General features: G+C 75.1%; 54 protein-coding genes, 1 other RNA gene and 1 riboswitch (2 of these 56 cut by a window edge). Of the genes, 24 read left to right on the top strand and 31 right to left on the bottom strand.

Annotated features, from left to right (window positions below; genetic code table 11):
• Window positions 1-816 carry the 3' end of a glycosyl hydrolase family 18 protein gene (locus tag ACIRD3_RS30870; RefSeq protein WP_402223197.1) on the top strand. It extends 990 nt beyond the left edge of the window, so only the last 816 of its 1,806 coding nucleotides appear in the window; the start codon falls outside the window, past its left edge; it ends in the stop codon at window positions 814-816.
• A 101-nt stretch (window positions 817-917) separates the two neighbouring features.
• Here ACIRD3_RS30870 and ACIRD3_RS30865 read toward each other — a convergent pair whose 3' ends face one another.
• Entirely contained in the window at window positions 918-1,460 is a 543-nt protein-coding gene (locus tag ACIRD3_RS30865) for a hypothetical protein (protein WP_402223195.1), read from the bottom strand.
• A gap of 140 nt (window positions 1,461-1,600) precedes the next feature.
• Window positions 1,601-2,182 (bottom strand): MarR family winged helix-turn-helix transcriptional regulator, encoded by a 582-nt coding sequence (locus tag ACIRD3_RS30860; protein ID WP_402223193.1) that lies wholly within the window; start codon window positions 2,180-2,182, stop codon window positions 1,601-1,603.
• Between the two features lie 144 nt (window positions 2,183-2,326).
• Between ACIRD3_RS30860 and ACIRD3_RS30855 the strand changes: the two genes are divergently transcribed.
• The 4 genes from ACIRD3_RS30855 (at window position 2,327) to ACIRD3_RS30840 (ending at window position 7,090) form a co-directional block, all read left to right on the top strand.
• Complete coding sequence (locus tag ACIRD3_RS30855; RefSeq protein WP_402223191.1) at window positions 2,327-3,628, top strand: MFS transporter; 1,302 nt, start codon at window positions 2,327-2,329, stop codon at window positions 3,626-3,628.
• Between the two features lie 170 nt (window positions 3,629-3,798).
• Complete coding sequence (locus tag ACIRD3_RS30850; RefSeq protein WP_402223189.1) at window positions 3,799-5,412, top strand: dolichyl-phosphate-mannose--protein mannosyltransferase; 1,614 nt, start codon at window positions 3,799-3,801, stop codon at window positions 5,410-5,412.
• A 26-nt stretch (window positions 5,413-5,438) separates the two neighbouring features.
• On the top strand, window positions 5,439-6,224 hold the full coding sequence (locus ACIRD3_RS30845) for an ABC transporter permease (protein WP_402223187.1): 786 nt from the start codon (window positions 5,439-5,441) through the stop codon (window positions 6,222-6,224).
• Between the two features lie 281 nt (window positions 6,225-6,505).
• Complete coding sequence (locus tag ACIRD3_RS30840) at window positions 6,506-7,090, top strand: TMEM165/GDT1 family protein (RefSeq protein WP_402223186.1); 585 nt, start codon at window positions 6,506-6,508, stop codon at window positions 7,088-7,090.
• Window positions 7,091-7,212: 122 nt separating this feature from the next.
• Here the strand turns inward: ACIRD3_RS30840 and ACIRD3_RS30835 are convergent, their stop codons facing one another.
• Window positions 7,213-8,352 carry a peptidoglycan-binding protein gene (locus tag ACIRD3_RS30835; protein WP_402223184.1) on the bottom strand — a complete coding sequence of 380 codons (1,140 nt, stop codon included), beginning with the start codon at window positions 8,350-8,352 and terminating at the stop codon, window positions 7,213-7,215.
• 337 nt (window positions 8,353-8,689) lie between these two features.
• On the opposite strand from ACIRD3_RS30835, the gene ACIRD3_RS30830 reads away from it, so the two are divergent.
• Complete coding sequence (locus tag ACIRD3_RS30830; RefSeq protein WP_402223182.1) at window positions 8,690-10,762, top strand: MFS transporter; 2,073 nt, start codon at window positions 8,690-8,692, stop codon at window positions 10,760-10,762.
• A gap of 132 nt (window positions 10,763-10,894) precedes the next feature.
• On the top strand, window positions 10,895-11,371 hold the full coding sequence (locus tag ACIRD3_RS30825) for a CYTH domain-containing protein (RefSeq protein WP_402223180.1): 477 nt from the start codon (window positions 10,895-10,897) through the stop codon (window positions 11,369-11,371).
• Between the two features lie 40 nt (window positions 11,372-11,411).
• Here the strand turns inward: ACIRD3_RS30825 and ACIRD3_RS30820 are convergent, their stop codons facing one another.
• Window positions 11,412-11,888: a MarR family winged helix-turn-helix transcriptional regulator gene (locus tag ACIRD3_RS30820; RefSeq protein WP_402223178.1), complete on the bottom strand. Its 477-nt coding sequence runs from the start codon at window positions 11,886-11,888 to the stop codon at window positions 11,412-11,414.
• A gap of 80 nt (window positions 11,889-11,968) precedes the next feature.
• Here ACIRD3_RS30820 and ACIRD3_RS30815 point away from each other — a divergent pair, with 80 nt between their 5' ends.
• Both ACIRD3_RS30815 and ACIRD3_RS30810 read left to right on the top strand, forming a co-directional pair.
• Entirely contained in the window at window positions 11,969-12,379 is a 411-nt protein-coding gene (locus ACIRD3_RS30815; protein WP_402223176.1) for a cupin domain-containing protein, read from the top strand.
• Window positions 12,380-12,466: 87 nt separating this feature from the next.
• Entirely contained in the window at window positions 12,467-12,793 is a 327-nt protein-coding gene (locus ACIRD3_RS30810) for an antibiotic biosynthesis monooxygenase family protein (protein WP_402223174.1), read from the top strand.
• A 104-nt stretch (window positions 12,794-12,897) separates the two neighbouring features.
• Here the strand turns inward: ACIRD3_RS30810 and ACIRD3_RS30805 are convergent, their stop codons facing one another.
• From ACIRD3_RS30805 to ACIRD3_RS30760, 10 genes are all read right to left on the bottom strand, one after another.
• Window positions 12,898-13,761 (bottom strand): LysR family transcriptional regulator, encoded by an 864-nt coding sequence (locus ACIRD3_RS30805; RefSeq protein WP_402223172.1) that lies wholly within the window; start codon window positions 13,759-13,761, stop codon window positions 12,898-12,900.
• A gap of 283 nt (window positions 13,762-14,044) precedes the next feature.
• Window positions 14,045-14,956 carry an RNA polymerase sigma-70 factor gene (locus ACIRD3_RS30800; RefSeq protein WP_402223170.1) on the bottom strand — a complete coding sequence of 304 codons (912 nt, stop codon included), beginning with the start codon at window positions 14,954-14,956 and terminating at the stop codon, window positions 14,045-14,047.
• 148 nt (window positions 14,957-15,104) lie between these two features.
• The gene (locus ACIRD3_RS30795) at window positions 15,105-15,500 is read right to left on the bottom strand and encodes a VOC family protein (protein ID WP_402223168.1); all 396 of its coding nucleotides are present in this window, start codon (window positions 15,498-15,500) and stop codon (window positions 15,105-15,107) included.
• 132 nt (window positions 15,501-15,632) lie between these two features.
• Window positions 15,633-16,619 (bottom strand): RICIN domain-containing protein, encoded by a 987-nt coding sequence (locus ACIRD3_RS30790; RefSeq protein ID WP_402223167.1) that lies wholly within the window; start codon window positions 16,617-16,619, stop codon window positions 15,633-15,635.
• 64 nt (window positions 16,620-16,683) lie between these two features.
• Window positions 16,684-17,517 carry an ECF transporter S component gene (locus ACIRD3_RS30785; RefSeq protein ID WP_402223165.1) on the bottom strand — a complete coding sequence of 278 codons (834 nt, stop codon included), beginning with the start codon at window positions 17,515-17,517 and terminating at the stop codon, window positions 16,684-16,686.
• On the bottom strand, window positions 17,514-19,169 hold the full coding sequence (locus tag ACIRD3_RS30780) for an ABC transporter ATP-binding protein (protein WP_402223163.1): 1,656 nt from the start codon (window positions 19,167-19,169) through the stop codon (window positions 17,514-17,516). Before ACIRD3_RS30780 ends, ACIRD3_RS30785 begins: the two co-directional genes overlap by 4 nt.
• Complete coding sequence (locus ACIRD3_RS30775; protein WP_402223161.1) at window positions 19,166-20,272, bottom strand: energy-coupling factor transporter transmembrane protein EcfT; 1,107 nt, start codon at window positions 20,270-20,272, stop codon at window positions 19,166-19,168. Before ACIRD3_RS30775 ends, ACIRD3_RS30780 begins: the two co-directional genes overlap by 4 nt.
• 122 nt (window positions 20,273-20,394) lie before the next feature.
• Complete coding sequence (locus tag ACIRD3_RS30770) at window positions 20,395-21,258, bottom strand: SCO2322 family protein (protein WP_402223159.1); 864 nt, start codon at window positions 21,256-21,258, stop codon at window positions 20,395-20,397.
• Window positions 21,258-22,499 (bottom strand): prenyltransferase/squalene oxidase repeat-containing protein, encoded by a 1,242-nt coding sequence (locus ACIRD3_RS30765; RefSeq protein WP_402223157.1) that lies wholly within the window; start codon window positions 22,497-22,499, stop codon window positions 21,258-21,260. The genes ACIRD3_RS30770 and ACIRD3_RS30765 overlap by 1 nt, the downstream gene beginning before the upstream one ends.
• A gap of 106 nt (window positions 22,500-22,605) precedes the next feature.
• Window positions 22,606-22,684: riboswitch (cobalamin riboswitch) on the bottom strand.
• 140 nt (window positions 22,685-22,824) lie between these two features.
• Window positions 22,825-23,451: a TetR family transcriptional regulator gene (locus tag ACIRD3_RS30760; protein ID WP_402223155.1), complete on the bottom strand. Its 627-nt coding sequence runs from the start codon at window positions 23,449-23,451 to the stop codon at window positions 22,825-22,827.
• 232 nt (window positions 23,452-23,683) lie between these two features.
• Here ACIRD3_RS30760 and ACIRD3_RS30755 point away from each other — a divergent pair, with 232 nt between their 5' ends.
• From ACIRD3_RS30755 to ACIRD3_RS30745, 3 genes are all read left to right on the top strand, one after another.
• The gene (locus ACIRD3_RS30755; protein WP_402223153.1) at window positions 23,684-24,994 is read left to right on the top strand and encodes a glycosyltransferase family 4 protein; all 1,311 of its coding nucleotides are present in this window, start codon (window positions 23,684-23,686) and stop codon (window positions 24,992-24,994) included.
• A gap of 123 nt (window positions 24,995-25,117) precedes the next feature.
• On the top strand, window positions 25,118-25,861 hold the full coding sequence (locus tag ACIRD3_RS30750; protein WP_402223151.1) for a class I SAM-dependent methyltransferase: 744 nt from the start codon (window positions 25,118-25,120) through the stop codon (window positions 25,859-25,861).
• Window positions 25,858-26,919 carry a prenyltransferase gene (locus ACIRD3_RS30745; protein ID WP_402223150.1) on the top strand — a complete coding sequence of 354 codons (1,062 nt, stop codon included), beginning with the start codon at window positions 25,858-25,860 and terminating at the stop codon, window positions 26,917-26,919. Before ACIRD3_RS30750 ends, ACIRD3_RS30745 begins: the two co-directional genes overlap by 4 nt.
• A gap of 133 nt (window positions 26,920-27,052) precedes the next feature.
• Here the strand turns inward: ACIRD3_RS30745 and ACIRD3_RS30740 are convergent, their stop codons facing one another.
• The 4 genes from ACIRD3_RS30740 to ACIRD3_RS30725 all read right to left on the bottom strand — a co-directional run bounded on the left by ACIRD3_RS30740 (window position 27,053) and on the right by ACIRD3_RS30725 (window position 31,378).
• Window positions 27,053-27,958, bottom strand: a complete 906-nt coding sequence (locus ACIRD3_RS30740; RefSeq protein ID WP_402223148.1) for a hypothetical protein — start codon at window positions 27,956-27,958, stop codon at window positions 27,053-27,055.
• 215 nt (window positions 27,959-28,173) lie between these two features.
• Window positions 28,174-29,190, bottom strand: a complete 1,017-nt coding sequence (locus ACIRD3_RS30735; RefSeq protein WP_402223146.1) for an N-acetylmuramoyl-L-alanine amidase — start codon at window positions 29,188-29,190, stop codon at window positions 28,174-28,176.
• A gap of 7 nt (window positions 29,191-29,197) precedes the next feature.
• Window positions 29,198-30,487: a hypothetical protein gene (locus tag ACIRD3_RS30730; protein WP_402223145.1), complete on the bottom strand. Its 1,290-nt coding sequence runs from the start codon at window positions 30,485-30,487 to the stop codon at window positions 29,198-29,200.
• A 237-nt stretch (window positions 30,488-30,724) separates the two neighbouring features.
• Window positions 30,725-31,378 carry a class I SAM-dependent methyltransferase gene (locus ACIRD3_RS30725; RefSeq protein ID WP_402223143.1) on the bottom strand — a complete coding sequence of 218 codons (654 nt, stop codon included), beginning with the start codon at window positions 31,376-31,378 and terminating at the stop codon, window positions 30,725-30,727.
• Between the two features lie 266 nt (window positions 31,379-31,644).
• Between ACIRD3_RS30725 and ACIRD3_RS30720 the strand changes: the two genes are divergently transcribed.
• Entirely contained in the window at window positions 31,645-32,727 is a 1,083-nt protein-coding gene (locus ACIRD3_RS30720; RefSeq protein WP_402223141.1) for an alcohol dehydrogenase catalytic domain-containing protein, read from the top strand.
• 111 nt (window positions 32,728-32,838) lie between these two features.
• Here ACIRD3_RS30720 and ACIRD3_RS30715 read toward each other — a convergent pair whose 3' ends face one another.
• The 3 genes from ACIRD3_RS30715 to lanL all read right to left on the bottom strand — a co-directional run bounded on the left by ACIRD3_RS30715 (window position 32,839) and on the right by lanL (window position 38,707).
• Complete coding sequence (locus ACIRD3_RS30715; protein WP_402223139.1) at window positions 32,839-33,009, bottom strand: hypothetical protein; 171 nt, start codon at window positions 33,007-33,009, stop codon at window positions 32,839-32,841.
• A 560-nt stretch (window positions 33,010-33,569) separates the two neighbouring features.
• Window positions 33,570-35,678: an alpha/beta fold hydrolase gene (locus tag ACIRD3_RS30710; protein WP_402223137.1), complete on the bottom strand. Its 2,109-nt coding sequence runs from the start codon at window positions 35,676-35,678 to the stop codon at window positions 33,570-33,572.
• A complete protein-coding gene (gene lanL, locus ACIRD3_RS30705) occupies window positions 35,675-38,707 on the bottom strand; it encodes a class IV lanthionine synthetase LanL (protein WP_402223136.1) in 3,033 nt (1,010 codons plus the stop codon). The genes ACIRD3_RS30710 and lanL overlap by 4 nt, the downstream gene beginning before the upstream one ends.
• Window positions 38,708-39,214: 507 nt before the next feature.
• Here lanL and ACIRD3_RS30700 point away from each other — a divergent pair.
• The 3 genes from ACIRD3_RS30700 to ACIRD3_RS30690 are packed head-to-tail and all read left to right on the top strand — an operon-like array spanning window position 39,215 to window position 41,968.
• Entirely contained in the window at window positions 39,215-40,051 is an 837-nt protein-coding gene (locus ACIRD3_RS30700) for a Nif3-like dinuclear metal center hexameric protein (protein WP_402223134.1), read from the top strand.
• A gap of 23 nt (window positions 40,052-40,074) precedes the next feature.
• Window positions 40,075-40,818: a zinc ribbon domain-containing protein gene (locus tag ACIRD3_RS30695; protein ID WP_402223132.1), complete on the top strand. Its 744-nt coding sequence runs from the start codon at window positions 40,075-40,077 to the stop codon at window positions 40,816-40,818.
• A gap of 4 nt (window positions 40,819-40,822) precedes the next feature.
• Entirely contained in the window at window positions 40,823-41,968 is a 1,146-nt protein-coding gene (locus ACIRD3_RS30690) for a bifunctional RNase H/acid phosphatase (RefSeq protein WP_402223130.1), read from the top strand.
• 18 nt (window positions 41,969-41,986) lie between these two features.
• Here the strand turns inward: ACIRD3_RS30690 and yaaA are convergent, their stop codons facing one another.
• Both yaaA and ACIRD3_RS30680 read right to left on the bottom strand, forming a co-directional pair.
• The gene (gene yaaA, locus ACIRD3_RS30685) at window positions 41,987-42,772 is read right to left on the bottom strand and encodes a peroxide stress protein YaaA (protein ID WP_402223129.1); all 786 of its coding nucleotides are present in this window, start codon (window positions 42,770-42,772) and stop codon (window positions 41,987-41,989) included.
• A 10-nt stretch (window positions 42,773-42,782) separates the two neighbouring features.
• On the bottom strand, window positions 42,783-43,235 hold the full coding sequence (locus ACIRD3_RS30680) for a DUF3995 domain-containing protein (RefSeq protein WP_402223128.1): 453 nt from the start codon (window positions 43,233-43,235) through the stop codon (window positions 42,783-42,785).
• A 460-nt stretch (window positions 43,236-43,695) separates the two neighbouring features.
• On the opposite strand from ACIRD3_RS30680, the gene ACIRD3_RS30675 reads away from it, so the two are divergent.
• The 3 genes from ACIRD3_RS30675 (at window position 43,696) to rnpB (ending at window position 47,271) form a co-directional block, all read left to right on the top strand.
• Window positions 43,696-45,192, top strand: a complete 1,497-nt coding sequence (locus ACIRD3_RS30675; protein WP_402223126.1) for an RNB domain-containing ribonuclease — start codon at window positions 43,696-43,698, stop codon at window positions 45,190-45,192.
• Between the two features lie 165 nt (window positions 45,193-45,357).
• On the top strand, window positions 45,358-46,860 hold the full coding sequence (locus ACIRD3_RS30670; RefSeq protein ID WP_402223124.1) for an MFS transporter: 1,503 nt from the start codon (window positions 45,358-45,360) through the stop codon (window positions 46,858-46,860).
• A 13-nt stretch (window positions 46,861-46,873) separates the two neighbouring features.
• An RNA gene (rnpB, locus tag ACIRD3_RS30665) (RNase P RNA component class A) lies at window positions 46,874-47,271 on the top strand.
• 59 nt (window positions 47,272-47,330) lie between these two features.
• On the opposite strand, the gene ACIRD3_RS30660 is transcribed toward rnpB, so the two are convergent.
• The gene (locus tag ACIRD3_RS30660) at window positions 47,331-47,588 is read right to left on the bottom strand and encodes a hypothetical protein (protein ID WP_030056921.1); all 258 of its coding nucleotides are present in this window, start codon (window positions 47,586-47,588) and stop codon (window positions 47,331-47,333) included.
• Window positions 47,589-47,749: 161 nt separating this feature from the next.
• Entirely contained in the window at window positions 47,750-48,148 is a 399-nt protein-coding gene (locus ACIRD3_RS30655) for an ACT domain-containing protein (RefSeq protein ID WP_402223122.1), read from the bottom strand.
• Between the two features lie 167 nt (window positions 48,149-48,315).
• On the opposite strand from ACIRD3_RS30655, the gene ACIRD3_RS30650 reads away from it, so the two are divergent.
• Window positions 48,316-48,990, top strand: coding sequence for a PadR family transcriptional regulator (locus ACIRD3_RS30650; RefSeq protein WP_402223121.1), 675 nt, complete (start codon window positions 48,316-48,318; stop codon window positions 48,988-48,990).
• Between the two features lie 39 nt (window positions 48,991-49,029).
• Here ACIRD3_RS30650 and ACIRD3_RS30645 read toward each other — a convergent pair whose 3' ends face one another.
• Both ACIRD3_RS30645 and ACIRD3_RS30640 read right to left on the bottom strand, forming a co-directional pair.
• Window positions 49,030-49,227 (bottom strand): hypothetical protein, encoded by a 198-nt coding sequence (locus tag ACIRD3_RS30645; RefSeq protein WP_402223119.1) that lies wholly within the window; start codon window positions 49,225-49,227, stop codon window positions 49,030-49,032.
• Window positions 49,228-49,296: 69 nt separating this feature from the next.
• Window positions 49,297-49,527, bottom strand: a complete 231-nt coding sequence (locus ACIRD3_RS30640) for a hypothetical protein (protein ID WP_402223117.1) — start codon at window positions 49,525-49,527, stop codon at window positions 49,297-49,299.
• 473 nt (window positions 49,528-50,000) lie between these two features.
• Here ACIRD3_RS30640 and ACIRD3_RS30635 point away from each other — a divergent pair, with 473 nt between their 5' ends.
• Window positions 50,001-50,702, top strand: a complete 702-nt coding sequence (locus ACIRD3_RS30635; RefSeq protein WP_402223116.1) for a bifunctional DNA primase/polymerase — start codon at window positions 50,001-50,003, stop codon at window positions 50,700-50,702.
• A 40-nt stretch (window positions 50,703-50,742) separates the two neighbouring features.
• Here ACIRD3_RS30635 and map read toward each other — a convergent pair whose 3' ends face one another.
• Entirely contained in the window at window positions 50,743-51,588 is an 846-nt protein-coding gene (map, locus tag ACIRD3_RS30630; RefSeq protein ID WP_402223115.1) for a type I methionyl aminopeptidase, read from the bottom strand.
• A gap of 104 nt (window positions 51,589-51,692) precedes the next feature.
• On the opposite strand from map, the gene ACIRD3_RS30625 reads away from it, so the two are divergent.
• Entirely contained in the window at window positions 51,693-51,920 is a 228-nt protein-coding gene (locus ACIRD3_RS30625; RefSeq protein ID WP_402223113.1) for a hypothetical protein, read from the top strand.
• Window positions 51,921-51,971: 51 nt separating this feature from the next.
• On the opposite strand, the gene ACIRD3_RS30620 is transcribed toward ACIRD3_RS30625, so the two are convergent.
• The gene (locus ACIRD3_RS30620) at window positions 51,972-52,760 is read right to left on the bottom strand and encodes a hypothetical protein (RefSeq protein ID WP_402223111.1); all 789 of its coding nucleotides are present in this window, start codon (window positions 52,758-52,760) and stop codon (window positions 51,972-51,974) included.
• Window positions 52,761-52,773: 13 nt separating this feature from the next.
• Window positions 52,774-54,135 carry an MFS transporter gene (locus tag ACIRD3_RS30615; RefSeq protein ID WP_402223109.1) on the bottom strand — a complete coding sequence of 454 codons (1,362 nt, stop codon included), beginning with the start codon at window positions 54,133-54,135 and terminating at the stop codon, window positions 52,774-52,776.
• A gap of 94 nt (window positions 54,136-54,229) precedes the next feature.
• Between ACIRD3_RS30615 and ACIRD3_RS30610 the strand changes: the two genes are divergently transcribed.
• Both ACIRD3_RS30610 and ACIRD3_RS30605 read left to right on the top strand, forming a co-directional pair.
• The gene (locus tag ACIRD3_RS30610; RefSeq protein ID WP_402223107.1) at window positions 54,230-54,499 is read left to right on the top strand and encodes a type II toxin-antitoxin system Phd/YefM family antitoxin; all 270 of its coding nucleotides are present in this window, start codon (window positions 54,230-54,232) and stop codon (window positions 54,497-54,499) included.
• Window positions 54,492-54,758 carry a type II toxin-antitoxin system RelE/ParE family toxin gene (locus ACIRD3_RS30605; RefSeq protein WP_402223106.1) on the top strand — a complete coding sequence of 89 codons (267 nt, stop codon included), beginning with the start codon at window positions 54,492-54,494 and terminating at the stop codon, window positions 54,756-54,758. Before ACIRD3_RS30610 ends, ACIRD3_RS30605 begins: the two co-directional genes overlap by 8 nt.
• A 48-nt stretch (window positions 54,759-54,806) precedes the next feature.
• On the opposite strand, the gene ACIRD3_RS30600 is transcribed toward ACIRD3_RS30605, so the two are convergent.
• Window positions 54,807-55,103, bottom strand: partial view of a hypothetical protein gene (locus tag ACIRD3_RS30600; protein WP_402223104.1) — the end only. The gene runs 321 nt beyond the window's last position; the window shows 297 of its 618 coding nt (coding positions 322-618); its start codon lies off the right edge, out of view — the gene reads right to left on this strand; its stop codon occupies window positions 54,807-54,809.

Raw genomic sequence — 55,103 nt, 5'->3', positions numbered from 1 at the left:
AACCACCAGGCGCCGCTCTACTCCGGCCCGAACGACCCGTCCACCCCGGCGAAGCCGGGCAACGGCAAGTACTCGATCGACAACGCCGTCAAGGCGTGGACGGTCGGCGACGCGCAGTACGGCATCCCCGGCGGCTTCCCGGCCAACAAGATCAACATGGGCGTGCCGTTCTACTACCGCGGCTGGACCGGCGTCCAGAACAACGGCAAGAACGGCCTGTTCCAGCCCGCCACCGGCCCGGCGGCCGGCGCGGCGATGTCCGGCAACGTCCCCGGCATCCAGATGTACAAGGAGCTCGCGGGCTTCGTCGACAACCCGTCCAAGACCTTCTGGGACGACGACGCCAAGGCCACGTACTTCTACGACGGCACCACCTTCTGGAGCGGTGAGGACGCCAAGTCGATCCAGGCCAAGCTCGACTACGCGCACTGCAACGGCCTCGGCGGCTCCTTCGCCTTCTCGCTGTACGACCTGGGCACCAAGACCGCCCTGTTCGACAAGATGGTGACCGCCACCAACGGCTCCGCGGCCGGCTGCCCGGCCCCGCCGACCGGCACGCCGACCCCCACCCAGACCTCGACCGGCACCCCCACCGGCACGCCGACGGGCACCCCGACCGGTACGCCCACCGGCACCCCGACCACGCCGGCCACCTGCTCGGCCGCCCCGAGCTGGGACCCGAACACCACCTACGCGGCCGGCGGCACCAAGGTCTCCTGGAAGGGCCACTACTACACCAACAAGTGGTGGACCAAGGGCGAGGACCCGACCCTGAGCGGCCAGTGGGGCGTCTGGACCGACAACGGCCCCTGCTGACACCCCGCACCCGCCGGGGGCCCGACGGGCCCTCGCACCGAACCCGGGCGGCCCCGGACGAGCACTGATCTCGTCCGGGGCCGCCCGTCGTGTCCGGCCGCTCAGATCCTGGCGTAGAGGACCGAGATCGAGGTCGGGGAGCTGGTGATCACCAGGTTGCTCTCGCCCTTCTCGGCGAGGCCCGCGCCCGCGCCCGTCGAGGTCACCTCGAAGCCGGCGGCCTTGAGCGCCGCCTCGTACTTGGCGTAGTCGCCGGGGGCGGCCTCGCAGGTGATGATGTAGCCGCCGTTCGCGCCGTTGACCAGGGTGATCTTCCCCGGGGGCAGCGGGACGTCGGCGGGCAGGTCGGCCGGCCGGGTCTTGCCGCCCTGGACCACGGTGGTCGGCGCGGCCCCGCCCGGAGCCGGAGCGGCCGGGGTGCCGGTGGGCGCGGCGCCGGTCGGGGTGGCGGCCGACGCGGTGGCGCTCGGGGTGGCCGTCGGGGCGGAGGGGGCGCCCGCGGGGGAGGTCGCCGCGGCGGTGCCGGTGGCGGCGGTCGGGGCGGCTCCGGACGAGCTGTCGTCGTTGCAGGCGGTGAGCCCGAGGCCGGCCACCACGAGGGTGGCGAGCAGGGCGGAGGTGCGCTTGAGCGGCGTGAGCGGCATGGCGAAGGCCAATCTGGTCAACGGTGTCTCAGAAGTCTTCTGGCGCCACGCAGATTGGCATACGAGATGCCGAATGCCAACGGAAATCCGTCGACCCGGGCCTTCTCCCGACGGTCCGGGTCGGCGTTCTCCCGGGCTGGCTAGCCCGACTCGGCGGTGCGGCCGAGGGCGTCGGGCCGGGTGTCCTCGATCCGGCGGAGCATCCGGGCGAGGAGGGCGGCGAGGGCGGTGCGCTCCTCGCCCACGATGTCCTGGAGCAGTTCCTCCTCGAAGACCGCCGCCATCCGCATCGACTCCAGCCACTTGTCGCGGCCGGTCTCGGTCAGCTCGATGATCACCCGGACCCGGTTGGACTCGTCCCGCTCGCGGGTGACCAGGCCGTCGGCCACCATCCGGTCGATCCGGTGCGTCATCGCCGCCGGGGTCAGCCCGAGCCGCTTGGCCAGCTCGCTCGGCCCCAGCCGGTAGGGGCTGCCGGCCACCACGAGGGCCTTGAGCACCTCCCATTCGGCGGAGGTGATTCCGAGCACAGTCAGCTGGCGGTCGTATGCCACGCCCATCCGCCGGGAGACCCGGTTGAGGGTCTGCACGATGGTCTCCACCTGGGGGTCCACGGTGGGGAATTCCCGCTGGTAGAGGGCCACCTGCTCGGCGATGCCGAGCTCCAGGGGGGTGGCCGGGGCGGGCTTCTCGGCAGCCGGCGCCGGCTTGTCCGTAGTCATGCGGACCAGTGTCGCACGAGGGTGCACCCCTTAAGCCTTTGACTCCACAGCCTTCTGGTGCTAAGACTTTATCTCGTCAAACTTTAGCTCTGAAATCTTCTGGACTTAAGAGTATCCAGTCGAAACCAGGAAGGGATGTGCACGGTGACCGGCACGGTGAAGCAGCAGAGGCGGCGGCGTGGAGCGGGCGGCCCGCTGCGCCGCGTCCAGATCGGCAACGCGCTCAGTGCGTTCGGCAGCGGGTTCACGATGCCGTACATGTTCGTGTACGTGGACCAGGTGCGCGGGCTGGGCTCGCTGGCGGCCGGGATGGTGTTCACCGTCTTCGCACTGGCGGCCCTCGCCGTCCTGCCGTTCACCGGGCGCGGCATCGACAAGTACGGTCCCCGTCCGGTGCTGCTGGCCGGTACGGCGCTCGCCGCCACCGGCGCGTTCGCCTTCGGCCACGCCACCGGCACCCCGGCCCTGCTGGTCTCCTCCTTCCTGTTCGGCGCGGGCGTCACCACCTGCCAGCCGGCGCTCGCCACGATGATCGTCCGCTGCTCGACGGCGGCGACCCGCTCGCACGCCTTCGCGCTGCAGTTCACCCTGGTCAACCTGGGCATGGGCATCGGCGCGCTGGTCGGCGGCCAGATCGTGGACGTCGCCGACCCGGCCAGCCTCACCCGGCTGTTCACCATCGAGGCGGCGACCTTCCTCGGTCTGGCCCTGGTCACCGGCACCGCCCGGATGCCGCGGTTCCAGCTGAGCCTGGTCCACGAGAAGAGCGACGGCCCGACCGGCCTGCGCGCGCTGGTCGCCGACAAGGCGATGCTGCGGCTCTGCCTGCTCGCCGGGCTGATCTTCTTCACCTGCTACGGCCAGTTCGAGTCCGGTGTCGCGGCCTTCGCCACCGACACCGTCGGCACCGCGCCGTCCACCCTGGGCTTCGCGATCGGCGCCAACGCGCTGACCATCGTGGTGCTGCAGATGTTCATGGTGCGGATCACCGCGCGCCGCCGCCGCACCACCGCGATGGCCGCGGCCGGCCTTGTCTGGCTCGGCGCCTGGGCGATGGCCCTGGTGGCCGGCCTGATCCGGACCGAGACCATGGCCGCCACGGTCGCCATCGTCTCGATCTACGCCCTGTTCGGCGTCGGCGAGTCGCTGCTCGCGCCCACCATGGGCCCGATGGTCGCCGACCTCGCCCCGGCCCGACTGCTCGGCACCTACAACGCCGGGTACGCCCTGGTGAAGCAGATCGCGATCGCGGTCGGCCCGGCCGTCGGCGTGCTGCTGGTCGGCTCCGGCACCTGGCCGCTCTACCTGGCGGCGATGGCGGGCTCCACGCTGCTGATCGTCACCCTGGCGCTGCGGCTGCGCCGGCACCTCACGCCGGAGCAGGACAACGCCGCGCCGGTCGTGGTCCGCACCGCCCCGGTCCGGGAGCTGCAGACCGCCGCGTAGTGCGGGGGCGGGCGCGAGCGCGCGAAACGGGCGCCGACCAGGTCACCTGGTCGGCGCCCGTCGCGCTTGGCTTCACGAGCACCGCCACATAGTGTCAGTGGCTGTTGACCGCCCGGATCCGGCCACGGCGCCCGGGCCCGGGCAGAGCAGACTGGCGAATCGGCGAGGCTATGACGCAAGCGGCGCTCACGCACCCCCCGGCGGCCCCGGCCCCCGAGGCCCCCGCACCGGCCCCGCGCGGGGGCCTGGTCCGCTGGGCGGTCGACCACTCCGGCTGGCTCGGGCCGATCGGCGTGGCGCTCTTCGCGGGCCTGCTGCGGTTCTGGCACCTCGGCTACCCCAACGCCTTCGTCTTCGACGAGACGTACTACCCCAAGGACGCCTGGTCGCTGCTGCGGCAGGGCTACGAGGGCAGCTGGCCCGACCACGCCAACGCCGACATCCTGGCCGTCCCGCAGTCCGTGCCGCTCGGCTCCGCGCCCGAGTTCATCGCGCACCCGCCGCTCGGCAAATGGGTGATGGCGATCGGCGAGCAGCTGTTCGGACTGCACCCCTTCGGCTGGCGGTTCATGACCGCCCTGCTCGGCACCGTCACCGTGTTGATGCTGGCCCGGATCGGCCGTCGGCTCTTCGGCTCCACCCTGGTCGGCTGCACCGCCGCGCTGCTGATGTCGGTGGACGGCCTGCAGCTGGTGATGAGCCGGGTCGGCCTGCTCGACGGCATCCAGATGTTCTTCGTGCTCGCCTCCTTCGGCAGCCTGCTGATCGACCGGGACCACGCCCGCGCCCGGCTGGCGCGCGCGGCCGACGGCGACCGGGCGCGGCTCGGGTGGCGGCCCTGGCGGATCGCCGCCGGGGTGTTCATCGGCGCCGCCTGCGCGGTCAAGTGGAACGGCGCCCCGGTCCTCGCCGCCTTCGGCGTCCTGACCGTCCTGTGGGACCAGTCCGGCCGCCGCGGGGCCGGCGCCCGCCACCCCTGGCGCTCCATGCTGCGCCGGGACGCCGTGCCCGCCCTGCTCGCCATGGTCGGCTCCGCCCTGGTGGTGTACGTCGGCGCCTGGGGCGGCTGGCTGCTCAGCGGCGGCAACGGCGAGGGCGGGTACGACCGGCACTGGGCCGACGGCCGGGCCGGGCTCTCCCCGGACCGCTTCCTCGGCGTCCCGCTGCCGCAGGTGCCGATGAGCTGGGTGCCCGCGCCGCTGCGCAGCCTGTGGCACTACCACTCGCAGATGTACGACTTCAACACCGGCCTGAGCACCCCGCACACCTACCAGTCCAACCCCTTCGCCTGGCTCGTGGACGGCCGCCCGGTCTCGATGTACTGGGAGCAGGTCCCGAACGGCACCCGCGGCTGCACCTCCTCCGGCGGCTGCGCGGCGCAGATCCTCGGCCTCGGCACGCCGTTCCTCTGGTGGGCGGCCTGCTTCGCGCTGGTCTACCTGCTGTGGCGCTGGTTCTTCCGGCGGGACTGGCGCTCGGGCGCGGTGCTCTGCGCGGTGGCCGGGATCTACCTGCCCTGGTTCCGCTACCAGGAGCGGACGATCTTCTCCTTCTACATGGTCGTGCTGGTGCCGTTCCTGTGCCTGGCCGTCGCCCAGATGCTCGGCGCGATCCTCGGCCCGCCCGGGTGCAGCCCCGAGCGCCGCCGGATCGGCGCGATCGGGGCCGGGGCGGTCGTGCTGGCGATCGTCGGCTGCTTCGCCTTCTTCTACCCGCTGTACACGGCGGAGGTGATCCCGATGTCGTCCTGGCAGGACCGGATGTGGTTCACCAGCTGGATCTGATGGAACCTGCGGTGCCGGGGCCGGGGGTGACACCGGTCTCCCTGTCGGCGTCCGGCGGGCAGCTGCTGCCGGTCACCCCGCTGCTCGGGGTGGTCACCGCGGTCCTGCTGCTGGCCGCCGTCGCGGTGGCCGGGCGGGGACGGCTCGGCCACGGGCACGCGGTGCTGCGGGCCGGGCTGCGGGCGGTGGTGCAGCTGGCGGCCGTCGCCGCGGTGATCACCTGGGTGGTCGGCTCGCTCTGGTGGTCGGCGCTGTTCGTGCTGCTGATGTTCTCGGTCGCGGTGCGCACCGCGGGCCGGCGGATGACGCCCGGGCCGGGCTGGGCGTGGGCGGCCGCCCCGATCGGCGCCGGGGTGCTGCCGGTGCTCGCCCTGCTGCTGGCGGTCGGGCTGCTGCCGCCCAAGGGCCTGTCGGTCATCCCGGTCGCGGGCATCCTGATCGGTGGTGCGCTCACCGCGACCTCGCTGGCCGGTCGGCGTGCCCTGGACGAGCTGCGGCAGCGGCGCGGCGAGGTGGAGGCGGCGCTGGCGCTCGGCTTCGAGGAGCGCGAGGCGCGGCTGGAGATCTGTCGTACGGCCGCGGCGACCTCGCTCGTCCCGGCGCTGGACCAGACCCGCACGGTCGGCCTGGTCACCCTGCCGGGGGCCTTCGTCGGGATGCTGCTCGGCGGGGCCTCGCCGGTGCAGGCGGGGGCGGTGCAGCTGTTCGTGCTGGTCGGGTTGCTGGCGGTGGAGTCGGTGGCGATCGTGGTGGTGCTGGAGCTGGTCGGCCGGGGAAAGGTGCCGGTCGGGCCGCTCGACGCCGTCCGGTAGGCTGGGCGGTGTTGAAGGGGAGTAGCCCTCCACCGGACCGTCGACATACTGGCCCCCAGGGGCCCGGCGCCCGGGGCACCGCTCGCGGAGCGTTGCCGGCGAGACCTTCGGCCGCAGTGCTGTGACCATGACCAGTGCTGTCGGGCCGAAGCATCCCCTGACGGAGCTGCGGAGGCCGGGCAGCCCGACCGAGGATCCCCTTTCGTGAGTGAGCGAAGCGAACGAACCATCACAGGGCGCGTGTGCGCGAACGCCCCTGCCGGGCGAAGCGAGGCGGGCGCATGAGCGTGACCGTCGCCGCATTGACCTTCGGCATCATCTTCCTGGCCGAACTGCCGGACAAGACCGCGTTGGCCAGTCTGGTGCTCGGCACCAAGTACCGGGCGAGTTACGTCTTCGCGGGCATCGCCGCCGCGTTCGCCCTGCAGGTGGGCATCGCGCTCGTCGCCGGGCACCTGCTGTCGCTGCTGCCGCACCGCTGGGTGGAAGGCGTCACCGGCGTCCTGTTCCTGGCCGGTGCGGCGATGCTGCTGTTCCACGGCGGCGGGGACGAGGACGAGCACGCGGCCAAGGAGCCGTCCTCGAACAGCTTCTGGAAGGTGGCCGGGGCCAGCTTCGTGGTGGTCGCGATCGCCGAATTCGGCGACCTGACCCAGATCATGACCGCCAACCTGGCCGCCAAGTACGCCGACCCGCTGGCCGTCGGCATCGGCTCCTGGCTGGCGCTGTGCGCGGTCGGCGGGGTCGCCATCGTGGGCGGGCAGAAACTGCTGAAGCACGTGCCGATGAAGCTGATCATCCGGGTGGCGGCGTCGATCATGGTGGTGCTGGCGGGCGTCAGCATCTTCGGGGCGATCACCGGCTGACGGCCGGGGAGCGGAGAACGGGTGGTGCCCGCCGAGCGGCGGGCACCACCCGTTCTCGCATGTCAGGTGTCGGGGCCGGGAACCAGGCGGCCGGCGTCAGCGGCCGGGAACGGCAGCCGGCATCAGCAGCCGGGGTCGGCGGCGAGGAAGGCCTGGGTCTTGGGACCGTAGACGCCCTTCTCGCCCTTGATCTGGTTCTCGGCCTGGTAGGTGCTGAGCACCGACTCGGTCCAGTAGTCGAAGGTCCCGGTGATGATCGACTTGTCGACGAATCCGCATTCGGCGGCGTACAGGCGCTGCTGCATGGCCAGGACGTCGGGCCCGCTCATTCCGCGCTTCAGCACGCGCGGCGCGGGCGGCGGGGTGGTCGCGGTGGGGGTGGGGGTCGGCGTCGGGGTGGGGGTCGGCGTGGGCGTCGGCACCGGCGGCGGGGGCAGGGTCGGCGTGGGGGTCGGCGTCGGGGTGGCCGTCTTCGTCGGCGTCGGCTTGCGGGACGGCGTCGCCGACGGGCTGGGAGCGGAGCTGGCCGGTGCCGGCGTGGTGGCGGTGGGCGCGGTCGCGGGGCTCGGGTCCACCGGGGCGGGCGCCAGGGTGGTGGTCGGCAGCGGCTGCGCCTGCTTGGCGTCCGGCTCGGAGGAGGGGGTCACCGCGTACGCGATGCCGATGGTGAGCGCCACCAGTGCGGCGCCGGCCCCGACCAGCAGCCCCTTGCGCTCGGCCAGCGGATTGGTGGCGCCCTGCTCGGCCGCCCGGCGCGCGGCCCGGCCGCCGCCGGCCGGCGGGCCGGGGTCGGTCGGGGCGTTGTCGAAGGGGAAGAACCCGATCTCGCTCTCGGCGGGATGCGGCGGCGGCCCTGCCTGGTGGGCGCCCGCCCCGGAGGGCGGCACCGGCGGCAGCACGGTGGTGGCGTAGGCGTCGGCGCCCGGCCCCAGCGGGGGCTGCCCCACCGGGACGGGCGGCAGCACGGTGGTGGCGTAGGCGTCGGCGTCCGGTCCGAGCGGGGGAGCGACCGGTCCGCCGGGCGCCGTCGGCTGTCCCGGGGCGACCGGGGGCAGCACGGTGGTCGCGAACGGGTCCACGACCGGTGCGCTCCCCGGCGATTCCCCGGCCACCTGGTCCGCGGCCTGCGGCACGTAGGGGCGGACCAGCGGCGGGCCCTCCAGGTGGGGGAGGACGGCGGTCGCGGTGAGGCTCGGGTCCGGGACGCAGCCGCACCCGGTCGAGCGTGCGGTGCCGCACGTCGGGCAGTGCTGGTCCGGCATCGGCCGGTCCTCCTCAGCTTCGCGTCGGTCTCGTGGACGGTCTCGGCGGCTCCGGGAGCGGGGCCCGGGCGCACGATCGCGCCTGATTATGCAGGACGGTCAGGGGGGTGGACAGGGTCGTCCGGCTCCGGGCGGGGGTGTTGTGCCGGTTGGTGCCGATTGGCTCCGTCGAGAACGCCCGGAAGGCCGTCGCAGGCCCCGGTGGTGACGTTCGGCTCAACCCGGAGGAACAAATGCGGACGAATCTGCCAGCATGGGTGAGCTGGGAGTGATCATCCGCACGGGCCCGTCAGCCGGACCCGCGACCCCACGGAGACGCCATGCCCACGGAGACGCCATGACGGATCCGCTCGCCGCGTCCGACCGGAGCCCGGCGGACGGGCCCGGTCCGCCGACCACCGCCGCCCGCGGGCTCTGGGTGCCGATCGGCGCGCTGCTGCTGGCGATGCTGCTCGCCGCCCTCGACCAGACCATCGTCTCGACGGCGCTGCCCACCATCGTCAGCGACCTGGGCGGTCTGGAACACCTCTCCTGGGTGGTCACCGCCTACCTGCTGGCCTCCACCGCCGCGACCCCGCTCTGGGGCAAGCTCGGCGACATGTACGGCCGGAAGCGCTTCTTCCAGGCCTCCATCGTGATCTTCCTGCTCGGCTCGGTGCTGTGCGGGATCGCCGGGAGCATGGGCGAGCTGATCGCCTTCCGGGCCGTGCAGGGACTGGGCGGCGGCGGGCTGATGGTGCTCTCCCAGGCGATCGTCGGCGACCTCGTCCCGCCCCGGGACCGCGGCCGCTACCAGGGCCTGTTCGGCGCCGTCTTCGGCGTCACCAGCGTGCTCGGGCCGCTGCTCGGCGGGCTGTTCGTCGACCACCTCAGCTGGCGCTGGGTCTTCTACGTCAACCTGCCGATCGGCGTGGTCGCCCTGCTGGTGATCGCCGCCGTGCTGCACGGGCGGGAGGTGCGGCGCGAGCACCGGATCGACTACCCCGGCACCGCCCTGATCGCGGCCGTCGCCACCTGCCTGGTGCTGATGACCTCGCTCGGCGGCACCACCTGGGCCTGGAGCTCCTGGCAGATCGTCGGCCTCGGCGTGCTCGGGCTGGTGCTGCTGCTCGCCTTCGTCGAGGTCGAGCGGTCGGCGGCGGAGCCGGTGCTGCCGCTGCGGCTGTTCCGCTCGCGGACGTTCAGCCTGGTCGCGGTGATCTCCTTCGTGGTCGGCTTCGCGATGTTCGGCGCGCTCACCTATCTGCCGACCTTCCTCCAGGTGGTCATGCAGGTCTCGCCCACCCTGTCCGGCATCCACATGCTGCCGATGGTGCTGGGCATGCTGGTCACCTCGATCGGCTCCGGCCAGATCGTCGCCCGCACCGGGCGCTACCGGGCCTTCCCGATCGCCGGGACGGCCGTGACGACCGTCGGCCTGCTGCTGCTCTCCCGGCTGGACGAGCACAGCAGCACGGCCGAGATGAGCGGCTACTTCCTGGTGTTCGGCCTCGGCCTGGGCCTGGTGATGCAGGTGCTGGTGCTGATCGTGCAGAACTCCGTCGGCTACGAGGACCTCGGCGTGGCCACCGCGGGCGCGACCTTCTTCCGCTCCATCGGCGCCTCCTTCGGCGTCTCCGTCTTCGGGACGGTCTTCACGAGCGGCCTGCGGAGCCGGCTCGCCGACGCCCTCGCGGGGGTGCCGCTGCCGCCCGGCTTCCGGCCCGAGGCCATCACCTCCGACCCGCGGGTCGTCTCCGCGCTGCCGGCCGCCGTCCAGGAGGGGGTGCACCACGCGTACGCCGAGTCGATCACCCGGGTCTTCCTGTACGCGGCACCCGTCGTGGCGGTCGCCTTCGTGCTGTCGCTGTTCCTGCGGGAGGAGAAGCTGCGCTCCACCGTCACCGCGCCGGACCTCAGCGAGTCGATCGGGATCAACCCGGTGGAGCGCAGCTCCCTGGACGAGATCGCCCGCGCGCTCTCGGCGCTGAGCAGCCGCGAGGCCCGGCGCGACTTCTTCCGGCGGATCACCGCCACCGCCGGGCTGGACCTGCTGCCCGCCTCCAGCTGGCTGCTCCTGCAGATGCACCAGCACGGCTCGGTCGAGCCCGCGGAGCTGGCCGAGCAGCGGGTCGTGCCGTTCGCCGTCGTCGAGGCGGCCGTCCGGGAGGTCGAGGGCCGGGGGCTCGCCGCGCGCAGTGGCGGGCTGCCGCTGCGGCTCACCGAAGCGGGCGAGGAGGCGGCGCTGCGGCTGGTCGCCGCCCGGCGCACCCAGCTCTCCGACCTGCTGGGGGACTGGGACGAGGAGCAGTACGCCGACCTCGCCGAGCTGCTGACCAAGCTCAGCTCCACCCTGGGCGCCGACCGGCGGGACCGGCCGGACCCGGTCGGCCCGGAGCCACCGCACCGGGCGGAGGGGCGGTCGTTCTGACGGCGGGGGGCGGGTTGTCGGAGCGGCGGGGGCTCCAAGCGTCAGCGTCGGGGCGCTGCCGGGTGACGTATCGTCGCGTACCGGTCCCGGCCGCGCGACCGCTGCCGGGGGAGAGCGTCGAAGGGATGCGGCATGCCGCTCGAGATCGAGCGCAAGTTCCTGGTGGGCTCCTTCGAGCCGCCGGCGACGGCGGTGCGACAGCACATCGAGCAGGGCTACATCGCGATCAAGGACGACGGCACGGAGGTGCGGCTGCGGCGGATCGGCGGCGGCCGCGTCCTCGGCGTCAAGCGCGGCAAGGGGGAGGGCCCGGCGGTCCGCGTCGAGGTGGAGCGCGAGCTCGGGGAGGAGGAGTTCACCGAGCTCTGGCCGGCCACCGCCGGCGCCCGGCTGGCCAAGGACCGCTACACCTTCGACGCGGCGGGCGTCACGGTCCACCTCGACGTCTACCAGGGCGGGTTGGCCGGGCTGCGCACCGCCGAGGTGGAGTTCGACTCGACCGCCGAGGCCGAGGGCTTCACCCCGCCGGACTGGTTCGGCACCGAGATCACCGGCGTCACGGCGTACAAGAACCAGACCCTCGCGACGCGCGGACTCCCCGGGGAGTGACCCGGTGCGGCGGGGGCCGAAGACCGGCCCCCGCGCCGCCTCACGGCGCGCCGAACCAGCGGGGGGTGTCGAGGCGGAACGGGTCACCGGGGGCGAGCCGGCGCAGGCCGTCCTCCACCTGGCGCAGCTGCTCCTCGCCGAGCGTGGCGGACCACTCGGCGCGCAGCTCGTCGAAGATCCGGGCCGAGCGGACCAGGCAGTCCACCCCCCGGTCGGTGAGCCGGACCACCTTGCGCCGGGCGTCGGCCGGGTCGCTGCCGCGCTCGACGTAGCCCAGCTGCTCCAGGCCCTCGATGGTCTTGCCCGCCGCCTGCTTGGAGACGCCGAGGCGGCGGCCGAGTTCGACGGCGGTGGTGCCGTGCGGCCCGATCGCCTGGAAGACGAAGCCGTGCATCGGGCGGAGGTCCGGGTGCCCTTCGCGGGCGATCCGCTCGTGCAGCTCGTCGATGATCGTCCGGAAGGCGAACAGCAGGCGCAGCGGCAGCTCGAAGCCCGGCGGGGGCGGTTCGCTCGGCACACGCGGCTCACTTGACACGATAGACAACCTCATTGACCATATAGACAACTTCATTGTCCATCTTAGGGGGTCCCTCCGCCATGTCCGTGATCCGCCTCTCCGACGCCCGCCGCTCCGAGACCCCGAACGCCGTGATGACCACCTACGCCTCGCCCACCCAGGGCTCGACCTCGCTGGCCCTGTGGCGGGTCGAGATGCGGGCCGGCGCCCAGGGGCCGCTGCACGCCATGGAGGCGGAGCAGATCTGGACCTTCCTCACCGGCTCCGCCTCGGTGGACCTGGCCGGAGAGGCCCTCACGGTCGGCGCCGGCGACACCCTCGTCCTCCCGGCCGACGCCGCCCGCCAGGTCTCCACCGCCGAGGGCTTCACCGCCGTCGTCGCCTCCACCTCGCCCTCCCGCGCCTACAACCCCGACGCCCGCACCCCCGAGGGCGCCTGCGCCCTCGCCCCGCGCGACGCCGACCGCGTCCTCCCGGCCTGGATCGCGTGAGCCACCGGGTGTGAGGTGTAGGAGACTGCTCGCAGTGACCGAGCCGGCGCCCGTACGCGCGGCCCCGGCGAACCAGTGAGGAGCGGCATGTCCGTCGTCAAGATCAACGTGCTGACGGTGCCGGCCGAGCAGCGCGAGGTACTGGAGCAGCGCTTCGCCTCCCGGGCCGGCGCGGTGGAGAACTCGGACGGCTTCGAGTGGTTCGAACTGCTCCGGCCGGTCGAGGGCACCGATCAGTACCTCGTCTACACCCGCTGGCGCAGCGAGGAGGACTTCAAGGCCTGGATGGAGGGCCCGATGAAGGCGGCCCACCAGGGGGGTGGGGAGGGTGAGGCTCCGAAGCGGCCGGCCGCCTCCGGGTCCACCCTGTGGTCCTTCGAGGTCGTCCAGTCGGCAGGGCCGAAGGGCGCCTGAGCCGGTACTCGGCGTGGGCTGCTCGTGCGGCGGGCCCCGTCCCTCGGGTGAGAGGGGCGGGGCCCGCGGTGCGTAACGGCTCGGGGCCGTGGGCCGGCGGGGGCTCAGGCCGAGGCGGCGTGGAGGACCTCGCGCAGGCCCGGGACGGTCTCGCGGTCGGCCCGCCAGACCAGGCGGAGGTGGAGCGGCGGGGTGGCGAGGGGGAGGCGGACCAGGGTGCCGGCGGCGAGTTGGTCGTGGACGGCGAACGCGGGCAGGAGGGCGATGCCGAGGCCCTGTTCGGCACAGGCGCGGGTGACGGGCACGCCGCCGGTGCGGACCCGGTCGACGTCCTGGCCGAGCAGCCGTTCCCCGGCGAGGTGGAACGAACAGGCCGGGGAGTTGACGAGGAGTCGCCGACCGCGCAGGTCCTCGCGGCTGAGCGGGGTGACACCGGCGAGCGGGTCGGCGGGGGCGGCGACCAGGACGAGCGGGACGTCCTGCAGGTCCACGTGGTCGAGCGGGGCCGGCGGCAGGTAGAAGCCGAGCTCGCCGAGCGGACCGGCGGTGTCCAGGATCAGCGCCGCCTCCAGCGCCCCGGCCGCGACCCCGTCGAGCAGGCCGTCCCGGGCGGTGTCGGTGCGCAGGGATATCTCCAGGTCGGGCCGGCGTTCGGCGAGGCGGGCCAGCACGGCGGGCACATGGGTGGCCGCGATGGTCTCCAGCGCGCCGAGCCGCAGCCGGGCGCGGGCCGCGACCACCTCGCGCCGCGCCTGCTCGGCCTGGTCCAACAGCCGCCGGGACCACGGCAGCAGCCGCTCCCCGGCCGCGCTGAGGGTCATGCCGCGCGGGGCCCGCTCGAACAGCTCGGTGCCCAGGCTCCGCTCCAGCGTGCGGATCTGCTCGGAGACGGAGGACGGGGCGAGCCCGAGCGCCACCGCGGCGCCGGTGACGGTGCGGTGGGCGACGACGGCCTCGAAAACGCGCAACTGACGTAGTTCCACTGGTTTCCCCGACTCCCGGCCGCCCTCGCGTGTCCGTGTTGCGGGACAGCGTACGGGGGCGTGTGCGGACTCGTACCCGGGCGTTCGGAAATCCCGAACGCCGGGTGCGGCCGCGGCGGTCGAACGGACGGCGGCGGCGCGTTCGTCGGCGGGGTGCCGCCGCCGACGACGGGGGCGGGGGCGCGGCGGCGGTGCTGCGCGGCCCGGGAACCCCACCGGCCGGCCGGGGGCTCAGCGGCCAGGAGCTCACCGGTCAGGATCTCACCGCTCAGAGGCTCACCGCCGTCTCCCGGTCCATGTGCGTCAGCTTCTCCGGGTTGCGCACCGAGTAGATGCCGGTGATCCGCCCCTCGTCCAGCCGCATCGCCACCACCACGTCGATCTCGCCGTCGACCCGCAGGACCAGCGCCGGGTGACCGTTGACCTGGGCCGGCTCCGCCGTGCCCGTCGGGCCCCACAGCGCGACCCCGGCGGCCAGCAGGCGGCCCACCCGCTCGGCGCCGACGGTGGGCCGGGGCATGGCCTGCTTGATGCCGCCGCCGTCGCTGAGGGCGACCACGTCCGGGGCGAGGAGGTCCAGCAGTCCCTGCAAGTCGCCGGTCTCGACGGCCCGTTGGAAGGCGGCGATGGCCGTCCGGGCCTCGTCCGCCGAGACCGCGCCGCCGCGCGGTCGGCGTGCCGCGACGTGGGCCCGTGCCCGGTGGGCGATCTGGCGGACCGCGGCCTGGGTCTTGTCGACGGCCTCGGCGATCTCGTCGTACCCGAGGGCGAACACCTCGCGCAGGACGAACACCGCCCGCTCGGTCGGCGCGAGGGTCTCCAGGACCATCATCATCGCCATCGAGATGCTGTCGGCCAGCTCGACCTGATCGGCCACGTCGGGCGAGGTGAGCAGCGGTTCGGGCAGCCAGGGGCCGACGTACGACTCCTTGCGCCGGCCCAGGGCGCGAAGCCGGCCGAGCGCCTGCCGGGTGGTGATCCGGACCAGGTACGCGCGGTGGTCGCGGACGGTGGCGAGCTCGACGCCCGACCAGCGCAGCCAGGTCTCCTGGAGGACGTCCTCGGCGTCCACCGCCGAGCCGAGCATCTCGTAGGCGACCGTGAACAGCAGGTTGCGGTGGGCGACGAACGCGTCGGTGGCCGGGTCGGGACGGCGGCCGTCCCCGCTTCCGCTGCTCATGGTCTCTCCCTCTGGTTCGGCGGTGCCTCCCACAGGACGCCGGACCCGGCCGATCCGTGACACCCCGCCCCGCGTGACCCGCGTCACGTCGCGGGGTGCCGGCGGGGAGGCCGGGACGAGGGCAGTGCCCGGGACGGTGTGCCGGGTGTCACGCGATCGGCGTCAGGAGGATCCAGACATGGCCGAACGGGTCGCGCAGCATCGACTGCCGGGCGCCGTAGAACATGTCGGCCGGCGGGGAGAGGAGTTCGGCGCCCGCGGCCACGGCCCGCTCCGTCAGCCCGTCCACGTCCGGGACGTACACGTGCAGGGCGACGGACGGGCCGCCGGCGCCGGGCGGTGCGAAGGGCGCGTCGGCGTCACCGAGCATCAGGGTGGCGCCGTGGACCTTGATCTCGGCGTGCATGATCCGCCCGTCCTCGCCCGGCAGTCGCATGTGCTCGGTCGCACCGAAGGCCTCGGCGTAGAAGGCGATGGCCTCGGCGGCGCCGTCGATCATGATGTGCGGGATGACGGTGTGCTTGTAGTGCTCGGGAATCTCCATGTGGATCAAGGTAGGCCGGGGCGGATCGCCGCGGTATCGGGCGGGAGGCCCACCGGTCCTACGCCGCAGGGCGGAGGACCGGCGACCCGGGTCCCTGCCGTTCCGGTCCGTACGGCGCGGCGGGCACACGGCTCAGAGGGTGTCGCGGACCTCGATGGAGCCGTGGTCCACCACGAACTTCTGGTTGGGGTTGGCGAGGTCGCAGCCGTAGAGGAACACGGTGTCGCCGTTGGTGCGGTACGAGCCGACGTCGACGCACATCTCCTCGCCGCTGCCGGCGGTGCGTTGCAGGACGAGGGAGCCCCGGCGCAGCAGCCAGGTCTGGTTGGCGCGGGCGGCGTGGGAGTCCTCGCAGGCCCAGATGCGGACGATGTCGCCGTTGGTGGCGGTGTAGTCGGCGTCGAGGCACATCTCCTGTGCGGTGCCGACGGTGTCGGCGACCTTCACCCGGCCGTCGTCGAGGACGAAGCGCTGGTTGGTGTGGTCCAGGCAGTCCCAGACCCGGACGTTGTCGGCGTTGTCGCGGGTGTTGCCGACGTCCAGGCACTTGCCGGTCGGTACCCGCGGCGGGGTGGCGACGTTGAGGGTGCCGTCGGTGATGGTGTACTCGGTGCTGCTGCCCGGGTTGGTGTAGCGGAAGCTGCCGTTGCCGCGCGGGAGGGTGGTGTTGTGCGGGGCGGACGGGTTCACCGTGACCTGCGGGGAGAAGCGGAAGTAGCCGCCGGCCGGCCAGCCGCTGTTGCCGCCGTTGCGGCCGTAGCCCTCGCAGGTGAGCGTCCGGTTCCCGTTGCCGAGGGCGCAGTTCCGCAGGCCGACGTTGTTGCCGCTCCAGGAGGAGCCGTCGCCGCTGTACTCGGTCGGGACGGTGGCCTGGGCGGGGAAGGTGGTGTTGCCCGGGGCGGTGAAGACGGCGGTCATGCCGGAGGACGGGAGGGTGCCGGAGCCGCCGGTGTTCTGGTACGTCCACGGCACGGCGCCGGTCCGGCCGGGCGCGATGGCGACGGTGGTGGGGACGTCGCGGCCGATGAAGGTGACGGCGGAGGCGGGGGAGGCGGGGGCCGTGGCGAGGGTGAGGGAGAGCACGGCCACGGTGGTGGTGCGGGTGAGGGTTCGGATCACGGTCGTGATGATCGTGGACGAACGGGATCGCGAAGGGTGATCGGCACAGGAAAGGGAGCGCGGTTCACCCTTCCGGCGGGCGGAAGCTCACCGGCGCGTCGAAGGCGGCCCGGCGGGTCGCCCGGCGCAGGGCGCGCAGCACGGGCGTGCCGAGGGTGAGGCACAGGACGACGGTCAGCGCGGCCCTCGGCAGGTCCCAACCCAGCGAGGTGGTCAGGCAGTAGGCGGCGAAGCGGACCAGGTTGGCGCCCACCGGGTCGCCCGGGACGAAGGAGATGGAGCCCGCCAGTCCGCCGATGTACGGCCAGCCCTGCAGGTTCATGATGGTGCCGTACAGGACGGACGCGAGAGCGCCGTACCCCGCGAGCAGCAGCAGTTCGCGGCGGCCGCGCAGCGTGGCGGGGCCCGGCAGCAGCCCCGCGCCGAGGCAGACCCAGCCCATCGCCAGCATCTGGAACGGCAGCCACGGGCCGACCCCGCCGGTGAGCAGGGCGGAGGCGAACATCGACAACGAGCCCAGCACGAAGCCGAATCCCGGTCCGAGCACCCGCCCGGACAGCACCATCAGGAAGAACATCGGCTCCAGGCCCGCCGTGCCCGCGCCGAGCGGGCGCAGCGCCGCGCCCGCCGCGGCCAGGACGCCCAGCAGCGCCACGGACTTGGCGTCCAGCCCGGGCGCGCCGCCGCCCGCCTCGCGCCCCTCGGAGATCTGCGCGATGACCACGGCGAGCAGCAGCGGGAGCAGGAGCGCGAACAGCCAGGGCGCGTCGGTGGAGTGGCCCACCAGCGCGGACTCGGTGGAGGCGAGCAGCGGCCAGCCGAAGGCGGCGACGCCGACGGTGGAGACGAGCAGGAGCGTCGCGATGGAGCGACGGCCGAGCGGGATCGGTCGGTTCATGCGTCCAGAGCCTCCGCGACCTGCCCCACGGTGAGCCACGGCCCCGGGGCCAGCACCTTCGCGACCTGCGGGGCGAAGGCGGGGGAGGAGACCACCACCTCCGCCGTCGGCCCGTCCGCGACGATCTCCCCCTCGGCCAGGATCACCGTGCGGTGGGCGAGTTCGGCCGCGAGCTCCACGTCGTGCGTGGCCAGCAGGACGGCGTGCCGCTCGGCGGCGAGGCCGCGCAGGATCTCCACCAACCGGGCCTTGGCGGCGTAGTCCAGGCCGCGGGTCGGCTCGTCGAGCAGCAGCAGCGGGGGCCGGGCGGTGAGCACGACGGCGAGTGCGAGGGTGAGCCGCTGGCCTTCGGAGAGGTCGCGCGGGTGGGCGGTGTCGGCGATGCCGGGCAGCAGGCGCTCGACCAGCGCGCGGCAGGTGCCCGGGGCGGCGCCCGCGTCCGAGTCCGCGGCCGCGCACTCGGCGGCGACCGATGCGCCGTACAGCAGGTCGCGCGGGTCCTGCGGGACGAGGCCGACCTCGCGGATCAGCTCGGCGGGGCGGGTGCGGTGCGGGACGCGGCCGCCGACCCGGACGCTGCCGGAGGCGGGGGCGTGCAGGCCGACCAGGGAGCCCAGCAGGGTGGACTTGCCGGCGCCGTTGCGGCCCATCAGGGCGGTGATCTCGCCGGAGTGGAGGGCGAGGTCGACGCCGCGCAGGGCCTGCACCGGGCCGCGCCGCACGGCGAGGCGGCCGGCGACGGCGATCGGCTCACTGGCGACGGCGTTCGGCTCACCGGCGACGGCGATCGGCCCACCGGCAGGGGCGGGCGCGGGGGTGGGCGCGGCAGCGGGAGCCCGGCCGTCGAGCCGCTCCCGGAGCCCGGCGGCCTTGCGCCGGGCGTCGCGCACCGACAGCGGCAGCGGCCGCCAGCCCGCGAGCCGGCCGAGGCCGACGACCGGCGGGTGCACCGGGGAGTGCGCCATCACCTCGGCCGGCTCGCCGAGCACCGGGGGTGCGCCCGGGGTCAGCAGCAGCACCTGGTCGGCGTACTGGACGACCCGCTCCAGCCGGTGCTCGGCCATCAGCACGGTGGTGCCCAGGTCGTGCACCAGCCGCTGCAGGACGGACAGCACCTCCTCGGCCGCGCCGGGGTCGAGCGCCGAGGTCGGCTCGTCCAGGACCAGCACCCGCGGGTGCACGGTGAGCACCGAGCCGATCGCGACGCGCTGCTGCTGGCCGCCGGAGAGCGAGCCCAGCGCGCGGTCGCGCAGCTCGGCGAGGCCGAGCAGATCGAGGGTCTCCTCGACCCGGCGGCGCATCACGTCGCCCGGCAGGCCCAGCGACTCCATGCCGTAGGCGAGTTCGTCCTCCACGGTGTCGGTGACGAAGTGCGCCGCCGGGTCCTGCCCCACCGTGCCGACCAGGTCGGCGAGTTCGCGCGGCCGGTGCTCGCGGGTGTCCCGGCCGCCGACGGTGACCCGACCGTGCAGCACACCGCCGGTGAAGTGCGGCACCAGGCCGCTGACCGTGCCCAGCAGAGTGGACTTGCCGGAGCCCGACGGGCCCACCAGCAGGCAGAGTTCGCCCTCGGGGACGGTGAGGTCCACCCCGTCCAGGACGGGCGCGGCCGAGTCCGCGTACCGGACGGAGACCTGCTCGAAGGTGATCACGATGCCCTCCGGGGCGGGGTCGGGGTGGCGAACGCCGGCACCAGGCCGAGCAGCGCGGTCAGCACGGCGGCGAGCGGCAGCGCCGGGACGGTCGGCGGGACGACGGTGGGGGCGAAGGCGGCCGGGTCCTGCGCGGCGAGGTAGCCGGTGAGGGCCGCCACCGCCGCGCCGGAGCCGGCGGTCAGCCACTCCGGAAACGCCCAAGGGTCAGGACGGTAGCGGGTTCTGACGGCCCGTCGGCCGCCCAGCAGCAGTCCGGCGAAGGCGGCGGCCAGGCCGAGCGCCAGCACGGGAAGCGCCCAGCCCGCGCCGCCGGCGGTCAGCAGGCCGTACGCGGCCAGGCAGACCCCGAGCAGTCCGGCCAGGGTGAGCGCGGCCGTCACCCGGGCGAGCCGGCGCGGGACGTCGGCGGTCCGCCCGAAGCCGCGGGTGTCCATGGCCGCCGCCAGCGCGATCGACCGCTCCAACGCGCCCTCCAGCACCGGCAGTCCGACGCTCAGGACGGCGGCCACGCCCTTGTCCGCACGGCCCCGCAGCCGACGTGCGGCGCGCAGCCGGCGGACGTCGGCGACCAGGTTCGGCGCGAAGGTCATCGCCACCACCACGGCCACGCCCGCCTCGTAGAGCGCGCCGGGCAGGGTGCGCAGCAACCGGGCCGGGCTGGCCAGCGAGTTGGCGGCGCCGACGCAGATCAGCAGGGTGGCCAGCCGCAGCCCGTCGTACAGCGCGGCGAGCAGGCCCTCGGCCGTCACCCGGCCGCCGATCCGCACCCCCTGCGCCCAGGCGGGCAAGGGCAACTCGGGCAGGGTGAACAGCACATGGGTGCCGGGGATCGGCGAGCCGAGGAAGACGGCGAACACCAGCCGGATGCCCAGCACCAGCAGCCCCAGCCGCAGGAACGCCCCGTACGACCGCGACCAGGGCGCATCGCCGCGGCGCGCCGCGACCACGTACCCGGCGACGGCGGCGAGCAGCAGCAGGATCGCCGGGTTGGTGGTGCGGGTCGCCGCCGCGCCCAGCCCGAGCGCCCACAACCACCAGGCCCCGGGGTGCAGTTGGCGGGGGCCGGTGGGCGGTCGGGTGCTGCGGGTGGTGCGGCTCACGGAGACGTTCCTGGATTGGGGGCGGCCTGGGCGGGGTTCACGGCTTCACGACGTCATGGCTTCTCGACGTCATGGCTTGACGTCACGGCTTCACGGCGTCGCGGTTTCACGACGTCACGGCTTCACGGGGTGCGGCGGCGGCGCGCCTGCCGGACGGCGCCGCCGGCGAGCACGGCGACCAGCGCGCCACCGGCGATCAGACCGATGTCCGGGCCCCCGCCGTGGTCGGCGGAGGTGGCCGCGGCGCCCGGTGCGGCGGCGCCGCCCGCCGCACCGACCTGGTCGGCGCAGCCCGCCGACGGGTACCCGGCGATGGCGCACAGCAGTCCGTTGGAGTCGTACCGCAGCGGCGGCGCGACGGCGGCCAGCACCTCGGCGGAGGTGGCCCGCGGCGCGACGGCGGCACAGGCGGTCCGCGGCCCGGGCACCGTGGCGCCGGTCGCCCCGGCGTCCTCGGCGGTTCCGAAGTCCAGCACGACGGCCACCCGCTTGCGGCCCTCCTGCGCGGGCGTCCGCGCGCAGATGTCGGCGAAGCTCCCGGCCGTCCGCGGCTTGGCGGCGTCCTGCCCGCCGTCCGGACTCACCGCGAACCGCCACCCGTCCACGGCGCCGTCCGGCGGTACCGCGATCGCCGGTCCCTGCTGCTGGTACGCCCAGCTCCCGCCCTCGGCACCGCGCCAGAACGACCAGTACCGGTACCCGGCCGCTTCGGCGGGCGCCGCCCCGGCGACCACCAGCAGCACCCCGACCAGCGGCACCAGCAGCCCGGCGAGCCGACCCCGCGGAGCGGGGACGGCGGGCCGACCCACGGCGCCGGAGGCGACGGCCGAGGCGCGGTGCGGTCGCCGCGCGGTGGTGGCGACCGGCCCTGAGGCGCGGCGCGGACGGCCCCGGGCCGCGCCCGCCGCGGGCGTCACCGGTGCCGCGGGCCCGCCCGTGCCGGTCGACGACGGCCGGGCGGCGCGGGGGTGGGGGGTCGGGGGCATCAGAGGTTCGGGTTGCGCTTGCGCTGGAGGCTGAGGAGGAGTCCGCCGCCGATGCCGATGAGGAGGCCGACGCCGATGATCCAGTACTGGCTGATGCCGTCGTTCTTCTTCTTCGCCGGGGTGGCCTCGTCCGTGGCGGCCGGGGCGGCCTTGGGGGTGGGGCCGAGGGCGGTCAGCTTGCCGGTGAGGTCGGCGGTGGAGCGGTGGTCGGCGTGGGCGACGAGGAGGAGGGTGGCGGTGGCGCCGGCGTCGGTGCCGTTCTTGGTCCAGGTGTCAGCCTGCGCGTCCAGCCAGTCGACGGCGTTGGTGGCCTGGTCGGGGTGGCCGCTCTGGATGAGGGAGAGGGCGGCCCAGGCGGTGGCGGTGTAGTCGGGGCTCGGTGCGGCGCCCGGGGTGGTGAGGGTGAGGTGGTCGCCGCCGGCCGTGAGCTGGGCGGTGAGGTAGGCGCCGACGGCCTCGCCCGCCTCGGCGTGCGGGACGGTGACGGGCGCGGAGCCGTCCGCGCAGGCGAGCGGCTTGGGCGGGGTGTCGGCGCGCACGGAGTTGGCGACCGGCAGGTGTCCGCCGGCGGCGGCGAGCGCGGCCTGGCCGCTGGCGAGGCCGTTGGGGGCGAGGGCGCCGGTGGCGGTGTCCGGCTGGTAGGCGAAGGCGCCGCGCTGGTCGGCGGGGGCCGTGCAACCGAGCTGGAAGCGGGCGAGGCCGTCGAAGGCGTTCTTGCCGGCCTTGGTGACGCCGGCCGGGTCGGTCCTGGCGGCGAACAGCGCGTTGACGGCGAGTCCGGTGGAGTTGGCGTCGCCGGGGCTGCCGGGGTTGTAGGCCCAGCTGCCGTCGGCGTTCTGGTTGGCCTTGAGCCAGGCGACGCCCTGGTCGACGGCCGGCTGGTGTCCGCCGAGGGCGACCAGGGCCTGGATGGCGACGGCGGTGGCGTTGCTGTCCTCGGTCTTGGGGTCGCAGGCCGCGCCGGCCGCCCGGTAGGAGGGCCAGCCGCCGTCCTCGCACTGCTGGCCGGTGAGCCAGCCGACCGCCGAGTCGGCCGGGGTGACCTTGGCCGCGGTGAGCGCGGTCAGCGCCAGCGACTGCCGCCACACGCCGTCGTACGTCGGGTCGCTCTTCCCGTACAGGCCGTCGGGGACGGCGGCCGGGGTCGGGGCGGGGCTGTCGGCGAGGGCCGGGCCGGCGGCGATGCCGGTGAGCAGCGCGGCGGACAGGGCGGCGGCGCCCAGGCGGGCGGCGGTGAGCATGGTGCGGTCGTGCCTTTCGGTGAGCGGTGGTGGCCCTGGCGGGGGCCGTTCCGTAGTCCTCGACGGTGCCGGGCGCGTGCGTCCGGCCGGCCGCTCGCCCCGCCCCGGGTGCTCCGACTCGTCCGGCGGCCGGGGGCCGGGACTCACGGTTGCGGGGTCAGCGCCGGATTCGCACCGGCTTCCCCCGGGGGAGGAGCGGGATGGAGTTGTGCTGCCCGTCGACTCTAGCCGCCGGAGCGCCGCCGTCTCCTCGGCCGGTGCCCCCTCCGGTCTCCCGGCCCGGGCAGGAACAGGTTCCAGTCGGCGGGAGCCGGGGCCGGTGCGCTCACGGCAGGGTGAGCAGGCGGGCCGCGGTGTGCAGGTCGGCCCGGACCTCGGCGATCGAGGCGCGTCCGGAGAGCCAGGCCACGAGCGCCGAGTGCCAGGTGTGCTCGATCACCCGGACCGCCGCGCGCTGGCTCTCGCTGGGCGGGCCGGACTGGCCGATCGCGTCCAGGATGAGCTGCCCGGTGGCCACGCTGACCTGGTCCACCTCGGCGCCGACCGAGCGGTCCGCGAAGGACAGCGCCCGGACCATCGCCTCGGCGAGCAGCGGTTCGCGCTGCAGCGCGTGGAAGGCCCGGGTGAGGGTGTCGGCGACCCGCAGGGCCGGCTCGGGGTCGGTCGGCGGATGCCGCCGGATGTGCTCGTGCAGGCCTTGGAGCTGCTCCAGCATCACCGCGACCAGCAGGTGCACCTTGGAGGGGAAGTACCGGTACAGCGTGCCCAGCGCGACCTGCGCGCTCTCCGCGACCTCCCGCATCTGCACCGCCTCGTACCCGCCCCGGGCGGCCAGCGCGGTGGCGGCCCGCAGGATCCGCCGGCGCCGTTCGGCCTGGCGGGTGGTCAGCGGCAGCACACCGGGCCGGGGCGCGGCGGCGGCCGGGGACGGGGACTCGGTGGACGGCGGCAAGGGTGCTCCCGGGCGGGCGAGAGTGGCGAGGTGCTCCACGAGGTCGGCAGGGTCGGCGTGGCGGGAATCACCAGCCCTGGCTCCTGAGGAAAAGCTACGGGCCGGTATCTTCGAGGTCTCTCATTGTTCACGTGGTCGACGACGAGTTCCACATCCACTGAAACCTGATCTACTTTAGCGACCGGAAGCACCGACCGGCAGCTCAGATAGCAGCTAGAGAAGAGGGCCCAGGATGACCGCGCAGCCGCTGCGGATTGCCCTGCTGTCGTACCGCGGGGACCCCTTCTGCGGCGGTCAGGGCGTGTACGTACGGCATCTCTCGCGTGAGCTGGCCAGGCTGGGCCACCACGTGGACGTGATCGGCGCCCAGCCGTACCCGGTGCTGGACGAGGTCGAGGGCCCCGGCTCGGTGCGCCTGGTCGAGCTGCCCAGCCTGGACCTCTACCGCGCCGACGACCCCTTCCGCACCCCCGCCCGCGGCGAGTTCCGCGGCCCGGTGGACGTGCTGGAGTTCGCCACGATGCGCACCGGCGGCTTCCCCGAGCCGTTGACCTTCTCGCTGCGCGCCCGCCGGTACCTGGCCGCCCACAAGGGCCGCTACGACGTGGTGCACGACAACCAGACCCTCGGCTACGGCCTGCTGGGCCTGGCCCGGCACGGCTTCCCGCTGGTCACCACGATCCACCACCCGATCACCGTGGACCGGCAGTTGGAGCTGGACGCGGCCGCCACCCGGCTCAAGCGGCTGTCGCTGCGCCGCTGGTACGCCTTCACCCGGATGCAGCGCCGGGTGGCCGCCCGGCTGGACCGGGTGATCACCGTCTCCGGCACCTCGCAGCGCGAGATCGCCGAGCACCTGGGCGCCGCGTCCGGCGCGATCTCGGTGGTGCCGATCGGCGCCGACACCCGGCTCTGGTCGCCCTCGGACGCGGTCGAGCGGGTGCCCGGCCGGATCGTCACCACCTCCAGTGCCGACGTCCCCCTGAAGGGTCTGGTCTTCCTGGTCGAGGCGCTCGCCAAGGTCCGCACCGAGCGGGACGCCCACCTGGTGGTGGTCGGCAAGCCGCAGAAGGAGGACGGGCCGGTGGCCGAAGCGGTGCGCCGGTTCGGGCTGGCGGAGCACATCGAGTTCCGCAGCGGACTGACCGACGAGGAGCTGGTCGACCTCTACCGCTCGGCCGAGGTGGCCTGCGTCCCGTCCCTGTACGAGGGCTTCTCGCTGCCCGCCGCCGAGGCGATGGCCACCGGCACCCCGCTGGTGGCCACCACCGGCGGGGCGATCCCCGAGGTGGCAGGGCCGGACGGGGAGACCTGCCTGGCCGTGCCGCCGGGGGAGGCGGACGCGCTGGCCGCCGCGCTCGGCCGGCTGCTGGACGACCCGGAGCTGCGCGCCGACCTTGGCGCGGCCGGGCGGGAGCGGGTGCTGGCCCGGTTCACCTGGGAGCGGGCCGCCGAGCTGACCGCCGAGGCCTACCGCGCGGCGATCGCCACCGGCGTGGGCGCCCGGGCCCGCTCCGGGCCCGGCTGGCGGTACGTGGCCTAGCCGCGGCGTCGGCCGCCCGGTCCGGGTGCGCCGGCGCGGACCGCCGCCCCGGGCGCGTGCCGCCCGACGAAGCGTGACGAAGCGTCAAGGACGCTTGGTAGCAATAGGAATGGGAGTCCTGCAGTGCTGACCGTCGATTTCTCGCGCTTCCCGCTCGCCCCCGGCGACCGGGTGCTCGACCTGGGCTGCGGCGGGGGCCGGCACGCGTTCGAGTGCTACCGCCGCGGCGCCAACGTGATCGCCCTCGACCAGAACACCGAGGAGATCGCCGAGGTCAAGAAGTGGTTCGCGGCGATGGAGCAGGCCGGTGAGGCCCCCGAGGGCGCGTCGGCGGTCGCCATGGAGGGCAACGCGCTGGCGCTGCCGTTCGAGGACGAGTACTTCGACAAGATCATCATCTCCGAGGTGATGGAGCACATCCCGGACGACAAGGGCGTGCTCAACGAGATGTTCCGGGTCCTCAAGCCGGGCGGCCTGCTCGCCGTCACGGTGCCGCGCTGGCTGCCCGAGAAGATCTGCTGGGCGCTGTCCGACGAGTACCACGAGGTCGAGGGCGGCCACATCCGGATCTACCGGGGCGACGAACTGCTCGGCAAGCTCAAGGACGCCGGCCTGGAGCCGTACGGCACCCACCACGCGCACGCGCTGCACTCGCCGTACTGGTGGATCAAGTGCGCGGTCGGCGTGAACAACGACAAGGCGCTGCCGGTCAAGGCCTACCACCAGCTGCTGGTCTGGGACATCGTCGGCACCCCGGTGATCAGCACCCTCACCAAGGCCGCCGAGCGGGCGCTCAACCCGGTCATCGGCAAGAGCTTCGTCGCGTACGCCTCCAAGCCGAACCGCGCCCCGGGCGGCACGGCGTGACCGCCGCCGTCCCCGAGGTGCTGCTCCTCGACGGCGTGCTGGACGCCGAGCAGGCCGCCGACACCGTGCGCAGCATCCTCGCCGAGCAGCGGCCGGACGGCGCCATACCCTGGTTCGCCGGCCACCACCTGGACCCCTGGGACCACACCGAGGCCGCGATGGCCCTCGACACGGCCGGCGAGCACGCCGCCGCCGAGGCCGCCTACCGCTGGCTCGCCGCCACCCAGAACCCGGACGGCTCCTGGTACGCCGCGTACACCGACGGCGTGGTCACCGACCGGGCCAAGGAGAGCAACTTCTGCGCCTACGTGGCGGTCGGCGTCTGGCACCACCACCTCAGCGCCGGCGACGACGCCTTCCTGGAGTGGATCTGGCCGGTGGTCCGGCGCGCCCTGGACTTCATCGTCTCGCTGCGGCTGCCCGGCGGCCCGATCGCCTGGCGGGTCGACGAGGACGGCGGCGCCACCGACGAGGCGCTGCTCACCGGTTCGTCCAGCATCCTGCACGCGCTGCGCTGCGGCCTGGCCATCGCCGACTACCTGGAGGAGCCGCAGCCCGACTGGGAGCTTGCGGCCGGCCGGCTGCGGCACGCCATCGCCCACCACCCCGAGCGGTTCCTGGACAAGGACCGCTACTCGATGGACTGGTACTACCCGGTGCTCGGCACCGGCCTGCGCGGCGACGCGGCGGTGGCCCGGATCGAGCGGGACTGGGAGCGCTTCGTCGTCCCCGGCCTCGGCGTGCGCTGCGTCAGCGACCGCCCGTGGGTGACCGGCGGCGAGAGCGCCGAACTGGCCCTGGCGCTCTGGGCGATCGGGCAGTCCGACCGCGCGGTGGACATCCTGCGCTGGATCCAGAAGCACCTGCGGCACGAGGACGGCTCGTACTGGACCGGGTACGTCTTCGAGGACGACGCGATCTGGCCGGAGGAGCGCACCACCTGGACGGCCGGGGCACTGCTGCTCGCGGTGGCCGCGCTCGGCGGGGACCCGGCGACGGTCGCGGTCTTCGGCGGGGACCAGCTGCCCACCGGGCTGGTGGTCCAGGACTGCTGCTGAGCGGGGCGGTCCGGGACCGCCGCTCGGCGCGGCCGCACGCAAGCGGCCGCACGCAAGCGGACACACGGAAGGGGCGGGACCGGTTCTCCGGTCCCGCCCCTTCCCGTGGTGCCTGCGGCCGCGTCCGGGGACGTCAGCCGCGCTGCAGGCCGGTGGTGTCGTTCAGCAGGCCCTGGGTGCCGTCCGCCAGCTGGGCGACCAGCGCGGTGCCGCGCTGCTCGACGGCCAGGTACCAGGTGCCGGGCACGACCTCGCCGATCGGGGCGCCGGCCGGGTTGTCCTTCGGGGCCAGCTGGCGCGGCGCCGGGACGGCGAACCAGTACGGCTGGAAGTCCGCCGCCGGGGCGGCCGGGGTCGGCTGCGGGGCCGGCGCGCCGGCGTCCTGCGGCTGACCGGGCTGGACCGGCTGGCCGGGCTGCGGCTGGCCGCCGGCCGGGTAGCCGTAGCCGCCGGCCGGCTGGGCGCCGAACGCCGGGTCGTGGCCCTGTGCCGGGTAGCCGTACTGGCCGGGCTGGCCGGGGGCACCCGGGTGGCCGGGCTGGCCCGGGACGGGGTAGCCGCCCTGGTAGGGCGCGGCCGGGCGGTCGGTGACCAGCGGGGCCTTCAGCGCGGGCACCAGCGGCGCGGCCGCGGCGGCACCGGCCAGCACGATCAGCGAGATGAAGCCGAGCCAGGCGCCGAAGCCGTGGCTGAGACGGGTACCGCCCGGGCCGCCGCCCAGCGCCCAGATCGCGGTCCACAGCGCCGCCACCGCGAACGCGATGCCCCACTGGTCCAGCCGCAGGCCGAGCACCTGGCGGTTGGCGCCGGCCGGGCCCTGGAAGCGCTGCACCAGGATCAGCACGGCTGCGGCGATGCCCAGCAGGTAGATCGAGGGCAGGATGGGGAACAGCTGGGTGCTCCACGCGTTCTGCGAGGTGTCCCCGCAGTACGGACCGCTGCAGTCCACGGTCCAGTAGGGCAGGAAGGAGGCGATGAAGAGCAGGACGGCCGCGCCTGCGACGGCGGCGTCTCCCCTGGTGAGAGCGCGCAGATTCACTAACGTTCCCCTCGTTGACGTGTCGTGGACGGTGCTTCGTGCGGTCGGGCTGACCGGCCGAAACTCCCGAACGGACCAGAAGCCTAGGCCCAACCGTCCTGCCGGTGCACGGCGGGACCCGGGAATGGGGCGAAGTCGTTGCAAACCGCGCGGGCCGGGCGGAGCTCGTCCACCGGGGTCTGCGGCTCAACTTCCGTACTGGGTCGTCGAGTCTTCTATTGAGTCGTCAGGAACGCGGTCAGCGCGTCGGCGATCCCCTGGGCCGCCTGCTGGCGCCACTGAGGGTCCGTCATGTGCTTCGCGTCCGTCGAGTTGCGCATGTTACCGCACTCGATGAACACCTTGGGGACGGCCGACAGGTTGAGGCCGCCCAGGTCGGAGCGGGTGTCCAGGCCCTGGTCGGCGATGTAGTCGGCGTACGGCTCGCCGGTCGCGGCGTGGAAGTGATCGCGCAGCAGCAGGCCCAACCGGTGCGAGGGTTCGACGATCGCGGCGTTGTTCGCCTTCCCGGCCACCACCTTGGCGGGCATGATCACGTGGAAGCCGCTGCCGCTCGCCGGGCCGCCGTCCCCGTGCACCGAGACCGCGACGTCGGCGTGCGCGTCCGCACCGGCCTTGGCGCGCTCGTCGATACACGGGCCCCAGGGGCGGTCGCCGTCCTGCACCAGCACCACCTTGGCGCCCCGGGCGGCCAGGATCTCGCGGGCCCGGCGGGAGACGTCCAGGGTGTACTCGGCCTCGGTGTAGCCGGCGTTGGTCTCCGTCCCGGTGGTGTCGCACTCCTTGCGGGCGTTGCCGATGTCCACCTGACGGTTGATCTCGGCGGAGTGCGCGACGTTGCCGGGGTTGTGGCCGGGGTCGAGCAGGACGGTGCGGCCGGCCAGGCCGGCCGCCGCCGCGGCGGTCGGGGCGGTGGTCGCGCCGGCGGTCGGGGTGGTGGTCGCCGCGGGCGCGGGAGCGGGCGTCCCGGCCGCCGGGGCGTCGGTGGTGGGCGGCGGGGCGACGGGCGGCAGCAGCGGCGAGGCGCCGGGGTCGGCGGCCGCGGGCGTGCCGGTGGCGCCCGCCGTGGCCGGGGCGGCGGAGGCGGCGGCCGTGGCGCCCGCCGGGTCGGAGTGGTCCAGGGCCTGCCAGCCGAACCAGCCCGCCGTGCAGAGCGGTACGGCCGCGGCCACCACGGTGGTGACGCGCAGCAGGGTGGAGCGGCGGGGCGGTCGGGGGGCGGTGCCGGTCACGGGTGGATCAGATCCTGTCCTGGGTGCGCGGGGTCAGGCCGAAGCTGTTCGCGATCGGGTTCCACTTGGTCATGAAGTCCGTCTTCGCCTGGGTGGCCTGCGGGTTGAGTTCGTCCGCGTGCTTCTTGTCCTGGGTGGTCGGGGCCCGCCCGGAACAGCCCTGGGCGGCGACGGCGCGCGCCCAGGCCGCGTACGCCTTGTCGATGTCGGCGGACAACTGCCAGGCGGACTTCAGCGAGTTCAGCGCCTCCGTCCCGCCCGGCACGTCCGAGACGCTCAGCTTGCCGAGCTTGGTCAGCAGCGCGGCGCGCTGGGTGGCACCGCTGTCGAACACCTGCGCCGCGCTCTCGATGTCGGCTTTCGACGGGCAGCTGCTCACCTTGGCGACGGCGCTGCCGATCGGGGCCTTGGCGTTCTCGCCCTCGCTCAGCAGGCCGTCCAGCGCCTGCGCCTGGGCCTGGGCGTTGGGCCCGGCACCGGTCGCGGTCGGCGACGGCGTGGCGGTGGGCGAGGCCGGGGCGCTCGCGGTGCCGCTCGGCGGGGCGTCCGTACCGGCGGGCGCGGGGGCGGGCTGCGGAGCGCCGGAGCCGTTCGCCGGGGTGCCGGTGGGGGCCGGCGCGGCCTGACCGTCCTTGGCGCCGCCGTCCCTGGCGGCGAACACCAGGCCGCCGCCGATCGCCAGCACCAGCAGCAGTGCGAAGCCGATCAGCAGCGGGGCCTTGCGGTTGGCGGGGCGGTCCTCGTCGTCGTCGGCGGCGTAGGCGGAGGGGTAGTCGGCGGGGTGCTCCGGTCCGCCGCCGTACGGGGCCTGCGGCGGGGCGGCGGGCGGCTGGGGGTAGCCGTAGCCCTGGGGCGGCTGCTGCTGCGGGGCCGGGAAGGGCGGGGCCTGGAACGGCTGGGTCGGGTGCTGCGGGGCCTGCTGCGGGGCGGTCGCGTGCGGGGGGAACGGCGAGGCCGCGGGCGGGGCGGCCGGGGGCGGGGTCGCGCCGCGGGGGATCGGGGCGGTCGGCGGGTCGTAGCCGGGCGCGGTGGCCAGGTACGGGCGGGCGCCCAGCGGCGGGCCCTGGTCGCCGACGCCACCGGGCGGGGGCGCTGGGGCGACCATGCCGAGACGGGGGTCGACCGGGCCCTGGGGGGCGGCCGGCGGCTGCGGTGCGGCGGGCGCCTGGGGGCCCGCGGCCGCCTCGGGGGCGGGTCCGCCGTCGGCCGGGTGCTGCGGGTTGCGCACCCAGCCACCGGCACCGCCGCGCGCCGTGGGGTCCCAGACCGCCGGAGCGGTGTTCTGCTGGTCCGTCATGTCGCTGCTGGCCCCCACCGTCCGCCGATGCTCTGCCTGGTGCTGCGCGGCCACCGTACCGTTCGGTCCCCCGACCGACAGCCCCGGCACGACGTTAGAGCATCGGCGCGGGGCGGTGGGGCGGCTCGGCGGATCCGTCCGGTCCGGGCCCTCGGCGGGGCGGGCCGGGGCGTCCGGGGCGTCCGGCGGGCGGGGCGCAGGGCGCGGGGACCAGGGGGCGGGATGAGCGGACGGGGCTCAGCGGGGGGAGCGGCGCAGGACGCGCAGGGAGCCGGTCACCGAGACCTCCTCGAAGCCCTCGGCGAGCGCCCGCAGGTACACCCGGTACGGGGCCTGGCCGCCGTCCGCCGGGTCCGGGAAGACGTCGTGCACCACCAGCAGGCCCTCCGGCGCCAGGTGCGGCACCCAGCCCTCGTAGTCGCCGGTCGCGTGCTCGTCGGTGTGCCCGCCGTCGATGAACACCAGGCCCAGCGGACGCCCCCACAGCGCGGCGATCCGCGGCGAGCGGCCGACCAGCGCCACCACGTGCTCCTCCAGCCCGGCGGCGTGCAGGGTGCGGCGGAAGCGGGGCAGGGTGTCCATCAGGCCGACCTCCGGGTCGACCAGGGAGGTGTCGTGGTACTCCCAGCCGGGCTGCTGCTCCTCCGAGCCGCGGTGGTGGTCCACGGTCAGCGCGACCGTCCCCGCCTCCCGGGCCGCCGCCGCCAGCAGGATCGCCGAGCGGCCGCAGTAGGTGCCGATCTCCAGTACGGGCAGGCCGGTGTCGCGGGCCGCCGTCACCGCGGCCGCGTACAAGGCGAGCCCCTCGTCCACCGGCATGAACCCGGTGGCCGCCTCGAACGCCGCCAGCACCTCGGGCGCCGGGCGGGCGCTCTGCAGCAGGTCGGACATGCGGTGCTCCTCGGGGTCGGGCCGGACCGGGCCGCATCGGGCCGGTCGGGTCGAGTGTCGTGGACGGACGTGCTGGGGACCCTACTCGACGGTAGCGGCGGGGGGTGCGGGCGGCCCCGGGAGACCGGGGGAATCGGGGCGGATCGGACGGCGGGCCGTGTGCCCCGCCGTGTGGAACCCGTTCTATCGACCCTGCGGGGGCCATGCCAGAATCGGCCCGTCCGAGGATCCACTCCGCGTCACACGATGCCCACAGGGAGCAGCACATGCGCGCAGCCGTCCTGCACAAGACCGGCCAGGACACCCTCGACGTCCGGCCCGACGTGACCGCGGTCGGCTTCGGGAGCGGCAGCGTCCGGGTCCGGATGCGCGCCGCCAGCCTCTGCCACTCCGACCTCTCCGCGATGAGCGGCGTCCTGCCCCAGCCCGCTCCGTTCGTCCCGGGCCACGAGGGCGCCGGTGACGTGGTGGAGGTCGGCGAGGACGTGACCGGCTTCGCCGTCGGCGATCGCGTGGTGCTCTGCTGGATGGCCCCCTGCGGGCGCTGCGACCACTGCGTACGGGACCGCGGACACCTCTGCATCGCCAGCCTCCGCCGGCTCGGCGCCCCCGGCTTCCGGATCGAGGAAGGCGGGGTGACCGCCTCCGGCTTCTACGGCACCGGCGCCTTCGCCGAGGAGGTGGTGGTCCCCGCCGACGCCCTCATCAAGGTGCCCGCCGACCTCCCGTACGAGGTCGCCGCACTGATCGGCTGCGGCGTCACCACCGGCATCGGCGCCGCGGTCAACACCGCCGAGGTCGAGCCCGGTGCCTCCGTCGCCGTGATCGGCGCGGGCGGCGTCGGCATCGCCACCGTGCAGGGCGCCCGGGTCTGCGGAGCCGGCCGGATCACCGTCGTCGACCCGGTCGCCTCCCGCCGCGAGCGCGCCCTCGCCTTCGGCGCCACCGAGGCGATCGCCCCCGAGGAGCTGAAGGCCGTCGCCAAGAAGGTGCCCGGCGGCGGCTTCGACTACGTCTTCGAGGCCGTCGGCCGCGCCGCCACCGTCCGGGCCGGCTACGACGCGGCCCGCCGCGGCGGCGCCGTGGTCGTCATCGGCGCGGGCGCGCAGGACGACCTCGCGCAGTTCACCATGGGCGAGCTGTTCTTCAACGAGAAGCGCCTGCTGCCCTCGCTCTACGGCGGGGCGACGGTCGGCCGCACGATCGCGCTCGTCGTGGACCTCTGGCGGGCCGGGCGGATCGACCTCGACGGCATGATCACCCACCGGGTGGGCCTGGCGGACGTCAACGACGCGATCGCGCAGATGCGCAGCGGCGAGGCGCTGCGGACCGTCGTGACGATGGACTGAGGGCCGGGCCGACGCCCCGGCACGAACGCCGAGGGCCCGCCGGGGGAGTGCTGCTCCCCTCGGCGGGCCCTCGTGTGCGTTCGCGACGTCCGCGGTGTTCGCGCGGTCGGATCAGCCCTGCGCCGCGGCCGCGCGGTGGCGGCCGTGCGGGTCGGCTTCCGGGCTGTCGTCGGCGGCGGACCGGCCGCGGTGACGGCCGTGCGCGCTGTCCCCGGCCGTCTTCTCGTCGGCGTCGGTCCCGGTGATCGCGGGTCCGGTGGTGTCGGTGAGGGTGTCGGACATGAGAAATCGTCTTTTCCGTGCGGAGGGTGCAGGTCATCGGCGCCCGTCCGGCGCCGGTGGCGCTCGGCTGGGTCCCCGATCGGGCGCTCGGTACGCGCCCGTAGCCGGTGATCGCGGCCCGTGCCCCGGCCACCATAACGGCCGGAACGGACGAGATCCTATCGAGATCATGACGCGAGCCCCGCGCCGGTCCGGGGTGCGAACGGCGTGTCCGCAGCGGCGCCGACAACCGGAGCTCACCAGCGGAGAGTTCACTCGGATCGAGGAGCGCGGCCGCCGGCCCGCCGAGGCGTGCCACCACCTCCGCCACGCCCCGCAGGGCCACGGTCCCGGGGCGAGACCCCCACCACCGAGGGGCGCGGCCGAGCGCGAGGGGCGGACACCGGGTGCCGCACCCCGGGCGGCCTCCGTCCACCGTCCACCGCCTCCGGGTCGGTGCCCCGGGCCGTGTCGGGCCCGGGAGTCCGGGAAAGGTGCCGCGGGCGTTCGGTCCGCTCGGCCCGGCGTCCGCGGGGGACGCGGGGGACGCGGGGGACGCGGGGCCGGGGTGGGCGGTCCGCTCAACCGGGCCGGCCGGTGCGCAGGAACGCGGCCAGCAGTTCGTGGAGCACCGCGGCGCCCTCCTCGGCGAGCACCTCGTGGCCGGACCCGGCCGCCTCGACGTAGCGGAAGTCCTCGCCCTCGATCCGGCCGATCCGCAGCAACTCGTGCCGCAGCGAACGGGATTGGCTGACCGGCACGACCTCGTCCCGGTTGCCGTGCACCACCAGCAGCGGGGCGCTGAGCCGGTGTGCCAGCTGCAGGACGTCGCGCGGCCCGCGGGCGTCGGCGATCGGTTCGCCGCCGCCCAGCCGGGTGGTCAACGCCCTTACGGGGGGCGCCGCTTCGGCCAGCAGCCGGGCGCCGGACAGGAAGGGGGCGACCACCGCGCAGCGGGCGACCTGGTCGGCCGGCGCGTGCGCGGCCGCGAGCAGGGCCAGGAACGCGCCGTAGCTGACCCCGAAGAGTGCGGGCGGCTCCAGGCCGAGTGCCGCCCGCTGCCCGGCGATGCCGTCCAGCAGGTAGAGCACGTCGTCCAGGTCGGGGCCGCCCCAGGCGCCGCGGATGGCCAGTGCGTGCGCCACGCCGTAGCCGGTGGAGCCGCGCTGGTTGGGCGCGACCACGGCCAGCCCCTCGGCGGCCATCCGCTGCAGGGCCGGGTCGAACTCCAGCCGCCAGGCGTCGGCCGGGCCGCCGTGCAGCGCCAGCACCAGGTGCGGGCTGCTCAGCCAGGCATCGCCGCCGTACACCACCGCTTCCAACGGGCCGGCCGGGCCCGCGAGTTCGAGGCTCTGCGCGGACTTCCAGCGGCCGCCCTCGCCGGGCGGGGTGCTGCCGTCCAGTCGCCAGCCGGACGGCGGGGTCCGGACCGGGCGCACCCCACCGGGGTGCCAGGGCAGGACGGTGTCCCGCCAGGGGCCGGGCAATCCGGAGGCGAGCGGCGCGAGTTGGAGCGGCAGGGGCATCGGGGCGGCCTCGGCCGGCAGCGGGCCGTGCGCCAGCAGCGCGTCCACGTCCAGGGTGGCCAGCGCCGCCGGGTGGTCGGGCGAGGAGTAGGGCATCCGCAGGCCGGCGGCGTCCCAGTGCCCGACCGCGCCGAGCCGCCCGGGCGGCACCGGCAGCGGGTCCAGCCGCCCGGCGGACGGTCGCCACAGGGCGAGCGCCGACCCGGCGCCGTGGTCGATCTGCACCGCGACCCGGGGGCCGTCGGCTCCCTGCCGCAGCGCGACCGGCCGCAGGAACATGCCCGCCACGTGCAGGCACTCCGGGAACCGCAACGGCTCGCCACCGCCGAGGACGCCCCAGCCGAGCCGGTCGGTGCCGGGCGCGTCGCTGCGCACCACGGCGAACCGGCTGTCCGGGTCGAAGAGCACCAGACGGTCGTTGCTGTGCTCGCCGATCTCCAGCAGCGGGGTGGCGGTGCCGCTGCGCAGGTCGAGCACCACGCTGCGGACCAGGCCCGCGGTCACCCGGTCCAGGGCGAGCAGGGCGCCCGCGCGGTCCAGCCAGGCCCCGCCGCCGTGCAGGCCCGGGATCTCGGCCACCCGTTCGGGCTCGCTGCCGTCCGCCCGGACCAGCCAGGCCGTGGTCGCCGGGCGGGTGTCGGTGCCGAGCGCGACCGCCACCGGGGTCCGGGGGCCCACGCGCTCCGGCACCGGGAGCGGCAGCAGACGCAGCCCGGGCATCCGCAGGGAGCCCAACGGCTGCTCCACGGCGGCGGTTCCGCCGTGCGGGGCGGACGACTCGGGCGCGCCGTACGGACCGCCCGCACCGCCGACGCCGTACAGCCCGCCCGCGCCGCCCGCGCCGCCCGTGCCGCCCGCGCCGCCCGATCCGTACGGCCCGGGCGCGAGGCGGACCAGGTCGTGCCGCTCGCCGTCGTGCCGGCAGACCAGCACCGAGCCGTCCGGCAGGGCGACCAGCTGCGAGCGCAGGCTCTCCGAGCGGTTGCCGGACAGCGGCAGCGCGAGCGGCGTGGCCGGGGCGCCGTTCTGTGGCAGCCGCCAACTCTCCACGTACCAGCCGCTGTCGGCGGAGGCGGCCAGGCAGGCGGCGTGGCTGCCGTCGGCGGCGAAGGTGAAGCTCAGCCGGCGCAGCGCCTGCGTCACGGTCCGGGTGGCCACGTTCACGACCCGCTCACCCCGCTCGATGGGGAAGGGAGACGGCGTACCGAGGGCGGTACCGGGTCCAGCCAGAGCCGGGGGCCGCCGTGGCGCAGCCGCAGCAGGAAGGCCAACGGGCCTGCCGTGCCGGTGCCGTAGGCGGGGGCGCAGCCGGTGCCGGTCTCGTCCGGGAGTACCAGGAGTCCGTCGCGCAGGGCCGCGCGGGTGGCGAGGAGGGCGGCCACCTGCGCGGCGCCGGTGCGGAATCCGGGCTCACCGGTGGCCTCGGCGAGGTCCAGCAGGTACTCGCCGTCGCCGGCCAGTCCGTAGCAGGCGCTCGCCCCGCCGTGCCAGCGGCCGGCCAGCACGGCGCGGCCGGCGGCGCGGGCCAGGCCGAGCGCTTCGGCGTCGCCGGTGGCGCGCCAGAGCCGCAGCAGGAAGCTGCCGGCACCGGAGGAGCCGCTGCACCAGTGGGCGAGCCGGATGTGCTCCGGGTCGCCCGCGCTCCGTGGCCACCAGGCGGTGGCGCCGCCGTGCCGTGCGGCGCCCCACCGCACGGTCGCGGCGAGCGTGTGCCCGGCCTCGGCGGCCCCGGAGAGCAGGGCCCGGTCACCGGTCGCCCCGGCGGTGGCCAGCAGGAAGGCGCCCACGCCGGCCACGCCGTGGGCGAAGCCGAGGTGGGTGATCCCGGCGAGCGCCGAGTCGAAGTCCTCCGGCACCGGCCAGACCGTCCCGTACGGCTCGCGGCGGGCGGCGGCGAGCAGGGCGCGGGCGCCGTGCTCGGCCCGGTCGAGGAACTCCGTGCCGTCGAATTCGTCGGCGGCGAAGCGGAGCCGGGTGAGCCCGGCGCCGGCCGCGCCGTGGCAGACGTCGGGGTTGGGCCACCGGACGGGGATCCGGCGGGTGAGCCCGGCGGCCCGGTCGGCCAGTGCGGCGTCGCCCAGCGCGCGGGCGGCGTCCAGCAGTGCCCAGGCCGTCCCCGACCGTCCGAAGTGCAGCCCGGGCAGCACCACCGGTTCGGCGGCGACGCGCCGCTCGATCCAGTCGGCGGCGGTCCGGGCGGTGCGCGCGGCCCGCTCCCGCACGTCGTCGGGCAGCCGCTCGGTGGTGGCCGCCCGCGCCAGCACGGCCAGCACCCCGGCGGCGCCGTGCTGCACGTTGCACGGATCGGTCCGCTCGCCGGCGGGCACCACCGGCCACAGCCGGTCCCGCCGCTCCGGCGTGGCGGTGGCGGCGAGGTGCCGCAGGCCGTCGTGCAGCAGGCGGTCGAGCAGCGGGCGGTCGAGGAGCGGGGCGTCGTCGCTCGCGGTGTCCGGTCCGGCCTCCGACCGTGCGGCCCTCGGTCGAGCGGCCCCCGGTGGAGCGGCCCCCACCTCCGCGCCCCGGCGGGCGGGGGCGTGCCAGAGAGGGGTGACGACGGCGGGTCGCGCGGCGCCGCCCGGCGGCTCCGCGTCCGCCCGCAGGACCTCCCGCACCCGTGCGATCGCCCACCGCTGCTCCGGCGCCTCGGCGCGCAGCCCGAGTATCGCCGGTGCCAGTCGGCCCGCCGTCGTCCCGCACCGCGCCGCGAGGGCGAGCCAGCGGCCGAGGCGCTCGGCGACCGGGCGGGCCTGCGGGAGGTCCTCGGGCAGCAGCGGGTCGTGGCCGGTGGCCAGCAGGAAGAGCAGGCCGCCGAGGGCGTACAGGTCGGCGGCCGGGTCGGCGACGCAGCTGCCCGCGGCGGAGAGCCGGCCCGGCCCGTGCTCGGGGGCGCGGTAGCCGGGGGTGCCGGCGGATCCGGCGGCCCGGCCGGCCTCGGCGGCGAGTTCGAGGTCGACCAGCCGCAGGGTGCCGTCCGGGCGGACCATGACGTTGCCGGGGGAGAGGTCGCGCAGCACCAGTCCCTGGGCGTGCACCCGCTCGACCAGGTCGAGGAGGGCGTGTGAGAGCGGTCCGGCCTCGGCCCAGTCGACGTCGGGGCGGCCGTCGCGCCGCAGCCGGGCGGCGACCCAGCTGCCCAGCGGCTGTCCGGCGATTCGTTCCTGCACCAGGAAGACGGAGTCGTCCTGTTCGATCACTTCGAGGGCGCGTGGCGCCAGGTCCTGTCCGCTCAGCCGGTCGAGCAGCGCGGCCTCGTGCCGCAGCGCGTCCCGGGCGTCGGTGCCGGCCCGGTCGACCTCGATGTGCGCCCGGGCCTGCTTGACCACGACCTCGGCGCCACTCGACGCCTCCCGCCCGAGGAACACCCCGCCCTTGGCGCCGTGCCGCACGGCGGCGGTCACCGCGTACCGTCCGGCCAGCAGCACCCCACCCTTCCGCCGCCCCGAAGCCGAAGCCGAGGCCGGTCCCGCGCCGGCGCCCGGGACCGGGACCGCAGCGGATCCCGAACCGGTACCGGAGCCCGAACCGGGGACCGACCCCACCCCGCCCCGCAGCGGATCCCGCGCCCACCCCGGCGCCCGGTACGACCCCCCGCGCAGGTCCTCGGCCCGCTCCCCGCCAGGCCCGCGCAGCACCGACCGGTACTCCCCGTCGTTGCCCAGCTCCGCCGGCAGCGCGAAGGCGCCGTACCGGTAGTGCACCCGGCTCCCGGGCCGGTACGGCCGGTCGGCGAGCACCACCGGCCCCGGCAGTCCGGCGGTGGCTCGGTCGAGCTCGGCCGCCAGCCGCTGGAACTGCGCGTCGTCCAGCGGGTAGACGGTGATGAACTTGCCCGCCGAACCGCGTTCGCTGTTGCGGGAGTTGAGCTCCCGCAGCCGCTCCTGCGCCGCGGCGAACCTGAAGCTGCACGGGTCCTCGGCGAGCACCCGGACGACGGCCGAGAGCACCTGCTCGCCCACCACCGACGCCGCGCTCACATGGAGCTTCCAGCCCTGCTCGGGCAGCGTCGAGGACACGGACGGCCTGGCCGTGCACCAGAAACCACCGACGGTGACGTCCCAGCCACCGCGGCCTCCCCGGTCGCCGGCGCCGGCCAGTGCCGCCCGCGTCGTCTCCGGCCACGAACCGGCCGCATCCGGTCCGCGCCCCACCGGTCCCCTGTCCCCGGCCGTACGCAGCGATGTGCCCGCCCCCATCCGCCGCCACATCCCTTCGTCTCGGCCGCCGCCTCCGGGTGCCCACTGCTCCGGCACCCGGGCGTCCGGCCCGGCCTGATCGGTTTCCTGTCGCGCCCCGTCCGGGGCCCGGGCCGCTCCGGTCCGGCGGGCCCGCGCCCACGCCGTGCCGCCCGCACGCGGGGCTACCGGTGGGGCAACTCCCGTTCGCAGGAATGAAGTTAGTTTCGAGAAAACCGAAGCCTCAACGCCGGGCCGGTCACTTCACCCGTAAGGGTGATCCAAGAGCGGTTTCGAATGCGTACGAGAACCCTGCTGTGAGTGACGGGCGCCGGGCGCACCGGAGCGCGCGGCCCGCGCGAGCCGCCCCGCACGACTCCGCCGCAGGTTGACGCGCATCCGTACGCCCGCGGCACCCCCGTCCGAACGGCCGTGCCGGGTCGCGGCGGGCCGCGCCGACCGCTCCGCCGACCCGTGCGGCGAACGGCCGAGGCCCGACCGCCCCCGCGCGCACGGTAGTCTCGACAGGTGCCGAAACTGTCCGACGTCATCACCGCGCTCGAAGAGGTCTACCCCCCGCAGTGGGCGGAGTCCTGGGACGCCGTCGGCCTGGTCTGCGGAGACCCTCAGGCCGAGGTCAACCGCGTGCTCTTCGCCGTCGACCCCGTGCAGGCGGTCGTCGAGGAGGCCGTGGAGTGGGGCGCCGACCTGGTGGTCACCCACCACCCCCTCTACCTGCGCGGCACCACCGGCGTCGCCGCCACCACCTTCAAGGGCCGGGTGGTGCACACGCTGATCACCAACGGCATCGCCCTGCACGTCGCCCACACCAACGCCGACCACGCCGACCCGGGCGTCTCGGACGCGCTCGCCGAGGCCGTGGGTCTGCGGGTGACCGGTCCGCTCGTGCCGGACCCGACCGACCCCCTGGGCCGCCGCGGCAGCGGCCGGATCGGCCTGCTGGAGCCCCCGCTGACGCTGTCCGCGTTCGCCGCGCAGGTCGCCAAGGGCCTGCCCGCCACCGCCGCCGGCGTCCGCGTCGCGGGCGACCCGAACCGGCTGGTCAGCCGGGTCGCGGTGTGCGGCGGCTCGGGCGACAGCTTCCTCGCCGACGTCCGGGCGGCCGGCGTGGACGCCTACGTGACCGCCGACCTGCGCCACCACCCGGCCTCCGAGGCCGCCGAGGCGGCGCCCGTCGCGCTGATCGACGCCGCCCACTGGGCCACCGAGTGGCCCTGGCTCGGCCTGGCCGAGCGCGCCCTGCAGTCCGCCGCCGACACGTGCGGCTGGACCGTGGAGACCAAGGTCTCCCACCGGGTCACCGACCCGTGGACCGCGCACGCCCCCATGTCCTTCACCGCCTGACCCGATTCACAGGAGCTCTCCGCTTGAACGCCGCGCCCGCCGACCAGAACCGCCTGCTCGACCTCCAGGCCATCGACTCGAAGCTCGACCAGCTGGCCCACCGGCGCCGGACGCTGCCCGAGCACGCCGAGATCGACCGGGTCTCCGCCGACCACACCGCGCTCAAGGACCTCGTCGTCGCCGCCGAGGCCCAGAAGGGCGACACCGCCCGTGAGCTGACCAAGGCCGAGCAGGACGTCGAGCAGGTCGTCACCCGTGCCGCCCGCAACCAGCAGCGCCTGGACTCCGGCGCGATCACCTCGCCGAAGGACCTGGAGAACCTCCAGCACGAGATCGGCTCGCTCGCCAAGCGCCAGGCCGACCTCGAGGAGGTCGTGCTGGAGATCATGGAGCGCCAGGAGAGCGCCAACACCCGGGTCGAGGAGCTGTCCGCCCGCCTGGAGCACTCCACCGTCGTCCTCACCGAGGCCGAGGCCCGCCGCGACGCCGCCTTCGCCGAGATCGACGCCGAGGCCGAGAAGGTCAAGCGCGACCGCGAGACCGTCGCCGCCGTCATCCCGGCCGACCTGCTGAAGCTCTACACCAAGCTGCGCGAGACGCAGGGCGGGGTCGGCGCGGCCCGCCTCTACCAGCGCCGCTGCGAGGGCTGCCGCACCGAGTTCTCGATCACCGAGCTGAACGCCATCAAGGCCGAGCCGGCCGACAAGGTGGTCCGCTGCGAGAACTGCTCGCGGATCCTGGTCCGCACCGCCGACTCGGGCGTCTGAGCCGGTGGCGGCGCGCTTCATCGTCGAGGCGGACGGCGGGTCCCGGGGCAACCCGGGGCCGGCCGGCTACGGCGCGGTGGTCCGTGACGGGGACACCGGGCAGATCGTCGCCGAGGCCGCCGAGTTCATCGGTCACGCCACCAACAACGTGGCCGAGTACAAGGGCCTGATCGCCGGGCTCAAGGCGGCCCGCGGGCTCGACCCGGACGCCTCGGTGGACGTCCGGATGGACTCCAAGCTGGTCGTCGAGCAGATGTCCGGGCGCTGGAAGATCAAGCACCCCGACATGCAGCCGCTCGCCGCCGAGGCGCGGACCGTCTTCCCGCGCGGCCGGGTCACGTACACCTGGATCCCGCGCGAGCGGAACAAGGACGCCGACCGGCTGGCCAACGAGGCGATGGACGCGGGCAAGGCCGGGCGCCAGTGGGAGCCCAAGCCGAAGGCCCCGGCCGCCGCCTCCGCCGTCGAGGAGCCGCCGCTGCGGACTCCCGCCCCCAAGGCCGGCTGGGCCGCGCCCGCCGACCTCGGCACCCCGACCACCTTCGTCCTGCTGCGCCACGGCGAGACCCCGCTCACCCCGGAGAAGCGGTTCTCCGGCAGCGGCGGCAGCGACCCGGAGCTCTCCGACAAGGGCCGCTGGCAGGCCGAGCGGGCCGCCGAGGCGCTCGCCGCGCGCGGCAGCATCCAGGCCGTGGTCGCCTCCCCGATGCGCCGCACCCGGCAGACCGCCGAGACCGTCGCCGCCCGGCTCGGCCTGGAGGTCCGGTACGAGGACGGGCTGCGCGAGGTCGACTTCGGCGACTGGGAGGGGCTGACCTTCGCCGAGGTGCAGGAGCGCCACCCGGAGGACCTGGCGGCCTGGCTCGGCTCCGCCAAGGCCAAGCCGACCGGCAGCACCGAGAGCTTCACCACGCTCACCCACCGGGCCGGCGTCGCCCGGGACAAGATCATCGCCCGCTACGCGGGGAAGACCGTGCTGGTCGTCTCGCACGTCAGCCCGATCAAGACCCTGGTCCGGCTGGCGCTCGGCGCCCCGCCGGACTCGATGTACCGGATGGAGCTGAGCGCCGCCGCGATCTGCGCCGTCCAGTACTACGCGGACGGCAACGCCTCGCTGCGGCTGCTCAACGACACCTCGCACCTGCGCTGACCGGACACCGGGGTGCGCTCAGTGCACCTCGGTGACCACCACGTCCAGCTGCCACGGCTTGCGGGCCGTGCCCTCGGCGGCCGGCTCCACCCGGTGGCCCAGCTCCAGCAGCGCGTCCATCAGCTCGCCGGGGGTCTTCGGCTCGGCCCCGGCGAGCAGCAGGTCCCGGACGAGGCGGCCCTTGGTCGCCTTGTTGAAGTGGCTGACCACGGTGCGCTTGCCGTTCCGCTCCTGCAGCACCCGGACGGTCGCCGTACGGGAGGCCACCTCGCCGGACGCCTTCCAGGCCGCCGCGTACGCGGAGCTGCGCAGGTCCAGCACCAGCCCGTCCGCCACCTCGGGGAGCACGGCGGTCATCGCGCTCCGCCAGTACGCCCCGAGCGCCCCCAGCCCGGGCAGCTTGACGCCCATCGAGCAGCGGTAGGACGGGATCCGGTCGGAGATCCGCACCGCGCCCCAGAGGCCGGAGAAGACCAGCAGCGAACGCTCGGCCCGGTCGTACGCGGCGGGGTCCAGGGTGGCCAGGCCGAGGTTGTCGAACAGCACCCCGGTGTACACCTCGCCCGCCGGACGGGCACCGGCGGTCGGCAGCCCCGCGTTCTTGGCGATCTCGCCGCGCAGCCCCGGGGAGAGGCCCAGCACCTCGGCGGCGGCGTCCTCGTCACCCCGGCAGAGGCCCACCAGCGCGTCCAGCACCGCCCCGCGCGCCGCCGTCAGCCCGGGCAGCGACAGCCGGTCCAGCGCCACCGGCCCGCCGTCCCCGGACCCGGCCTTGCCCTCCGAGGGCGGCAACAGCACCAGCACAGCGGACTCCTCAACAGTTTGTGGCGGACGAACCCCGCCACCCTACTGCGGCCGCTCCGGCTCCCAACGCCAGACAGAGGGGCGAGTAGTACCGGCGGTCCATCCGCCGGAACCGCTCCGAGCGCTCCAGCACCCCGCCGAACAGCGCCAGACCGCCCACCCCGCGCGCCAGCATCACCCCGGCCACCGTCCGCACCCCGGCCCGCCGCAAGCGCTCCGGCCCCGCCTCGGGCAGCACCCCGGCCTCCGCCCCCACCAGGTACGCGGCCGTCCCCAGCAGCCCGGCCACCGCGACGCACGCCGCCGCCGGCGGCACCCCCTCGCCCGCCCCCACCACGACGTCCGCGAACTCCTCCGGCGTCTTCAACGGCCACGGCGTCACCGCCCACACCGCGTGCAGCGCCCCGGTCGCCCCCAACGCCCCCGCCACCACGGCCCCGGCCACCCGCACCGCACCACTCATCACCGAACCCCCTCCGCCCACGGCCACGTGCTTCCACCCTACGAACGCTTACACCCACCCCACCGCGCCCCCACCGCCCGCTCGCACCCCGGCGGCGCCCCCGGCCCCGGTTGCGCCGGCCCCCCGTCTCCGCCGACCGCGCCCGCCCGATTGTTCGCCCCGGGGCCACCCCTGGCCCACCCGCGCCGACCCCCGTCCCGCCTCCGCAGGCGTCAGACCCCGCCCACCCCTTTCGTCACCCGCTCCGCCGCCTCGCGGGCAACCGCGAGGCGGTGGAGGGGGTGCGTGGTGGAGCGGATGCCGGGGCGGAGGCGGCCCCGGCAGCGGCGGGCCTTCCGCGAGGAGCGCCGGCCCGGGAGCTCCCGGGCCGGTCCGGGCCGGTCCGCGCCGGTCCGCGCCGATCCCGGACGGGACGCTGAGCCTCCGTCCGGAATCACCCGATTCGCCCTACGCTGCCTCCATGCCTCGCCGAAAACTGCGCGTCAAGGCCGCCGACTCCGCCCGGATCAACACCGAGCTGACCGAACTCCGCACCCTCCTGGAGATCCACACCGAGTGGCCGGAGGCGGTGTTGGCCGAGGCGGAGGAGGTGGCCGAGCGCCCCCGGCTGCCCGAGTACGACGCCACCGACCTGCCGCTGTTCACGGTCGACCCGCCCGGCTCGCGCGACCTCGACCAAGCCATGCACCTCACCCACCGCGCCGGCGGCGGCTACCGGGTGTTCTACGCGATCGCCGACGTCGCCGCCTTCGTCCGCCCGGGCGGCGCGATCGACGCCGAGGCCCGCCGCCGGGTCGAGACCCTGTACTTCCCGGACCACCGGATCCCGCTGCACCCGGCCCGGATCTCCGAGGACGCCGCCAGCCTGCTGCCCGGCGAGCCCCGGCCCGCCCTGCTCTGGCAGCTGGACCTGGACGCCGACGGCGCCCTGGTCGTCGCGGACCTGCGCCGCGCCCTGGTCCGCTCGCACCGCCGCCTGGACTACGCCGCCGTCGAGCGCGCGGTGGACCTCGGCGGCGCCGACGAGCAGCTCGCCCTGCTCGCCACCGTCGGCCGGCTGCGCGAGGAGCAGGAGCGCGCCCGGGGCGGGATCAGCCTGCCGGTGCCCGAGCAGGAGGTCGAGGAGACCCTGCACGGGTACGTCCTCGGCTTCCGCGCGCCCGGCCCCGCCGACGGCTGGAACGCCCAGATCTCGCTGCTCACCGGCATGGCCGCGGCCGAGCTGATGCTGGACGCCGGCGTCGGCCTGCTGCGCACGCTGCCCGCCGCGCCGGCCGGTGCCTACGAGCGGCTGCGCCGGATCGCCGCCGCGCTGGACGTGGACTGGCCGCGGGCGCTCCCGTACCCGGAGCTGATCCGCTCGCTGGATCCCGACGTGCCGCTGAACGCCGCCTTCCTCAACGCCTGTACGGGCCTGCTGCGCGGCGCCGGGTACCGCGCCTTCGACGCGTCCCGCGGCCTGTCCGCGCCCGCCGAGCCGGAACACGCCGCGCTCGCCGCCCCGTACGCGCACTGCACCGCGCCGCTGCGCCGGCTCGGCGACCGCTTCGCGCAGGAGGTGTGCGCGGCGGTGGCGGCGGGGGAGGACGTGCCGGACTGGGCGCGCGAGGCGCTGCCGGAGGTGCCGGCGCTGATGGCGAGCGGGGACCGCCGGGCGGGAGAGGTCGAGCGTGCCTGCGTGGACCTGGTGGAGGCGGAGCTGCTGGCGGGCCGGGAGGGCGAGGACTTCTCCGCCGTGGTCATCGACGTGGACGAGAAGCGGCCCGCCTCCGGCACCGTCCAGCTGCGCGACCCGGCGGTCCGGGCCCGATGCGACGCCCCGGACGTGACGGCCGGGGGTGCGGACGGGGCCGCGGACGGCGCCGCCGTCGGTCGACTGCCGCTCGGCCGGGTGATCGACGTCCGGCTGACGAAGGCCGACCCGGCCACCCGGACGGTCCGCTTCGCCGCCGTCTGATCCACGACCGCCCGCCCGCCGCCCGCACCGCCCGACGCCCGCACCGCCCGCACCGCCCGCCTCCGCCCGTCGCCCGCATTGCCCGCCGCCCCCGGCAGAGCCCGCCCGCCACCCGTACGGTCCGCCCCTCTCCCCGCCCGCGCGCCGTGATGGGAGGATCGGTCCGTGCCCGAAGCCCTGTCCCTCCCCGCCGTGTCCGAGCCCGCGACCGGGCGCCGCCGCCGACTGCTCGTGCTGGCGATCTGCTGTCTGAGTCTGTTCATCGTCGGTCTCGACAACACCGTGGTGAACATCGCCCTGCCCGCGATCCAGCGGGACCTGCGCGCCCCGGCGTCCGGGCTGCAGTGGATCATCGACGCCTACACCCTGGTGCTGGCCTCGTTGCTGATGCTGTTCGGCTCGGTGGCCGACCGGTTCGGCCGCCGCCGGGTGTTCCAGACCGGACTGGTCTGCTTCGCGCTCGGCTCGCTGCTGTGCAGCCTGGCGCCGAGCCTGGAGTGGCTGGTGGCGTTCCGGGCGCTGCAGGCGGTGGGCGGCTCGATGCTCAACCCGGTGGCGATGTCGATCATCACCAACACCTTCACCGATCCCCGGGAGCGGGCGCAGGCGATCGGCGTCTGGGGCGGTGTGGTCGGCATCTCGATGGCACTCGGCCCGCTGCTCGGCGGCTTCCTGGTGGACGGCGCGGGCTGGCCGTCGATCTTCCTGATCAACGTCCCGGTCGCGGTGGCGGCCATCGCGCTGACGGCCCGTTACGTCCCGGAGTCCCGCTCGCCGCGGCCGCGTCGGCTGGATCCGGTGGGGCAGCTGCTGATGATCGTGCTGCTGGGCTGCGGCACCGCCGCGATCATCGAGGGCCCCGGCCACGGCTGGACCTCCCCGCTGATCCTGGCCCTCGCCTCGGCCGCCGTCTCCGCGCTGGTCGCCTTCCCGCTCTGGGAGCGCCGGGTGGCCGAGCCGCTGGTGGATCCCCGCTTCTTCGCCAGCGCGCCGTTCACCGGGGCGACCGTCACCGCGGTCTGCGCCTTCGCCGCGCTCGGCGGCTTCCTCTTCCTCAACACCCTCTACCTGCAGGACGTCCGGCACTACGGCCCGGTCGAGGCCGGCCTGTGGACGCTGCCGATGGCCGGGATGATGCTGGTCTGCGCGCCGCTGTCCGGACGGATCGTCGGCAGCCGGGGCCCGCGCCTGCCACTGGTCGCGGCCGGCCTCGGGCTGGCCGCGAGCGGGCTGCTGCTCACCCGGCTCTCCGCCGACTCCCCGCCGGCGCTGCTGCTGGTCGCGTACGCGCTGTTCGGCTTCGGCTTCGGCATGGTGAACGCGCCGATCACCAACGCCGCGGTCTCCGGCATGCCGCGTGCCCAGGCGGGTGTGGCGGCCGCGGTCGCCTCGACCAGCCGTCAGGTCGGCCAGTCGCTGGGCGTGGCGGTGATCGGCACGGTCGTCACCTCGGCCGTGGTCGGCCCGGTGGCGAGCGGCTTCGCCACGGCCAGCCGCGCCGGCTGGTGGATCCTGGTCGGCCTCGGCGGCGCGATCGTCCTGCTGGGGCTCGCGACCACCACCGCCCGGGCGAGCGCGACGGCCGCCCGGGTGGCCGCCCGCCTCGGCGGCGAGCCGCCGGCCGTCCGGTCCGGTGTACGGGAGGCACCGCCCGAGCGGCTACGATGACCACTACGGCGGAAGAGCCGGCCGGGCGGTCGCGACGGGTCTGCGGACCCGCCGAGGAACGTCCGGGCTCCACAGAGCAGGGTGGTGGGTAACGCCCACCCGGGGTGACCCGCGGGACAGTGCCACAGAAAACAGACCGCCCACCGCTTTCGTGGTGGGTAAGGGTGAAACGGTGGTGTAAGAGACCACCAGCGACCGGGGTGACCCGGCCGGCTAGGTAAACCCCACCTGGAGCAAGGTCAAGATCGGTGCCCTCGGGCGCCGTGCGCGGACGATTGAAGGCTGCTCGCCCGAGTCCGCGGGTGGACCGCACGAGGCTGTCGGCAACGGCAGCCCTAGATGGATGGCCGCCTCCCCGGGCCGCGTGAGCAACCCGGGAGACAGAACCCGGCGTACAGGCCGACTCTTCCGCCCCCTCCCCGCCCGCTACCGGGCGGGACGCCCCGCGACGGCGGGGGACTTCCCCGCGACTACGCGGGATGCGCGCCGACGGCGTCGCGGATCTGCTCGCCGAGGCCGCCGTTGACCCGGGCGCAGTTGGCGCAGCAGAAGAACATCCCGGCCACTTCGACGCCGTGGCCCACGATCCGGACGTTGCACTGCTCGCAGCGCGGCGCGAGCTTCTCCATCGCGCACTCGAAGCTGTCGAAGGTGTAGGTGTCGCCGGTGACCGTCTTGATCTCGAAGGCCAGCCAGTAGTCGTTGCCGCAGGTGACGCAGATGGCCATGGCGGCCGTCTCCTTCCGGTGGGGCCGCGCCCGGCGGGGCGGCTCCTTCCCAGTGTCGAAGGCCCGGTCGGAGGCGGCCACCCGGCGGGACTGTCGGGCGGATCGGGGCAGCGGCTCGTGGCGGCGGCTCGTGGCGGTGGCCCGGGTACCGGGCCGCCGCGTCAGGCCGAGCGTTCGGCGAGCTCCTCCAGGGCACGGACGGCGCGTTCGGCGTCGTCGGCGGCGACGAACAGGTGGTCGTGGTGGAAGCCGGCCACCACGTTGCAGCTGATCCCGTCCTCGGCGAGCCGCCCGGCCACGGCGGCGGTCAGCCCGACGGCCTCCAGCGCCGAGTGGATCTGCAGGGTGATCCAGGCCGCCACGTACTCGTAGCGCAGACCCAGCGCGTCCGCCTCCTCCTGGGTGACCACCACCGTGATCCCCTCGGGTTCGGCGACGGTCACCACCGGGCGCATGCCGGCGGGCACCTTCGCGGGGAGCGTGCAGTAGACGTACCGCCCCGGGTTGAGCAGCGGGCGCATCCCGCGCAGCAGCGTCGCAAGATCTCGTTCTCCGGCCATGCCCGCCACCGTAGCGGCTGGGCGGTGGGCGCGCCCAGGCTCTGGGCGTGTCTCGCGGATCAGTCGGCGGGCTATCGGTGAACCGTTGACGAGCGACAGTCACCGATATATCGTCGAACTATCGAGACAGTAACTCGACTGTTTCGGCGAACCAGGAGGTGAGCGCCATGCGCTCAGGAAAGCGATTCCGTGGAGAGGTCCCGGGCGGCGGTCGGCGCCGCGGGCCGGGGCCGGAGTTCCGGGGCATGCCCGGAGAGGGTTTCGAGGGCCGGGCGGCGTTCGGCGGGTTCGGTCCGCCGTTCGGCGGCGGCGGCCCCGGTCGGCCGATGGGCGGCCCGTTCGGGCACGGCTTCGGCGGGCACGGCGGCCGGCGCGGTGGACCGCACGGACGGCGTGGCGGCCGGGCCCGGCGCGGTGACGTCCGCGCCTCGCTGCTGGCGCTGCTCAAGGAGCGGCCGATGCACGGCTACGAGATGATCGCCGAGATCGCCGAGCGGACCGGTGGGGCCTGGCGGCCCAGCCCGGGCTCGATCTACCCCAACCTCCAACTGCTGGAGGAGGAGGGCCTGATCGTCGCGGAGGAGGTCGGCGGCAAGCGGCTGGTCTCGCTCACCGAGGCGGGCCGGGCCGAGGCCGAGGCCGGGCCGGCGGAGCCGTGGGCGGAGGCCGGCCGGGAGGTCGACTGGGAGGCCGTCCAGGAGGTGGGCCAGGCGCTCGCCGCGGTCGACCAGGCGATCCGTCAGGTCATGGCCACCGGCACCGAGGCGCAGCGCGCCAAGGGCCTGACCGTGCTGACCGAGGCCCGCAAGAAGCTGTACCTGATCCTCGCCGAGGATGACTGACCGGCGCGGGGGGAGAAGCACGGCGGGCGGTGCCGCCGCTCACGGTCGGACCAGGAACAGGCCCACGCAGACCAGCAGCAGCACCGCCCAGCCGAGCCAGAGCCAGCCGTCGGGCCCGATCGTCACGGTGTAGAGGCTCACCACCAGCAGCAGCGCCCCGGTGACCCAGGCGACCTGGCGGTTGTGGTGCGCGACCGCGTGGGAGCGGCTCCTCGGGTGCCGTACCGTCCTGGCCATGCCGACCTCCCGGGAGGGCGATGGGGGAGCGGGCGGCCCGGCCGGCCGGAGGCCGTCGGCGGGAGGCCGTCAGCCGGAGGCCTTGGCGGTGGCCGCCTCGTCGTACTCGTAGCGCCAGAACCAACTCAGGCCCCGTACCTGCTTGGCCCGGACGTACACCAGTGTGCGCGCGGCGGCGTCGCCGTGCGCGGGGACCGGGACCTTGTACTTCTTGGGCACGCCGAGCATCGGCCCCAGCGGGATCGGGAGGACCGTCCCGTCCAGGGGGCCGCCGACGAATTCGGTGTCCGCGCTCTTCACCCCTCCAGGGTCTCACCTCCGCGCGGTCGATCCGGGCGCCTCCCGGGTGACCGGGAACACCCGGGTGGGAAGGGGAACGGGAGGCCTCGTGAGGGCCGGGTGCCGGGAGTGTGCCCGGGGTGCGCGCGGGAGTGTGACCGGAGAGGCACCGCCCCCGGTCATCCGGAGGCCCCGCGCACCCCTATCCTTTCCTGTACGCCCTCGGGGTCCACCCGGGTCAGCGGGCCCCGTACGGGCCGGGCGGGGCGCGGATCCGCGCGCCCTCCGGTCGATCCGGCGCGGACAGCGTGCTGCCGCGACTGCGTACCGTGACCCGGGCGTCGGCCGTCCGGTGACCCCGGAACGCGGTCGGCAGGGCGCGGACGGCAGGGCCGAGCACCCCGGGAAGCAGCGGGGCGCGCCGCGCGTTGCGTCGGAGTGGAACGTCGAACGCTGTGTCGCACCAGGCACGGCAGTTGCGCGGAAGGGGCCCGATGGAAGCCGGCGGCAGGTGGACGACCTGGTGGCAGAAGCGAGAGCGTCAGCGGGCCCGTGCGGGGGGTGCGGACGGCCCGGCCGAAGGGCTGGACCAGCTGCTCGGCGCGGTGAACGCAGGCTTCCCGCTCGCGCCGGCCGCCCATCCGACCGGCTACCGCTGTTCCTGTGACCGGGTGGCCTGTCCGGCCCCGGCCCAGCACCCGGTCTCCTTCGCCTGGCAGACCCAGGCCACCACCGACCCCGAGCAGCTCACCCGCTGGCTCGCCCGCGACCCGCGGGCCAACTTCATCACCGCCACCGGCCGGGTGCACGACGTGCTGGACGTCCCGGCCGAGGCCGGCCGGCTGGCGCTGGAGCGGCTCACCGCGCTCGGCGTCGAGGGCCCGGTCGCCGCCGTCGGCGAGGACCGCTACCTGTTCTTCACCGCCACCCGGGGCACCCCGCAGGACGAGGACGAGTGGTGGCCGAGCGCGCTCGACTCCACCCCGGACACCATGTCCGAGCACCCCGGCCTGCGCTGGCACTGCCGCGGCTCGTACACCCTGCTCCCGCCGGCCGCCCTGCCGGACGGCTCGCAGGTGCGGTGGCTGCGCGGGCCCGAGCAGCCGCTGCCGGACCCGCTGCGCGTCCTGGACGTGCTGACCGACGCCTGCACCGAGGTCGGCGCCGTCGCCGAGGAACAGTGGCTCATCGGCTGACGACGCCTCCTGGAGCTCACGGCGTCACGGGTTCACGGCTTCACGGCAGGGTGAGGATCTCCGCGCCGTCCGCCGTGACCACCAGGGTGTGCTCGAACTGGGCGGTGCGCTTGCGGTCCTTGGTGACGACCGTCCAGCCGTCCTCCCAGATCTCGTAGTCGTACGTCCCCAGGGTCAGCATCGGCTCGATGGTGAAGGTCATACCGGGCTTGATCACCTCGGTGGCCCGCTCGCTGTCGTAGTGCGGGATGATCAGGCCGGAGTGGAACGACGTGTTGATGCCGTGCCCGGTGAAGTCCCGCACCACGCCGTAGTCGAAGCGCTTGGCGTAGGACTCGATGACCCGCCCGATGACGTTGATCTGCCGGCCCGGCTTGACCGCCTTGATCGCCCGGTTGAGGGATTCCCGGGTGCGCTCGACCAGCAGCCGGGACTCCTCGTCCACGTCGCCGACCAGGTAGGTGGCGTTGAGGTCGCCGTGCACCCCGTGGATGTACGCGGTGGCGTCGATGTTGACGATGTCGCCGTCCTGCAGCACGGTCGAGTCCGGGATGCCGTGGCAGATCACCTCGTTGATCGAGGTGCAGACGGACTTGGGGAAGCCCCGGTAGCCGAGGTCGGACGGGTAGGCGCCGTGGTCGCACATGTACTCGTGGGCGACGGCGTCCAGCGCGTCCGTGGTGACGCCGGGGGCGATCAGCTTGGCCGCCTCCTCCATCGCCCGGGCGGCGATCCCACCCGCGATCCGCATCTTCTCGATCGTCTCGGCGGTCTGCACCTCGGGCCCGGTGTACGGCGTCGGGGCGGGCCGCCCGACGTACTCGGGGCGCGCGATGTGCGCCGGGACCTTGCGGGTGGGGGACTGGATGCCGGGTACGAGAGCCATGGCCGCGAGTCTAGTCGCCGGGCTCCGCCGGGACGGGCGGTGTGCGGAGCAGGCCGGGCCGGGGAATGATCGGTACGACTCATCCGACCGAACGGGAGGACGCCATGCCCCTCGGATTCCACCGCAAGCCGACCGGGAAGCCCGGCGAGTGGTTCTACTGCATCAAGCACGGCAAGGTCGAGGAGGGCCCGGAGTGCCCGGCGAAGGACCGCCTGGGCCCGTACGACAGCCCCGAGGAGGCGGCCCACGCGCTGCAGATCGCGGACGAGCGGAACCGGGAGTGGCAGAACGACCCGCGGTGGAAGGACGAGCCGAGGAACCCCAGCGAGTAGCGCCCGGGCCGAGTGGCCCCCGGGCCGCGGGGCGCCCGGGCGGCGGGGGCGTCAGTGCGGTTCGGGGCCGGTGAAGTACTCCTCGTCCACGCTCAGCACGACCAGTCGCCGCCCGCCCGCGAGCGCCTGGGCGGCGGCCTGTTCCACCGGCACCGCGGGCCGGGAGCCGCGGTCGGCCCAGGCCGTGGCGGCCGCGTTCGGCGCGGGGAGCGTCCGGGGGAGGCCCGCGCCCGGGGCGGCGGAGGCGTTCGGGTCCTTCCGGTCGTCGAAGGCCAGGGTCACGCCGAGCAGGTCGCGGTCGCCGTCGCCGCGCGGGAAGCCGTACCAGAGCCCCTCGCCCGGCCGGGGTGAGGCGTTGGTGTCGGCGCCCTGGGCGCCCTGGGCGGTCATCGCCGGCTCCCAGCGCGCCCTCGCCTCGCCCGGACTCCCGGTCACCGCGAGGTACTTGACCACCTGTCGGCGGCAGGTGGGCGCCGCCCAGCGCGCCCCGGAGCCGTCGGACGGGGCCGGGTCCACGCCGCAGCCGTCCTGGACCCCCTCGCCGATCACCTGGGCGCCGGAGAGCGCCGGCAGCAGCGCGGCCAGCCGGCGGTCGATCTCGGCGGTGAGGGCCTGGTCGGCGGCGGTCACCTCCGCGGAGGCGGCCAGTGCCGCGACGTCCGGCGCCGGCGGCTTGGGCGGGGTGGTGGCCGTGGTCCCGATCGCGGTGCCGGTCGTGGGGCGGGCCGGGTCGGACACTCCCTCGCCGGTGTGCGACAGCGCCCAGCCCAGCGCGCCGACCAACGCCGCGGTCACCACGACCAGCACGGCGGTCCACTGCTTCCAGCCCCCGGCGTTCATGCCGGGCAGTCTGTCACAACGCCGGTGCCGTGCCCGCGGATTCGGCGGCCTCGGCGGCCTCGGCCGCCCGCTCGTGCCCGGCGCGGACGGCGGCGGCGTTGGGGTCGGTCCGGTCGTCGTAGGCGAGCAGCCTGGGCAGCGCGGCGGCCACCGCCAGGACGGCCACCACGCAGGCGACACCGCCGGTCCAGACGGCGGCGCGCACCCCGACCAGCCCGGCCATGGTGCCGGCCCGGACCTGGCCGAGCTGCGGGCCGACGGAGTAGCTCAGCAGCTCGACGCCGGCCATCCGGCCGCGGACCTCGTCCGGGATGGACTGGTTCCACATGGTCGAGCGGGCCAGCCCGCTGATCTCGTCGGCGCCGCCGGCCAGCGCCAGTCCGAACAGCACCAGCCAGACGCTCCCGGACAGTCCGGCCAGCGCCATCGCCGCGCCCCAGCCGACGGCGGCGACCAGCAGCAGCCGCCCGTGCCGGTGGATCCGGGACGTCCAGCCGCTGGTCGCCCCGACCAGCAGGGCGCCGAGCGCGGAGGCCGCGTACATCGGGCCGAGCGCCCAGTCCGCGCCCAAGTCCGAGGCCAGGAAGGGGAAGACGGCCACGGGGTAGGCGAACAGCATGGCGCAGAGGTCGATCGCGTAGGTGCCGAGCAGGTCCTTGCGGCTCCACGCGTACCGGACGCCGGTGAGCACCGCCCGGACCGACGGCCGCTCGGCCCCGGTGGCGGGCGGGACCGCCCGGATCCGGGCGAGCAGCGGCAGCGACACGGCGAAGGTGAGCACGTCCAGCGCGTACGCGGTCTGCACCCCGGCGAAGGCCACCACCACGCCGGCCAGCGCCGGCCCGGCCACCGAAGCGGCGTTGTGGTACAGGGACTTGAGGGCGAAGGCCGCGGTCAGGTGCTGGTGCGGGACGATCCGCGGGGTGAGCGAGTCCAGCGCCGGGCGCTGCAGCCCGTCGGCCGCCGCGACCAGCGCGGCGACCACGTAGACCGGCCAGAGCAGCGGGTGCGGCAGCAGCGCGTTGAGCAGCAGCAGCCCGGCCAGCAGGCCCAGCGCGGCCTCCGCCCGCAGCACCAGCTTCCGGCGGTCCAGGGCGTCGGCGAGGGCGCCGCCCCACAGGCCGAAGACGATCAGCGGAACGAGTTCGACGGCGCCGATCAGCCCGACCGCGAAGGAGGAGCCGGTGAGCTCCTTGATCTGCATCGGCACCGCGACCAGGGTCAGGAAGCTGCCGAAACTGGTGACGCAGCCGGACGTCCAGAGGTACCGGAAGTCCCGCGACGCCCGCCAGGGCGCCAAGTCCGGCGTCAGCGCGCGCAGCACCGCCCGGATCCGGCCGGACACAGGAGGATGCGGGGGTTCGTCGACGTTCACGAACCATCATCCTCGGCCGTGCCCGACCTGGTCCGCAAAGGGTTTTCGCGCCAGTACCGTGTGTACACCTGGTACCGGATGTGCGCTTGAGCGCATGACGCAGCCACTGCCCGTAGAGTCGATCCGCGATGTCCGCGCGCACTTGGCCGAGGTCGTCGAGCGGGCCGATCGGGACGACGTCCCCACCGTGATCACGCGCCGGGGGAAGCAGGTCGCCGCCGTCGTGTCGATCGAGGTCCTCCGGAAGTACCAGGAGTGGGAAGAGCGCGAGATCAACCGGATCATCGACCAGCGCATGGCCGATCCCTCGCCGGGCATCCCCATCGAGGACGTCATGAGGGAGACGCTGGCCCGCAGTGAGTGAGTACCGCACCGTCTTCCGGCCGGAGGCCCGGGACGAACTCCGGAAGATCCCCCGGGACATGGCCCTTCGCATCCTGGCCAAGTTGACCGGGCTGGAGAGCGATCCGCTCGGCTTCCACACCACCGCGCTCGTGTCGCAGCCCGACCGCAGACGCCTGCGCGTGGGCGACTACCGGATCATCTACACGATCGACAACGGGCAGTTGGTGGTGTGGGCCGTCCACGCCGGCCACCGGTCCACGGTCTACGACGCGGGGTGAGGCGCCGTTCCTGACCGGGCGTCCGGGACCGGACGGGCGTGGACGGGTCTACCAGCGGGTGATCGGGGGTGGGGAGGCCAGGCGGGCGGCGAGGGCGGCGAGGCGGGCCAGGGGGGAGCGGCGTACGGTGCCGGGGGTGCCGGCGGCGGCGCTGACCAGGTGTTGGGCGAGGTCGAAGGGTTCCTCGGCGGCGGTGCCGACGGACAGGCGTTCGTGGGCGAGTGCGGCGAGTTCGGCGAGGTCGCCCGGGGCGGTGGGGGCGGCGCCGTCCAGGGCGAGGACGGTCGCGCCGTGCCGCCGGGCGTCGTGCACCCGCTCCAGCAGGGGGGAGCCGGCCGCGTCCGG

It is taken from the genome of Kitasatospora sp. NPDC093550 (assembly GCF_044764985.1).
Taxonomy (GTDB): Bacteria; Actinomycetota; Actinomycetes; order Streptomycetales; family Streptomycetaceae; genus Kitasatospora.
The sequence above is the reverse complement of the archived record's forward strand: the minus strand, read 5'-3'. Positions and strand labels throughout refer to the sequence as shown.

Bases quoted from the DNA above. Each gene is read 5' to 3' on its own strand.
- ACIRD3_RS30865 (WP_402223195.1), bottom strand. From the start codon at position 1,460: ATGCCGCTCACGCCGCTCAAGCGCACCTCCGCCCTGCTCGCCACCCTC.
- ACIRD3_RS30860 (WP_402223193.1), bottom strand. From the start codon at position 2,182: ATGACTACGGACAAGCCGGCGCCGGCTGCCGAGAAGCCCGCCCCGGCC.
- ACIRD3_RS30850 (WP_402223189.1), top strand. From the start codon at position 3,799: ATGACGCAAGCGGCGCTCACGCACCCCCCGGCGGCCCCGGCCCCCGAG.
- ACIRD3_RS30840 (WP_402223186.1), top strand. From the start codon at position 6,506: ATGAGCGTGACCGTCGCCGCATTGACCTTCGGCATCATCTTCCTGGCC.
- ACIRD3_RS30835 (WP_402223184.1), bottom strand. From the start codon at position 8,352: ATGCCGGACCAGCACTGCCCGACGTGCGGCACCGCACGCTCGACCGGG.
- ACIRD3_RS30830 (WP_402223182.1), top strand. From the start codon at position 8,690: ATGACGGATCCGCTCGCCGCGTCCGACCGGAGCCCGGCGGACGGGCCC.
- ACIRD3_RS30825 (WP_402223180.1), top strand. From the start codon at position 10,895: ATGCCGCTCGAGATCGAGCGCAAGTTCCTGGTGGGCTCCTTCGAGCCG.
- ACIRD3_RS30815 (WP_402223176.1), top strand. From the start codon at position 11,969: ATGTCCGTGATCCGCCTCTCCGACGCCCGCCGCTCCGAGACCCCGAAC.
- ACIRD3_RS30810 (WP_402223174.1), top strand. From the start codon at position 12,467: ATGTCCGTCGTCAAGATCAACGTGCTGACGGTGCCGGCCGAGCAGCGC.
- ACIRD3_RS30800 (WP_402223170.1), bottom strand. From the start codon at position 14,956: ATGAGCAGCGGAAGCGGGGACGGCCGCCGTCCCGACCCGGCCACCGAC.
- ACIRD3_RS30795 (WP_402223168.1), bottom strand. From the start codon at position 15,500: ATGGAGATTCCCGAGCACTACAAGCACACCGTCATCCCGCACATCATG.
- ACIRD3_RS30785 (WP_402223165.1), bottom strand. From the start codon at position 17,517: ATGAACCGACCGATCCCGCTCGGCCGTCGCTCCATCGCGACGCTCCTG.
- ACIRD3_RS30770 (WP_402223159.1), bottom strand. From the start codon at position 21,258: ATGCCCCCGACCCCCCACCCCCGCGCCGCCCGGCCGTCGTCGACCGGC.
- ACIRD3_RS30765 (WP_402223157.1), bottom strand. From the start codon at position 22,499: ATGCTCACCGCCGCCCGCCTGGGCGCCGCCGCCCTGTCCGCCGCGCTG.
- ACIRD3_RS30755 (WP_402223153.1), top strand. From the start codon at position 23,684: ATGACCGCGCAGCCGCTGCGGATTGCCCTGCTGTCGTACCGCGGGGAC.
- ACIRD3_RS30730 (WP_402223145.1), bottom strand. From the start codon at position 30,487: ATGACGGACCAGCAGAACACCGCTCCGGCGGTCTGGGACCCCACGGCG.
- ACIRD3_RS30725 (WP_402223143.1), bottom strand. From the start codon at position 31,378: ATGTCCGACCTGCTGCAGAGCGCCCGCCCGGCGCCCGAGGTGCTGGCG.
- ACIRD3_RS30720 (WP_402223141.1), top strand. From the start codon at position 31,645: ATGCGCGCAGCCGTCCTGCACAAGACCGGCCAGGACACCCTCGACGTC.
- ACIRD3_RS30715 (WP_402223139.1), bottom strand. From the start codon at position 33,009: ATGTCCGACACCCTCACCGACACCACCGGACCCGCGATCACCGGGACC.
- lanL (WP_402223136.1), bottom strand. From the start codon at position 38,707: ATGGGGGCGGGCACATCGCTGCGTACGGCCGGGGACAGGGGACCGGTG.
- ACIRD3_RS30680 (WP_402223128.1), bottom strand. From the start codon at position 43,235: ATGAGTGGTGCGGTGCGGGTGGCCGGGGCCGTGGTGGCGGGGGCGTTG.
- ACIRD3_RS30675 (WP_402223126.1), top strand. From the start codon at position 43,696: ATGCCTCGCCGAAAACTGCGCGTCAAGGCCGCCGACTCCGCCCGGATC.
- ACIRD3_RS30660 (WP_030056921.1), bottom strand. From the start codon at position 47,588: ATGGCCATCTGCGTCACCTGCGGCAACGACTACTGGCTGGCCTTCGAG.
- ACIRD3_RS30655 (WP_402223122.1), bottom strand. From the start codon at position 48,148: ATGGCCGGAGAACGAGATCTTGCGACGCTGCTGCGCGGGATGCGCCCG.
- ACIRD3_RS30650 (WP_402223121.1), top strand. From the start codon at position 48,316: ATGCGCTCAGGAAAGCGATTCCGTGGAGAGGTCCCGGGCGGCGGTCGG.
- ACIRD3_RS30645 (WP_402223119.1), bottom strand. From the start codon at position 49,227: ATGGCCAGGACGGTACGGCACCCGAGGAGCCGCTCCCACGCGGTCGCG.
- ACIRD3_RS30635 (WP_402223116.1), top strand. From the start codon at position 50,001: ATGGAAGCCGGCGGCAGGTGGACGACCTGGTGGCAGAAGCGAGAGCGT.
- map (WP_402223115.1), bottom strand. From the start codon at position 51,588: ATGGCTCTCGTACCCGGCATCCAGTCCCCCACCCGCAAGGTCCCGGCG.
- ACIRD3_RS30625 (WP_402223113.1), top strand. From the start codon at position 51,693: ATGCCCCTCGGATTCCACCGCAAGCCGACCGGGAAGCCCGGCGAGTGG.
- ACIRD3_RS30620 (WP_402223111.1), bottom strand. From the start codon at position 52,760: ATGAACGCCGGGGGCTGGAAGCAGTGGACCGCCGTGCTGGTCGTGGTG.
- ACIRD3_RS30610 (WP_402223107.1), top strand. From the start codon at position 54,230: ATGACGCAGCCACTGCCCGTAGAGTCGATCCGCGATGTCCGCGCGCAC.